Annotated in this window: 50 protein-coding genes, 1 tRNA gene and 1 pseudogene (1 of these 52 running past the window's edge); 34 read left to right on the top strand and 18 right to left on the bottom strand. The window is 62.6% G+C overall.

Annotation, left to right across the window (positions count from 1 at the left end; all coding sequences use genetic code 11):
* Positions 1 to 172: 172 nt before the first annotated feature.
* The 5 genes from KFO72_RS16075 to KFO72_RS16095 all read right to left on the bottom strand — a co-directional run bounded on the left by KFO72_RS16075 (position 173) and on the right by KFO72_RS16095 (position 6372).
* Positions 173 to 1165: an ABC transporter permease gene (locus KFO72_RS16075; RefSeq protein ID WP_062915008.1), complete on the bottom strand. Its 993-nt coding sequence runs from the start codon at positions 1163 to 1165 to the stop codon at positions 173 to 175.
* A gap of 21 nt (positions 1166 to 1186) precedes the next feature.
* Positions 1187 to 2194 (bottom strand): ABC transporter permease, encoded by a 1008-nt coding sequence (locus tag KFO72_RS16080; RefSeq protein ID WP_225032546.1) that lies wholly within the window; start codon positions 2192 to 2194, stop codon positions 1187 to 1189.
* The gene (locus KFO72_RS16085; RefSeq protein ID WP_225032575.1) at positions 2187 to 3749 is read right to left on the bottom strand and encodes a sugar ABC transporter ATP-binding protein; all 1563 of its coding nucleotides are present in this window, start codon (positions 3747 to 3749) and stop codon (positions 2187 to 2189) included. The genes KFO72_RS16080 and KFO72_RS16085 overlap by 8 nt, the downstream gene beginning before the upstream one ends.
* Positions 3750 to 4205: 456 nt before the next feature.
* Positions 4206 to 5210: an ABC transporter substrate-binding protein gene (locus KFO72_RS16090; protein ID WP_035987094.1), complete on the bottom strand. Its 1005-nt coding sequence runs from the start codon at positions 5208 to 5210 to the stop codon at positions 4206 to 4208.
* Between the two features lie 109 nt (positions 5211 to 5319).
* A complete protein-coding gene (locus KFO72_RS16095; protein WP_054929527.1) occupies positions 5320 to 6372 on the bottom strand; it encodes a LacI family DNA-binding transcriptional regulator in 1053 nt (350 codons plus the stop codon).
* 308 nt (positions 6373 to 6680) lie between these two features.
* Between KFO72_RS16095 and KFO72_RS16100 the strand changes: the two genes are divergently transcribed.
* On the top strand, positions 6681 to 7664 hold the full coding sequence (locus tag KFO72_RS16100) for an aldose 1-epimerase (RefSeq protein WP_225032547.1): 984 nt from the start codon (positions 6681 to 6683) through the stop codon (positions 7662 to 7664).
* Positions 7665 to 7679: 15 nt separating this feature from the next.
* Here KFO72_RS16100 and KFO72_RS16105 read toward each other — a convergent pair whose 3' ends face one another.
* Both KFO72_RS16105 and KFO72_RS16110 read right to left on the bottom strand, forming a co-directional pair.
* Positions 7680 to 8477 (bottom strand): endonuclease/exonuclease/phosphatase family protein, encoded by a 798-nt coding sequence (locus tag KFO72_RS16105; RefSeq protein ID WP_035987090.1) that lies wholly within the window; start codon positions 8475 to 8477, stop codon positions 7680 to 7682.
* Positions 8478 to 8505: 28 nt separating this feature from the next.
* Positions 8506 to 9012: a hypothetical protein gene (locus KFO72_RS16110; RefSeq protein WP_225032548.1), complete on the bottom strand. Its 507-nt coding sequence runs from the start codon at positions 9010 to 9012 to the stop codon at positions 8506 to 8508.
* 325 nt (positions 9013 to 9337) lie between these two features.
* Here KFO72_RS16110 and KFO72_RS16115 point away from each other — a divergent pair, with 325 nt between their 5' ends.
* The 5 genes from KFO72_RS16115 to KFO72_RS16135 all read left to right on the top strand — a co-directional run bounded on the left by KFO72_RS16115 (position 9338) and on the right by KFO72_RS16135 (position 14338).
* The gene (locus KFO72_RS16115) at positions 9338 to 10315 is read left to right on the top strand and encodes an AAA family ATPase (protein WP_054929460.1); all 978 of its coding nucleotides are present in this window, start codon (positions 9338 to 9340) and stop codon (positions 10313 to 10315) included.
* Between the two features lie 229 nt (positions 10316 to 10544).
* Complete coding sequence (locus KFO72_RS16120; protein WP_035987085.1) at positions 10545 to 10832, top strand: DUF4148 domain-containing protein; 288 nt, start codon at positions 10545 to 10547, stop codon at positions 10830 to 10832.
* 280 nt (positions 10833 to 11112) lie between these two features.
* Positions 11113 to 12219 carry an NAD(P)/FAD-dependent oxidoreductase gene (locus KFO72_RS16125; RefSeq protein WP_054929462.1) on the top strand — a complete coding sequence of 369 codons (1107 nt, stop codon included), beginning with the start codon at positions 11113 to 11115 and terminating at the stop codon, positions 12217 to 12219.
* Positions 12220 to 12458: 239 nt separating this feature from the next.
* On the top strand, positions 12459 to 12770 hold the full coding sequence (locus tag KFO72_RS16130; RefSeq protein ID WP_054929463.1) for a high-potential iron-sulfur protein: 312 nt from the start codon (positions 12459 to 12461) through the stop codon (positions 12768 to 12770).
* A 257-nt stretch (positions 12771 to 13027) separates the two neighbouring features.
* The gene (locus tag KFO72_RS16135) at positions 13028 to 14338 is read left to right on the top strand and encodes an MFS transporter (RefSeq protein WP_225032549.1); all 1311 of its coding nucleotides are present in this window, start codon (positions 13028 to 13030) and stop codon (positions 14336 to 14338) included.
* Here the strand turns inward: KFO72_RS16135 and KFO72_RS16140 are convergent.
* Entirely contained in the window at positions 14335 to 15834 is a 1500-nt protein-coding gene (locus tag KFO72_RS16140; RefSeq protein ID WP_225032550.1) for an amidase, read from the bottom strand. The two genes, KFO72_RS16135 and KFO72_RS16140, sit on opposite strands and share 4 nt — an antisense overlap.
* Before the next feature lie 104 nt (positions 15835 to 15938).
* Positions 15939 to 16637: a dienelactone hydrolase family protein gene (locus tag KFO72_RS16145; protein WP_054929466.1), complete on the bottom strand. Its 699-nt coding sequence runs from the start codon at positions 16635 to 16637 to the stop codon at positions 15939 to 15941.
* Between the two features lie 686 nt (positions 16638 to 17323).
* Here KFO72_RS16145 and KFO72_RS16150 point away from each other — a divergent pair.
* Positions 17324 to 18469, top strand: coding sequence for a branched-chain amino acid ABC transporter substrate-binding protein (locus KFO72_RS16150; protein ID WP_054929467.1), 1146 nt, complete (start codon positions 17324 to 17326; stop codon positions 18467 to 18469).
* 223 nt (positions 18470 to 18692) lie between these two features.
* A complete protein-coding gene (locus KFO72_RS16155) occupies positions 18693 to 19691 on the top strand; it encodes a cupin-like domain-containing protein (RefSeq protein WP_107202492.1) in 999 nt (332 codons plus the stop codon).
* Between the two features lie 329 nt (positions 19692 to 20020).
* Here KFO72_RS16155 and KFO72_RS16160 read toward each other — a convergent pair whose 3' ends face one another.
* A complete protein-coding gene (locus KFO72_RS16160; RefSeq protein ID WP_054929469.1) occupies positions 20021 to 21232 on the bottom strand; it encodes an MFS transporter in 1212 nt (403 codons plus the stop codon).
* A gap of 188 nt (positions 21233 to 21420) precedes the next feature.
* Here KFO72_RS16160 and KFO72_RS16165 point away from each other — a divergent pair, with 188 nt between their 5' ends.
* The 3 genes from KFO72_RS16165 (at position 21421) to KFO72_RS16175 (ending at position 24206) form a co-directional block, all read left to right on the top strand.
* Positions 21421 to 22086, top strand: coding sequence for a HugZ family protein (locus KFO72_RS16165; protein WP_054929470.1), 666 nt, complete (start codon positions 21421 to 21423; stop codon positions 22084 to 22086).
* Positions 22087 to 22445: 359 nt separating this feature from the next.
* Positions 22446 to 22754 carry an H-NS family nucleoid-associated regulatory protein gene (locus KFO72_RS16170; protein WP_054929471.1) on the top strand — a complete coding sequence of 103 codons (309 nt, stop codon included), beginning with the start codon at positions 22446 to 22448 and terminating at the stop codon, positions 22752 to 22754.
* A gap of 249 nt (positions 22755 to 23003) precedes the next feature.
* Positions 23004 to 24206: a cation diffusion facilitator family transporter gene (locus tag KFO72_RS16175; protein ID WP_225032551.1), complete on the top strand. Its 1203-nt coding sequence runs from the start codon at positions 23004 to 23006 to the stop codon at positions 24204 to 24206.
* A 27-nt stretch (positions 24207 to 24233) separates the two neighbouring features.
* Here KFO72_RS16175 and KFO72_RS16180 read toward each other — a convergent pair whose 3' ends face one another.
* The 3 genes from KFO72_RS16180 to KFO72_RS16190 all read right to left on the bottom strand — a co-directional run bounded on the left by KFO72_RS16180 (position 24234) and on the right by KFO72_RS16190 (position 26051).
* Positions 24234 to 24692: an Lrp/AsnC family transcriptional regulator gene (locus KFO72_RS16180; RefSeq protein ID WP_012399541.1), complete on the bottom strand. Its 459-nt coding sequence runs from the start codon at positions 24690 to 24692 to the stop codon at positions 24234 to 24236.
* 103 nt (positions 24693 to 24795) lie between these two features.
* Complete coding sequence (locus KFO72_RS16185) at positions 24796 to 25410, bottom strand: hypothetical protein (RefSeq protein WP_054929473.1); 615 nt, start codon at positions 25408 to 25410, stop codon at positions 24796 to 24798.
* Positions 25407 to 26051 (bottom strand): MBL fold metallo-hydrolase, encoded by a 645-nt coding sequence (locus KFO72_RS16190; protein ID WP_225032552.1) that lies wholly within the window; start codon positions 26049 to 26051, stop codon positions 25407 to 25409. Before KFO72_RS16190 ends, KFO72_RS16185 begins: the two co-directional genes overlap by 4 nt.
* Before the next feature lie 641 nt (positions 26052 to 26692).
* On the opposite strand from KFO72_RS16190, the gene KFO72_RS16195 reads away from it, so the two are divergent.
* Positions 26693 to 27292, top strand: coding sequence for a septal ring lytic transglycosylase RlpA family protein (locus KFO72_RS16195; RefSeq protein WP_082433744.1), 600 nt, complete (start codon positions 26693 to 26695; stop codon positions 27290 to 27292).
* Positions 27293 to 27368: 76 nt separating this feature from the next.
* On the opposite strand, the gene rsmI is transcribed toward KFO72_RS16195, so the two are convergent.
* Positions 27369 to 28244 (bottom strand): 16S rRNA (cytidine(1402)-2'-O)-methyltransferase, encoded by an 876-nt coding sequence (gene rsmI, locus KFO72_RS16200; protein WP_225032553.1) that lies wholly within the window; start codon positions 28242 to 28244, stop codon positions 27369 to 27371.
* On the opposite strand from rsmI, the gene KFO72_RS16205 reads away from it, so the two are divergent.
* The 8 genes from KFO72_RS16205 (at position 28243) to KFO72_RS16240 (ending at position 35567) form a co-directional block, all read left to right on the top strand.
* Positions 28243 to 28713, top strand: a complete 471-nt coding sequence (locus KFO72_RS16205; protein ID WP_098021491.1) for a YraN family protein — start codon at positions 28243 to 28245, stop codon at positions 28711 to 28713. The genes rsmI and KFO72_RS16205 overlap by 2 nt on opposite strands.
* Positions 28714 to 28958: 245 nt before the next feature.
* Positions 28959 to 29546: a phosphoheptose isomerase gene (locus KFO72_RS16210; protein ID WP_035987053.1), complete on the top strand. Its 588-nt coding sequence runs from the start codon at positions 28959 to 28961 to the stop codon at positions 29544 to 29546.
* Between the two features lie 20 nt (positions 29547 to 29566).
* Complete coding sequence (locus KFO72_RS16215; protein WP_225032554.1) at positions 29567 to 30364, top strand: BON domain-containing protein; 798 nt, start codon at positions 29567 to 29569, stop codon at positions 30362 to 30364.
* Positions 30361 to 30723 carry a c-type cytochrome gene (locus KFO72_RS16220; RefSeq protein ID WP_225032555.1) on the top strand — a complete coding sequence of 121 codons (363 nt, stop codon included), beginning with the start codon at positions 30361 to 30363 and terminating at the stop codon, positions 30721 to 30723. Before KFO72_RS16215 ends, KFO72_RS16220 begins: the two co-directional genes overlap by 4 nt.
* A gap of 56 nt (positions 30724 to 30779) precedes the next feature.
* Positions 30780 to 30855, top strand: a tRNA-Ala gene (locus KFO72_RS16225).
* A gap of 581 nt (positions 30856 to 31436) precedes the next feature.
* Complete coding sequence (locus KFO72_RS16230) at positions 31437 to 32372, top strand: plasmid-related transcriptional repressor protein (RefSeq protein ID WP_225032556.1); 936 nt, start codon at positions 31437 to 31439, stop codon at positions 32370 to 32372.
* A 615-nt stretch (positions 32373 to 32987) separates the two neighbouring features.
* A complete protein-coding gene (locus tag KFO72_RS16235; RefSeq protein ID WP_225032557.1) occupies positions 32988 to 34328 on the top strand; it encodes a phospholipase D family protein in 1341 nt (446 codons plus the stop codon).
* Between the two features lie 393 nt (positions 34329 to 34721).
* Positions 34722 to 35567, top strand: coding sequence for a hypothetical protein (locus KFO72_RS16240; RefSeq protein WP_225032558.1), 846 nt, complete (start codon positions 34722 to 34724; stop codon positions 35565 to 35567).
* A 147-nt stretch (positions 35568 to 35714) separates the two neighbouring features.
* Here KFO72_RS16240 and KFO72_RS16245 read toward each other — a convergent pair whose 3' ends face one another.
* Positions 35715 to 36464, bottom strand: a complete 750-nt coding sequence (locus KFO72_RS16245; protein ID WP_225032559.1) for a hypothetical protein — start codon at positions 36462 to 36464, stop codon at positions 35715 to 35717.
* Positions 36465 to 37177: 713 nt separating this feature from the next.
* Here KFO72_RS16245 and KFO72_RS16250 point away from each other — a divergent pair.
* The 5 genes from KFO72_RS16250 (at position 37178) to KFO72_RS16270 (ending at position 41410) form a co-directional block, all read left to right on the top strand.
* Positions 37178 to 37471, top strand: coding sequence for a HigA family addiction module antitoxin (locus tag KFO72_RS16250; RefSeq protein WP_225032560.1), 294 nt, complete (start codon positions 37178 to 37180; stop codon positions 37469 to 37471).
* Positions 37464 to 37766 (top strand): hypothetical protein, encoded by a 303-nt coding sequence (locus KFO72_RS16255; RefSeq protein ID WP_225032561.1) that lies wholly within the window; start codon positions 37464 to 37466, stop codon positions 37764 to 37766. Before KFO72_RS16250 ends, KFO72_RS16255 begins: the two co-directional genes overlap by 8 nt.
* A 380-nt stretch (positions 37767 to 38146) precedes the next feature.
* Positions 38147 to 38428 carry a DUF1778 domain-containing protein gene (locus tag KFO72_RS42550; RefSeq protein WP_225032562.1) on the top strand — a complete coding sequence of 94 codons (282 nt, stop codon included), beginning with the start codon at positions 38147 to 38149 and terminating at the stop codon, positions 38426 to 38428.
* Entirely contained in the window at positions 38412 to 40241 is a 1830-nt protein-coding gene (locus KFO72_RS42305) for a class I SAM-dependent DNA methyltransferase (protein ID WP_225032563.1), read from the top strand. Before KFO72_RS42550 ends, KFO72_RS42305 begins: the two co-directional genes overlap by 17 nt.
* On the top strand, positions 40238 to 41410 hold the full coding sequence (locus KFO72_RS16270) for a restriction endonuclease subunit S (protein ID WP_225032564.1): 1173 nt from the start codon (positions 40238 to 40240) through the stop codon (positions 41408 to 41410). The genes KFO72_RS42305 and KFO72_RS16270 overlap by 4 nt, the downstream gene beginning before the upstream one ends.
* Before the next feature lie 176 nt (positions 41411 to 41586).
* Here KFO72_RS16270 and KFO72_RS16275 read toward each other — a convergent pair.
* Positions 41587 to 42267, bottom strand: a pseudogene (locus KFO72_RS16275) (site-specific integrase); the annotation flags it as partial.
* 258 nt (positions 42268 to 42525) lie between these two features.
* Between KFO72_RS16275 and KFO72_RS16280 the strand changes: the two are divergent.
* The 9 genes from KFO72_RS16280 (at position 42526) to KFO72_RS16320 (ending at position 56657) form a co-directional block, all read left to right on the top strand.
* Positions 42526 to 43635, top strand: a complete 1110-nt coding sequence (locus KFO72_RS16280) for an OpgC domain-containing protein (protein ID WP_225032565.1) — start codon at positions 42526 to 42528, stop codon at positions 43633 to 43635.
* Positions 43632 to 45338, top strand: coding sequence for a tannase/feruloyl esterase family alpha/beta hydrolase (locus tag KFO72_RS16285; RefSeq protein WP_054929510.1), 1707 nt, complete (start codon positions 43632 to 43634; stop codon positions 45336 to 45338). The genes KFO72_RS16280 and KFO72_RS16285 overlap by 4 nt, the downstream gene beginning before the upstream one ends.
* Before the next feature lie 238 nt (positions 45339 to 45576).
* Positions 45577 to 46440 (top strand): STAS domain-containing protein, encoded by an 864-nt coding sequence (locus KFO72_RS16290; protein ID WP_225032566.1) that lies wholly within the window; start codon positions 45577 to 45579, stop codon positions 46438 to 46440.
* Positions 46441 to 46449: 9 nt separating this feature from the next.
* Positions 46450 to 46806 (top strand): STAS domain-containing protein, encoded by a 357-nt coding sequence (locus KFO72_RS16295; RefSeq protein ID WP_035987040.1) that lies wholly within the window; start codon positions 46450 to 46452, stop codon positions 46804 to 46806.
* Between the two features lie 19 nt (positions 46807 to 46825).
* Entirely contained in the window at positions 46826 to 47251 is a 426-nt protein-coding gene (locus KFO72_RS16300; RefSeq protein ID WP_035987038.1) for an anti-sigma regulatory factor, read from the top strand.
* Positions 47236 to 48399, top strand: a complete 1164-nt coding sequence (locus KFO72_RS16305) for an ATP-binding protein (protein ID WP_225032567.1) — start codon at positions 47236 to 47238, stop codon at positions 48397 to 48399. The genes KFO72_RS16300 and KFO72_RS16305 overlap by 16 nt, the downstream gene beginning before the upstream one ends.
* Positions 48362 to 49810 carry a sensor histidine kinase gene (locus tag KFO72_RS16310; RefSeq protein ID WP_224099750.1) on the top strand — a complete coding sequence of 483 codons (1449 nt, stop codon included), beginning with the start codon at positions 48362 to 48364 and terminating at the stop codon, positions 49808 to 49810. Before KFO72_RS16305 ends, KFO72_RS16310 begins: the two co-directional genes overlap by 38 nt.
* Positions 49807 to 51441 carry a response regulator gene (locus tag KFO72_RS16315; protein ID WP_224099749.1) on the top strand — a complete coding sequence of 545 codons (1635 nt, stop codon included), beginning with the start codon at positions 49807 to 49809 and terminating at the stop codon, positions 51439 to 51441. The genes KFO72_RS16310 and KFO72_RS16315 overlap by 4 nt, the downstream gene beginning before the upstream one ends.
* Before the next feature lie 302 nt (positions 51442 to 51743).
* Positions 51744 to 56657, top strand: coding sequence for a response regulator (locus KFO72_RS16320; RefSeq protein ID WP_225032568.1), 4914 nt, complete (start codon positions 51744 to 51746; stop codon positions 56655 to 56657).
* Positions 56658 to 56690: 33 nt separating this feature from the next.
* Here KFO72_RS16320 and KFO72_RS16325 read toward each other — a convergent pair whose 3' ends face one another.
* Together KFO72_RS16325 and KFO72_RS16330 are read right to left on the bottom strand one after the other, a co-directional pair.
* Positions 56691 to 57668 carry a spore coat protein U domain-containing protein gene (locus KFO72_RS16325; RefSeq protein ID WP_054929516.1) on the bottom strand — a complete coding sequence of 326 codons (978 nt, stop codon included), beginning with the start codon at positions 57666 to 57668 and terminating at the stop codon, positions 56691 to 56693.
* On the bottom strand, positions 57665 to 57671 hold the 3' portion of the coding sequence (locus tag KFO72_RS16330) for a fimbria/pilus outer membrane usher protein (RefSeq protein WP_225032569.1). The gene runs 2546 nt beyond the window's last position; 7 of the gene's 2553 nt are visible here — the last part of the coding sequence; its start codon lies beyond the right edge, outside the window — the gene reads right to left on this strand; it ends in the stop codon at positions 57665 to 57667. The genes KFO72_RS16325 and KFO72_RS16330 overlap by 4 nt, the downstream gene beginning before the upstream one ends.

Genomic DNA, 57671 nt, shown 5'->3' on the forward strand with positions numbered 1-57671 from the left:
GGTGCCGCCCCGCACAGGGGCGACGCGTGAAGCACGCTAGCGAATCGCGGATGCCCGCGCAAAGCCAAAGACGCCACCCGGCGGTGCTCGAAGCACGAAGGCAAATCGCGGATGCCAGCAAAAGCAAAAAGCAAAAGCAAAAAGCAAAAGCAAAAAGCAAAAGCAGAAAACCTCACCCCACCGTTTGCCCCGCGCCAGCGCCCGCCCCCGCCCCCGCCCCCGTATGCTTCTTCCCCCGCTGCTTCAACACACGCGCCTGCAGCACGATCACCAGCAACAGAAACACGCCCCGTATCACCGACTGCCAATACGCCGACAGGCTAATAAACCCAAGCCCATTCTCAAAGTTCAGCAAATTAAAAACGAGCCCAAGCAACAGCACGCCCGCGATCGTCATCGCGATCGACCCTTCGCCGCCCGTCAGCAACGTGCCGCCGAGCACCACAGCCGAGATCGCGAACAACTCCCAGCCGACGCCTTCATTCGGTTGCCCCGCGCCAAACTGCGCGGCGAGAATCACGCCCGCCAACCCCGCTAGCAAGCCGCTCACGGCATACACGGCGACCAGCGTGCGGCTAACATTCAGCCCCATCAGACGCGCCGCTTCCTCGCTGCCGCCGATCGCCAGCGAATGCCGGCCAAAGCGCGTGCTGCGCAGCGCAAGCCAGCCCGCGACGGCAGCGGCGAGCGCGATCAGTCCGGGAATCGGCAGGCCGAACAGATCGCCCTGGCCGAAGTTCGCGAAGTTCGTATCGGACGAAATCGATACCGCATCGTTTCTGCCGAGCAGCAGCCCGAGCCCGTGCGCGCCGAGGCTCGTCGCCAGTGTCGTGATGAATGGCAGAATTTTCAGCCGCGTGATGATGATGCCGTTGAGCACGCCGACCAGCAGGCCCGCGCCCACGCCCGCCAGCACGGCAACCCAGCCGCCGTACGGGCTCGCCAGCGCGGCCACGACACTCGACATCGCCGCGACCGTGCCGACGGACAGGTCGATGCCGCCCGTAATGATCACGAACGCCATGCCGACGGAGATCAGCGCGAACATCGAGTTGTAGCGCCAGAAGGACGTGATGTTGTACTCGGATGCGAAATGCTCGTAGCGCACGAGTCCGAGCACGATCAGCGCGCCAAGCGCGATCAGGATGGGCAGGTTCTTTTTCATCGGATCGTCTTTTGCAAAGCGTTAGCGCGAACGCCGCTGCACGTACACAGCCGCGATGATGATGCCCGCCTTGACGACGAGCGCGGCCGCGTCGGGAATGCCGTGCGCAAGCAGCGTGTAGCGCAGCAACTGGATGATCAGCGCGCCGATCAGCGTGCCGCCGATATACGCCTTGCCGCCCGTCAACGCCGTTCCGCCGACGGCCACGGCCGCAATCGCATCGAGCTCGATGCCGAGCCCGACCACATTCGCATCCGACGACGAATTCACCGAAATCGAAATGAGCCCCGCGAGCCCCGACAGCGCCGCGCACAGCGTGTACGCGATCATCTTCACGCGCGCGGTCGGCACGCCGCTCAAATACGCCGACTTCTCATTGCCACCCGTCACGAGCAGATATTGGCCAAATAGCGTCTTCTTCACGACCCACGCGAAGAACGCGACGAGCGCGAACATCAGCAGCACCTGGAACGGCACGCCTGCCACCTTGCCCAGCGCGATCCACTGGAAGGCGGGGTTGTTGAACGCCTGCAGACTGCCGTCGGTGACGACTTGCGCGATGCCGCGCCCGGCGATGAACAGCACGAGCGTCGCGACAATCGGCTGCACGGCTAATCGCGTGACGAGAAAGCCGTTGAACACGCCGCACACGGCGGCGGCCAGAACGGGCAGCACGAACGCGAGCGCAATGCCGAGCGGTCCGGCGATATGCAGGAACAGCATCGGCGCAAGCGCGCCGGCAATCGCCATCGACGCGCCCACGGACAAATCAATGCCGCCCGTCGCGACAACCAGCGTCATGCCGATGCCGACAATCACGATCGTCACGACCTGCGTCATATTGACGTTGAAGGTTTGCAGCGACCAGAAGTGCTGTGTGAAGAGCAGGTTGAAGACGAGCATCGCCAGCAGCACGACGATTTCGCGCTGAATGGTGATGCGCCGCTTCTTTTTCACGGTCGATGGATCAGGCGACGCTGAAGCCGAAGCGAGCGGCGCGCCGTCGTTGCGCAGCGACTCATCAGCCATGACGGTCGTCCTCCAGTGCATCGTCGATATGTGCGGACTGCGCCGCTTCCACCAGTTGCGAGGTGCCCGCGCTGCCGTAGGCAATCGCGTCCATGATCGCGGATTCGCTCATTTGCGCGCCGTCCAGTTCGGCGACCGTGCGGCCGTCGCGGATCACGACGGCGCGATCGGCCACGGCCGTCAATTCTTCGAGTTCGGAAGCGGACAACAGCACCGCCATGCCTTCGTCGCGCAGTTCGCGCACGATCTTCGCGACATCGGCTTTGGCGCCGACGTCGATGCCGCGCGTCGGTTCGTCGAGCAGCAGCAGCGACGGCTGCGCAGCGAGCCAGCGCGCCAGCAGCACCTTCTGCTGATTGCCACCCGACAGTTCGCGGATCGGTTGATCGGGCGAACGCAGCTTGATGCCGAGCGACGCGATGAAGCGATCGACGATCGCCTGCTGCTGTTTCACATCGACGATGCCGTGCTTCGACAGCGTGCGCAGACAGACGAGCGTGAGGTTGTCGCGCACGGACAGATCCGGCACGATGCCTTCGGCCTTGCGGTCTTCCGTGAGATATGCGAGGCCGCGCGCGATCGCGTCCTGCGGCGACTTCAGCGCGACGTCCTTGCCGTTGATCGACAGCGTGCCGCGCCCGACGGGGTCCGCGCCGAATAGCAGGCGCATCGTTTCCGTGCGCCCCGAGCCGAGCAGACCCGCGAGGCCGACGGCTTCGCCCGCGTGCACATCGAGCGACACGTCGCTCACTTTCGGATGCGCGGACAGATTGCGCGCCGAAATCGCCTTGTCGCCGCGCCGCGCGAGATTCGCCTCGCGCGCGGCACTGTCGTCCTGCACGACGGCGGCGAGCGTGCGGCCCAGCATCGTCGTGACGAGCTGGCGCTTGTCGATGTCCTTCATCGCGCTTTGCGCGACGGTCTGGCCGTCGCGCATCACCGTCACGCGGTCGCACAGCGCATACAGTTCGTCGAGCCGGTGCGACACGAAGATCACCGCGCGCCCATCGTCGCGCAGCTTGCGCACGACGGTGAACAGCAGTTCGACTTCGCGTTCGTCGAGCGACGAAGTCGATTCGTCCATGATGACCATCTTCGCGTCCGACGACACGGCGCGTGCGAGCGCAACCATCTGCTGAATCGCCGTCGAATAGCTACCGGCGGGCTTCTTCACGTCGATCTGCAAGCCGAACGATTCGAGCAGCGCAAACGCGCGCCGCTGGATTTCGCGCCAGTCGATCAACCCGAAACGGCGCGGCTCGCGGCCCAGAAAAATGTTCTCGGCCACCGAGCGGAACGGCACCAGGTTGATCTCCTGATAGATCGTGCTGATGCCTGCTTCGCGCGCTTCCTTGGGCGTGCGGAAATCGATCTCGCGGCCCTCGAAGCGCACGCTGCCGCCCGAGCGCCGGTAGGCGCCCGTGAGGATCTTGATCATCGTCGATTTGCCCGCGCCGTTCTGGCCGATCAGCGCGTGCACTTCGCCCGCGGCGACGCTGAGATTCGCGCCGCGCAGCGCGGGCACGCCGCCGAACGAAATGTCGATGCCTTGCATGTCGAGCAGGGGCGCGCGTGAGGACGGCGGCGGATGAGCGCCGGGGGCCGCGTCGGAAGGCGCGTGGGATTGCGTCACGTGTGTCTCCTTTGTCGACCCGCGTTAGCGCTTTAGCGCTTACGCATGGTCCCATGCAGCGCGGTCGACCAGCATTAGCGCCTTCGCGCCTCACGGTGGCCCCACGCTGCATCGCGAGCGATGCAGCGCCGCCCGTGGTTATCGCAATGGCCGCCGCGAGAAATGACTTGCTGTGGATCGGTTCGCGAGGTCGATGGTACGCCCGGCAAAGCGAAGCGACGTTCCACGGAACGCGAACGCGCGCCACGTACACGTCGCCTCGAACCCTTCCCGTCAGCCGGGCGCGAACGCCCGGTGAAGCCCTGCTTGTCGGCCGTGCCGTGCGCGCCTCGCAGCGTGAAAACCGGGGCGCGCCAGCCGGGTTACATCAACGAACGCTCAATAGCCGTACTGCATGCTTTCCTGTACGTTGCCCTTGTCATAGAAGCGGTCCGACACCTTGACCCACGTCGGCACCTTCTCGCCCTTCGCGAACTTCTGCGCGACATCGCATGCGAGCGGGCCGAAGAACGGGCTCGACTGCACGCTAGCGCCAAGCTCGCCGGCCGCGATCGCGTCGAGGCCGCCCTTCGTGCCGTCGATTGTCACGATCTGGATATCCTTGCCCGGTTGCTTGCCTGCCGCCTTGATCGCGGCAATTGCGCCGAGCGCCATTTCGTCGTTGTGCGCGTACACAGCCGTGACGTCGGGATGCGCCTGCAGGAGCGTTTCCATCACCTGGCGGCCCTTGTCGCGCGCGAAGTCGCCGCTTTGCGACGCGATGATCGACATGCCCGGATTCTTCGCGATCACTTCGTCGAAGCCCTTCTTGCGGTCGTTCGCGGCGGACGCGCCCGTCGTGCCCTCGAGTTCGATGATCTTCGCCTTGCCGCCGGTCGCCTTGACGAGCCAGTCGGCGGCGCGGTGGCCCTGGTCGATGAAGTCCGAGCCGATGAACGTGATGTAGTCGCGGCCCGCCTTCGCCACCGATTGGTCGACGTTGCGGTCGACGAGAATCACGGGGATGCCCGCTTTCTTCGCCTGCAGCACCACGGGCGCAAGCGGCTTCTCTTCACGCGGCGGGAACACCAGCAGATCGACGTGCTGCGCGATCATGCTCTGGATGTCGGAGACCTGCTTCGAGTTGGACCCGTTGGCGTCCGTCATCACCATCTGCCAGCCACACTTGGCGGCGATGTCCTTGAAGCTTTGCGTTTCGGCCAGACGCCACGGGTTGTTGCTCTCCGTCTGCGCGAAGCCCACTTTCAGCGGTTTCTTGGTGGGGATTTTGGGCAGATCGTCAGCTTGCGCCGATGCCATGCCAACTCCCAAAGCGACTGCCAGCAATGCTGCGGCGAGCGGCTGAAGCCGTTGCCCGCGCGAATCCCGATTGTGCGACGCCATGTCTTCCTCCAGTACCAGTTGGTGTGTTTTGCTTTTGTGCTTCAACTGCCGCCGGCACGTCGGTGGTGTGACCGGACGTGCCGATTATTTCATCGTGAATTATTATTGGTCAATCACTAATAATATTAATTGCAGCGCGTTTTGCCTCGGTAATTTCCCTGACTGACCCGCGTTCGATCAACGGCCCGTCGAGTTTCACCATCCGGTGCCGTACGGGCGCGCCGGCTGCCTGGTTGTGCACTTCCTGGAGCAGCGTATCGACGGCCCAACGGCCCAGTTCGTAGTTCGGCAGCACGACGGTCGACAGCGGCGGATGCGTGTGGCGCGCGATTTCCTGATCGTCGTAGCCGAGCACAGAGACGTCGTCGGGCACGCGGTAGCCGAGTTGCTTTAGCGCCTCGATCGCGCCGAGCGCCATCAGGTCGTTCGCGCAGAAGATCGCGGTCGGCGGATGCGGCTCGCGCATCAGCGACAGCGTGTGCTCGAAGCCCGTGCCCGAGCTCCAGTCGCCGTCGCGGACCAGCTCCGGCGCGAACGGCAGATCGGCCGTGGCGAGCGCGGTGCGGTAGCCTTTCAGGCGGTCTTTCGCCGCGTCCTGCCAGTGCTCGCCGTTGATATAGCCGATCCGCCGGTGTCCCGCGCGCAGCAGGTATTCGGTCGCGACGTGGCCGCCCGCGACTTCAGCGGGCACGATCGACGACTGGCCGCCCTCGCTCGTGTAGCAGTTCAGCAGCACGGTCGGCACGCGCGCGAGCGCGGCGGGCAACGTCACCTTGCGGGTGTAGACGGTCGCGTAGATCACGCCGAACACGGTCGGGCTCGCGAGCGCCGCGTCGAGCACCTGCTGCTCGACGTCGGCATTGCCGTGCGTCGAATAGACGGCGAGCAACTTGCCGTTTGCGTAGGCGGCATCGCGCGCGCCGTCGATGTTCACGACGGGGTGCGGACTGGTCGAGATTTCGTCGGCGAGATAGATGATCAGATTGCGCTCGCCCGACGACGGCGGCAGCGGTTCGCGCGGGGTGAGGCGATAGCCGAGATCCTGCGCAGTTTTCAGCACCTTGTTGCGGGTCGCTTCGGAAAACTTGGCGCTGCTCGCGTTGTTCAGGACGAGAGAAACAGTCGATTGCGATACGCCGGTGAGCTTGGCGATATCGGTCATCGTCGGGCGGCGCTGAGTCGATTTTTTCATTGATCTGGCCGCGCAACGGCGGCTCGTTGACGGTGAATGCCGCAGGCATCGTGGCACTGACGGTACCATTAATAATATGCGCTGGACAACACACGCAAACCCGCTTTTTGGGTTCGCGGCGATGGCGTTTGCCGGCGGATTTTTCCCAGTATTATTACTAATAATATTGACCGAAGGGTTCTGCCGTGCGATTCTCGGTCGCGCGGGCCGCTTCGGAGCATGGCATCGAACGCGCGCGCCCGACGACGTCGCAACCGCCCACGCCCATTCAAACGACTATGCGCGAAGCTTCCCTTCATCCGTCCGCAGCCGATCCCGCCACCGATCTGCAGATCGACGACCCGTCGCTCGTCGTGCTGTCCAGTGGCAATACGACGCTGGTGGTCGCGCCGGAAGTTGGCGGATCGATTGCTGCCTATTTCGATGTGGTGCGTGAGCCGACGTCGCAACGCGTGCTGCATTGGCTGCGTCCCGCGACGCGCGCGGCGCTCGCCGCGCGCGATCCGCTGCGAATGGCGAGCTTCCCGCTGTTTCCCTATTGCAACCGCATACGCGACGCGCGCTTCGAGTTCGGCGGCCGTACGATCGATCTAGGCGGCGACGGAAACGGCTATGCGCACGCGCTGCATGGTCACGCGTGGCGCAGACCGTGGCGCATCGGCGCGCGCACGGCGACCGCGGTCGAACTGCATTTCGAGCATGTGCCGAATGCCGATGCGCCTGGCGACTGGCCGTTTCACTATCGTGCGAGCCAGCGCATCGAGTTGCTGGGCGATGCGCTGCGCGTGACGCTCGCCGTGCAGAGTCTGTCGGAAAGCCCGATGCCGTTCGGCATGGGCCATCATCCGTACTATCCGCGCACGTCGAACACGGTGATCACCGCGCATGTGGAAGCAATGTGGCATGCCGATGCGCACGTGCTGCCCACGCATCTCGGCCCGCATGGCGCCGTCGACGCGCTCAGGCACGGCATGAGCGCCGACGCGTTCGAGCTGGACAACAACTTCAGCGGCTGGACGCGCAGCGCGACGATTGCATGGCCGGACGAAAGGCGCAGCGTGACGCTGACGGCCGCTGCCCCTTTCGATCATCTGGTGGTGTTCGCGCCGGCGAACGATGTGCAGTTGTGCGTCGAGCCCGTCACGAATACGACCGACTGCTTCAACGCCAACGATGGCGCGCGCCAGCGCGCAGGCTACCGCGTGCTGCAGCCCGGCGAAACGCTCAGCGCGGAACTCAACTGGACGCCGCAGCGCGACTGACGCATCGCGCCGCGTTCAGTCGACGCGCAGCCGCGCCATATACGGCAGGTGATCCGACAGCCATGCCGTCTCTTGCGCCGGCTGGATCCATTCGACGGGTTTCATCCCACGTACGAACATCTTGTCGAGCGCCAGCGCGGGCGAGAACGCCGGAAACGTGCGTCCGGGCTCGCCCAGCAGCGTCGCGACTTCTTCCAGGCCGTGCTCGCGAAAGAGCGGCACGGAATCGTTGCGCCAGTCGTTGAAGTCGCCCGCCAGCACGAGCGGGCCGTCGGGCGCTTCTTTCGAGATCCAGTGCGCGATCCAGTGCATCTGACGCAGCCGTGCCTGGCGCGTGAGCGCGAGATGCGCGCACAGCAGCGTCACCGCGTGACCGCCGAACGTCGCGCGCGCGACGAGCAGGCCGCGCCGCTCGAAGCGGTGCGCGGAAATGTCCCAGCGTCCGCCGAGATCGAGCGGGTGCGGCGACAGGATCGCATTGCCGTGCCGCCACGACGGTTTGAATACGTTCGGCCCCAGCGCAATCTGCAATTGCAGCGCATCGGCGATTTCGGTCGCCTGGCAATGCCACACGTCATCGTCGATGTCGCCCAGGCGCGCGCCAAACGAACTCGCCAGCACGGGGCCGGGCATCCGGCGCGCCATTGCTTCTTGCAGGAAATACGCGTCGGCGTGAACCGACTGTACCCAGCGCTGCATCGCCTGCCATGCCTGGAAGCCGAGCGGCGAGCGGCCCTTGTGCAGGTTCCAGCTCACGGCGATGAAGTCTTTCCTGTCGAGGTTTTCGCGTATCAGTTCTTCGGGGTTTCGCATGCCGCGTTATCCACGTTTTTCGTTAAGTTCACGGGTTGTTTGCGACGCTTGCACGCAATCGATATACGAGATTCGGTTCCTTGTCGACGATCGTCCATGACGTCCAGTCGCCCGGCGGCACTTTCAGCCCCGGATGGCTCGCATTCACCTGGCGCGGCTGCGGCGGCAGCTTGCAGCCGGTGCTCGTGGTGCGCGTGGACGGTTCTTCGAGGGTTTCCTGCGCGTCGATCACGAACGTGACGCCGCTCGCATCAGCCTGAGTTGGCGAAATGGTCAACGTGCGCGCGAGATCGATGTTGCCCGCCGGCACGTCCTTGCAACCGACGCTGTTCTGCACCACGTGATGGTGCGTATCCGTGCGCGCCTGGCCGACGGTCGTGTTGCCGTCGAATGAATCGATCTGCTGGCCGTCGCGCATCACCTGCAACTCCCATTTGACTACGGGCGGCGCGCTGCGCGGCGGCGTCTGCGCCATCGTGCCCTGAGCCATCAACGTAGTGCCGAACACGGCGGCGACGAGGCTGGTTTTCCACATGAACAAAAAGTCTCCGGAAGCTGCGTTTCGTTAAAGCGTGCGGCATCCGCGCGTTCTTTCTGCGACCGCCGACCATCTTACGCTTTATCGGGATAACGGTTTTCTGACACCCGATCTGGAACCAAGGTTCAGCGCGCGGCGGTTACATTGCATTGCAGATAGGGGCGCGGACGTGACGATTCAAGCAATTGTCTCGCCCGGCATGTGCGGTTAGCAGCAGACCCTCGTGACTGCTGGCTTGCATGCCATTTCGGCGTCGTTACACTGAAATTGAGGCGGCGTCGGGGACGCTGCGGATGCAAGACCAGCACGACGGGGTGAAGCAATGACAACGGCCATGGTTAAACAGGAAATCGCGGTTGCATCGTTCAGTGAGGTCTATGACCTGGATCAGGTCGAAACGGCGTTGAACGAACTCAGCGAAGGCGCCAACGACGCACTGCGTTCCACATACGAAAAGATGCTGAAGGTCGGCAATCTGCGCTTCTGCGTGAAGCCGAACCGGATGCCGTCGATCGACGATCTGATCGGCTCGCTACCCAACTTCACCGAGCCGCTCGACGATATCCGCAAGCAGGTCGCGCTGTGCCTCGAAACCGACGACCGCCTCGAACTGATGCCTATTCTGCTGCTCGGCGATCCCGGCATCGGTAAAACGCACTTCGCGAAGCAGCTGTCGCGGATGCTCGGCACGGCGTATCACTATGTCGCGATGAGTTCGTTGACGGCGGGCTGGATTTTGTCGGGCGCATCGTCGCAATGGAAGAACGCGAAGCCGGGCAAGGTGTTCGACGCGCTCGTGCACGGCAGCTACGCCAACCCCGTGATCGCCGTCGACGAAATCGACAAGGCGACGGGCGACTCGCAATACGATCCGCTCGGCGCGCTGTACGCGCTGCTCGAACACGATACCGCGCAGACGTTTATCGACGAGTTCGCGGAGATTCCGATCAACGCGGGCCATGTGATCTGGATCGCGACCGCGAACGACGAACGCGCGATTCCCGAGCCGATCCTGAACCGGATGAACGTCTACGAGATTCCGCCGCCGGACCGCGATGGCTCGCGGCGTATCGCGCAGTCGATCTACCACGAAATCCGCTCGGCGCACGGTTGGGGCCAGCGGTTTCCCGCGCAACTCGGCGGCGCGGCGCTCGATGCGCTGGCACAGGCGTCGCCGCGCGAAATGCGTCGCGCGATCCTCAACGGCTTCGGCTCGGCCCGCATCGCGAGCCGGGACCATATCGGCGCCGATGACATTCGCCTTGACTACAATTCGCGCCGCAAACCGATCGGTTTCTAGCGCCATTCGCGTTATTTATGCGAACAGGCCGCGATCGTACGGCCTGTTCATTGTTCCAATGTTGCAACCACTCCATAGCCAAAACGGGGCGATTCGCGCCTGATTTGAGCATATTCGAGCAACAGTCAATTCCGTTAATGAGGGTCGGCAATCCGATAGCCGAGGACTAGACTCCGTTCACTGAAATGCAAACCGCGTTTCGCACCGGACTTCACCTCAGGAACCGATCATGAAAAAGCTTTCGCTTGCCGCTTTGCTGATTTCCGCAGTCGTCGCCGCGCCCGCTTTCGCAAGCGGCTATAGCCCGGCTCCGACGCAGACCCCGTCCAGCGTCAACGGGCCCAAGACGCGCGCCGAGGTGAAGGCCGATCTGGCGCAAGCCCGCGCGAACGGCGAACTGAGCCTCAATCCGAACGCCCCCGCCTATCCTCAGCAGTTCGCAACGGGCGGTTATACGGTACCAATCGCGCACGTCGACGTCCGTCATCTGTTCAAACGCACAACTGCGCAGGATTGATCAAGCCTGTTGTGGCTCAGGCGGAACGAGTCCGCCAAATTCACCTGGAACGAGCGTCGTGGGCGTACACTGAGTCAAACGCTCGACGCGTTCCCACATATTGATGCCCGCAGCCGCACAAGGCTGCGGGCATTTGTGTCTGTAGCGCGTCGCGTTATTTCGCATTGTGCATGTGAAGCGTTCGACAGCACGCGGTCACGGTTTTGACGACACCGCACGCTATCGAAATCCTGGTGGACGACGAGGTAGAACGCGGCGCATCGAGCCGCGTCCAACGGACATGGATCAGATCGAATGTGTGGTGATCGGCGCTGGTGTCGTCGGTCTTGCCGTCGCGCGCGCGCTGGCAGCGCGTGGACGTGAAGTGATCGTGCTGGAAGCGGCGGAAGCCATCGGCGTCGGCACGAGTTCCCGTAACAGCGAAGTCATACACGCGGGCATCTACTATCCGCGCGGCTCGCTCAAGGCGGCGCTGTGCGTGCGCGGCCGCGAGATGCTGTACGACTACTGCGCAGAGCGCGGCGTGCCGCACCAGCGTTGCGGCAAACTGCTCGTCGCGACGGCGCGCAACCAGATTCCCCAGCTCGAAAGCATCATGGCGCGCGGCAAGGAAAACGGCGTGCTCGATCTGATGCGGATCAGCGGCGAGGAAGCGCAGGCGCTGGAACCGGCGCTGCAATGTGTCGAAGCGGTGTTCTCGCCGCAGACGGGCATTGTCGACAGCCACCAGCTGATGCTCGCGCTGCAAGGCGACGCCGAACGCGATGGCGCTGTCTACGCGTTCCATGCGCCCGTCGAAGCGATCGAAGCGATCAACGGACGTTTCATCGTCAAGGTAGGCGGCAGCTCGCCAACTACTATCGGCGCCGCGTGCGTCATCAACAGCGCGGGCCTGCAAGCGAACGCGATCGCGCGCAAGATTCGCGGGCTCGACGCACGCCATGTGCCGCCGCTTTATCTGGCGCGCGGCAACTACTTCAGCATCTCGGGGCGCGCGCCGTTCCACCGCCTGATCTATCCGATGCCGAACGAAGCCGGGCTCGGCGTGCACCTGACTATCGATCTCGGCGGCCAGGCGCGCTTCGGCCCGGACGTCGAATGGGTCGATTCGATCAACTACGACGTCGATCCGCAACGGGCCGAATCGTTTTACGCGGCGATCCGCACGTATTGGCCGGCACTGCCCGATCATGCGCTGCAGCCGGCCTACGCTGGCATTCGTCCGAAGCTGTCGGGTCCCGGCGAGCCGGCCGCCGACTTCCTGATTCAAGGCCCCGCCGCGCACGGCGTGCGCGGTCTGGTGAATCTGTTCGGTATCGAATCGCCGGGTCTGACGGCCTCGCTGGCCATTGCGCAGCGCGTGTGCGAAGTCAGCGGCCGCGCTTGAGCGCGCGACTGCGCGGAAATCGAATCTGGGTCGTCACGGCGCCGTCACATCGCGCCGGTGACACCGCATGACGCGCGCGTGACATCGACCACGCGCGCGTTGGCCCACCCACGCACACGGTACGGATTCCCTTATGACCGACATTTGACGCCTCACGCGCGGCGGCTTCATTGATATGCTTGGGGATCGCTGTCGTCAGAACGGCGTAGATCCCCACAATACCAATGGAGTGACTTCCCATGAACAATTCACGTCGTACGTTTCTGATTACGAGTATCGGTGTGGCATCGACGCTCGCGCTGTCGCGCCAGGCGTTCGCCGACGCACCGAAGGTCGCGGAATCCGATCCGACCGCGCAGGCGCTCGGCTACAAGGAGGACGCATCCAAGGTCGACAAGGCCAAATACTCGAAGTACGCAGCAGGGCAGGACTGCGGCAATTGCAGTTTCTATCAGGGCAAGGCCACCGACGCCTACGCCGGCTGCCCGATGTTCGCGGGCAAGCAGGTCGCGAGCAAGGGTTGGTGCAGCGCATATAACAAGAAGGCCTGATACAACGAAATCCAGGCGGCATGGACCTGCGTCGGGCGACGCAATGCAGCATCGCCGCATGTGCCATCTGCAGTAACGGCTAGAGCGCGCACCGTGCAACGCGGTGTCGCGCTCTTTGTCGTATGAAAGTTGCTTGAAATCCAATGTCGTGCTCTTTTACACTCGCATGGCTTGCGCGCGGGGCCTCCACGACGGCCCATTCGAACCGCTTCAAACAACGCACCCCGACGCCGCCTCGACGAAGGCCGGAGACATCGATGTCACAAGCAGCGAGGAGCCTCAATACCCGTGCGGTCACAGCGGCCGTCATCGGTAATGCACTCGAGTGGTACGACTTCACCGTCTTTGGTTTTCTCACCGTCGTCATCGCTGAACTCTTCTTTCCTTCCAGCAGCGACTACGCGTCGATTCTTCTCACCACGGCGAGCTTCGGCGTCGCGTTCTTCATGCGGCCTGTCGGCGGCATCGTGCTCGGCCTGTACGCGGATCGCGCGGGACGCAAGGCGGCGCTTTCGCTGGTCATCGCATTGATGACGCTCGGCATTGCGCTGCTCGCCGTCGCGCCGCCGTACTCGGCAATCGGCATCGGCGCGCCCGTCATCATCGTGGTCGGGCGTCTGCTGCAAGGTTTCTCCGCGGGCGGCGAGTTCGGCAGTTCGACCGCGCTGCTGATCGAAGCGGCGCCGTTCTCGAAGCGCGGTCTGTACGGCAGCTGGCAGATGGCGAGCCAGGCAGCGGCACTGCTGCTCGGCGCGATCGTCGGCGCACTGGTGACGCGCGGCCTGTCGCCGGAAGCGCTCAAATCTTGGGGCTGGCGCGTGCCGTTCATCATCGGTCTCCTGATCGGGCCGATCGGTTTCTACATTCGCCGCAATCTCGCGGATTCCGAAGCATTTTTGCATGCGAAGAAGACCGCGCGCCGCGCGACGCTCCGCGAGCTTTTCGCGCATCATACGCGCGACGTGCTCTGCGGTCTGGGCTCGGTGATCGCGCTGACGGTGACGATCTACGTGCTGATCAGCTATCTGCCGACATTCGCGGTCAAGCAACTGAAGCTGCCTTATTCGCATTCGTTCTCGGCGGTGATCGTCGGGAATCTGCTGCTGATGGTGTTGTCGCCGCTGACGGGCGCGTGGTCCGATCGTATCGGGCGCAAGGGTTTGTCGTTGTGGTCGCTGGGTCTCACGCTGGTGCTGATCTATCCGCTCTTCGCGTGGCTCCAGGAAGCGCCGAGCGTTTCGAAGCTGATTCTCGTGCAGGCCGTGCTGTCGATCACGCTATCCGGCTATTACGGTCCGTTCGGCGCGCTGATGGCCGAGCTCTTTCCGGCGAACGTGCGCTCGATCGGCCTTTCGCTCGCCTACAACTTTGCGGTGATGCTGTTCGGCGGCTTTGGCCAGTTCATCGTCACGTGGCTGATCAAGACGACGGGTTCGCCGCTCGCGCCGACATACTATGTGATGAGCGGGCTCGCGCTGTCGATCGTCGCCGTTGCGTGCATGCCTGCGAAACGTCATGCCGATCTCGACGCGATGCGCAAGCCCGTCGACGTGCTGGGGCGGCGCTAGCTGCGCGCGGGCATCAGCGGCGGCCGCCTGTCGAACCATGGACGCGCCGTTTCCAGTTGCGCGGCGAGCCGCAGCAGCGTCGCTTCGCCGCCGTCGCGCGTAGCGAACTGCACGCCGATAGGCAGTCCGCGCGCGTTCCAGTAGAGCGGCACGGACATCGCCGGTTGTCCCGTCAGATTGAACAACTCCGTGCAGCCCGCCCATGCGAACGCCTTGTTCGACACTTCTGTCAGCAGCTTGCGCATCAGCGGCTCGACGGGCACGGTGGTGACGGCGCGCATCTGCATTTTCTCGACGGCGGTGGGCTGCATTTCACCGATCTTGATCGGCGCGGAAGCGAGCGTCGCGCACAGGATCACGTCGTAGCGCGTCATCAGATCCGCGAGCTTCGCGCTCACCTGACGCTGCGCCTCCAGCGCGGCAGGCAATTCGCGCTCGCCGAATTTGCGGCCGATATGACCCATCGTCCACGTGGCGATTTCGAATTCCTCACGATTGGGCTTGCGTCCCGTGATCTGATCGGCCCGTAGCACGAGGTTTTCGGCGCTCACCGACCAGATCATCAGGAACGCTTCGCGCAGGCTCGCGAAATCGATGCCGAGCGATACGGGCTCGATGTGATGGCCCAACGACGCCGCGAGTTGTGCGGCGTCGTCGAGCGCCGCGCGGGCGTCGGCGGACAGCGCGGGCGCGAGCATCGGGTCGGTGACGAACGCGATGTGCAGCGGCTTGCACGGTTCGCCGGCGGCGGCGAGGAAGGTGCCGGGCGCACCCATCGGACGGCCGGCGTTGCCTGAGGTGAGATCGAGCAGCAGCGCGCTGTCGCGCACGCTGCGCGAGACGGCGTGATCGATGCCGAGATCGCCGGGCGCGGGCACGGTGTTCGACGGCTGCCGTCCTCGCGACGGCTTGAGCCCGAAGAGGCCGCAACACGACGCGGGAATGCGGATCGAGCCGCCGCCGTCCGACGCATGCGCGAGCGGCACGATGCCCGCCGCGACGGCGGCAGCCGAACCGCCGCTGGAGCCACCCGGCGTGTGATCGAGACTCCACGGGTTGCGGCACGGCCCAAACAGTTCGGGCTCCGTATAAGGCATCTGGCCCATTTCCGACGTGCTCGTCTTGCCGAAGATGTTGAGTCCGGCGGCGCGCGTGGCCGTGACGAGCGGCGCGTCTTCGTCGGGAACGAAATGGCGGTAGTGACGGCTGCCCATCGACATGCGCAGGCCTTTGACGGGCAGCCCGAGATCCTTGACGAGATACGGGACACCGGCGAGTGCTCCGTCGCCAATCGTGTCGTGCTCGCCGTTCGCATGCTCGCGCGATGCGCGCTGACGCGCGGCGTCGTAGTCCTTCAGAACGATGGCGTTGATCGCGGGATTGGCAGCTTCGGCGCGCGCGATGGCGGTTTCCAGCAGTTCGCGCGCGCTCACCTTGCGCTTGCGCACGAGATCGGCGAGGCCGATCGCGTCATGATCGAGATAATCGGATTGCACGACGACCCTCGCGGACAAGAAAGGTGATGAAGGCACGCGCGGGGCGTCGTGCCCTGAATGGAAGCGCCGGGCACGACGCGGCCACCTCGCGCCTCTAGCGTAACTTACGCGTGGGTGGCGAGGAAAGTCAGCGTGCGGCCATGCGCGAGCGCCGCCGAATGCTGGTGATAGCTCGCGCGCTCGGTGCAGTTGAAACCGTGATCGGCGTTCGGGTAGATATACAGTTCGACCTCGTCGCGGCCCGCGAAGCGCTCCTTCACTTCACCGACTGCCGACAGCGGAATGCCGTGGTCGAGTTCGCCGTAGTGGAACTGCATCGGCACCTTGATTTGCGGCGCCTTGTCGAGCTGGTTCTGGATGCCGCCGCCATAGTACGACACGGCGATATCGAGCAGTCCTTCAGCCGCGGCCAGATACGCCAGACGGCCGCCGAAGCAGTAGCCGATGCCCGCGACCTTGCCCGTGACTTCCGGCATCGCCCGCAGCGCGGCAGCCGTGGCGCCGATATCGGCGACGGCGAGATCGACGTTCGTCTTCTGCAGGATCTCGATGCCCTTGTCGCGATCCGCGCCGGCGTAGGTGAGTTCGACGCGCGGCTGCGTGCGCCAGAAAATATCCGGCGCGATTGCGATATAGCCGTCTTGCGCGTATTGATCGACGACGTCGCGAATGTGGCCGTTCACGCCGAAGATTTCCTGAATGATGATGACGGCCGGACCCTTGCCGCTTTTCGGCGTCGACATGTACGCGCCGAACGAATCATTGCCGGTTTGAATGTCGATCCATCGGGAACTCACGCTCACTTTGTTTCTCCTTGCATAAACGGTGAAGCCGCTATCGGGCGGGCAATCGTTTGCGGGCATCTCGCCCGCAGCGGGCGCTCAGTGTGCCATCAAAAGAAGGCAACTGCAGCGAGAGCCCCGCGCGACGGGCTTCCCGTAAGGGGATTGAAACGACTTCCCGTTCCGGCGGGCGGCGCGACCGGGTTGCAGGCGCGTTGCGGCGGTCAAAAACCGCGGCACGCGTACTCTATATAGAGTGCATCGCTTAAGCGTGTTTGCCCAGGCTCTCGACCGCGCGCTACCACTATTGTGTTTGCCCGTGATGACGCGTTCGACGCACATCCGGCGCATTAACGGACGATCGCGGCCAAGCTTTAGAGCGGCACTATAGATGCGCGCCTCGTTTTCCCGAAACCCGCGCCAGGCGTTGCTTTCCGGGCATGTCCCGTGTGTCTTTCATGACTAAGTGGGATAAACGCTATTGGTAGTGTTCCCACTTTCTCAAAAAACCCCCACAAATTAATTTGATAGCCTACACTTGCGCGCAAGCGCGGGGCGCCACCTGCCACAAACAGGCTGGAACGCGTGCTTGCCAAGTGCATGAACGATGCATCCGGCGGAGTCGTCCACGGGATTTGAGCGACACGTGAAGGAAGCGGGGCACAAGGGCGATTACGTTGATTTTGGGACCGAAATCGGAGACTTACATGAACATCAAAATCCAAAAGCTGTTGCCGATCAGCGCTGCGGCGATGCTGTTTGCAACGTTGGCGACGACGGCTTCGGCCGACACTGTTGTCAAGATCGGCCATGTTGCGCCTTTGACGGGGGGCATCGCTCACCTGGGCAAGGACAACGAAAATGGCGCACGTCTCGCAGTCGAAGAGATCAACGCGAAGGGTCTGACGATCGGCGGCCAGAAGATCACGCTGCAACTCGACGCGCAAGACGACGCAGCTGACCCGCGTACGGCTACGCAGGTCGCGCAGAAGCTGGTCGACGACAAGGTTGTCGCCGTAGTCGGCCACCTGAACTCGGGCACGTCGATCCCGGCTTCGAAGATCTATAGCGATGCAGGCATCGTTCAGATTTCGCCGTCGGCAACGAACCCGGCTTACACGCAACAGGGTTTCAAGACGACGTACCGCGTCGTGGCAACGGACGCGCAGCAAGGTCCGGCACTGGCCAACTACGCAGCGAAGGGCCTGAAGGTGAAGAGCGTCGCGATCGTCGACGACTCGACGGCATACGGCCAGGGCCTCGCAAACGAATTCGAGAAGACGGCGAAGTCGCTGGGCCTGAACGTGATGTCGCATGACGCGACGAACGACAAGGCAGTCGACTTCCGCGCCATTCTCACGAAGATCAAGGGCGAAAACCCGGACGCGATCATGTACGGCGGCATGGACGCCACGGGCGGCCCGTTCGCCAAGCAAGCCAAGCAGCTCGGCCTGCGCGCGAAGGTGCTGGCTGGCGACGGCGTGTGTACCGACAAGCTGTCTGACCTGGCTGGCGACGCAACCGACAACATCGTCTGCTCGGAAGCCGGTATGGCGCTCGAGAAGATGGAAGGCGGCGCAGCGTTCCAGGCGAAGTATCAGAAGCGTTTCGGCCAGCCGATCCAGATCTACGCTCCGTTCACGTATGACGCTGTGTACATCATCGTCGACGCAATGAAGCGTGCTGGCTCGACCGATCCGGCGAAGATCCTGGCAGTGATGCCGAATACGGACTACAAGGGTGTGATCGGCGAAACCACGTTCGACGCGAAGGGCGACCTGAAGCACGGCGTGATCTCGCTGTACAACTACAAGTCGGGCAAGAAGACGCTGCTCGACGTCGTGAAGATGTAAGAGCGCCTGGCGAGCGGGCGCAAACGCGGTTCGCCGCGTTCTGCCCAACGCGGGCCAGCCCGAAAGGGCTTAGGAGGCACGCGGGTTTCGACCCGCGTGCCTTTTGTTTTTGCGTAGTTCTTTTGCGCTTGCCTGTCTGCGCATTTCTTTTTGCGCACCGCACGCGGTGCGGGCGATATTGTCGTATCGGCTACAACACGCGAGGGACGCGGTCGTGACACGTATGATCGATGACGAATGGCGGCACTGGATTGCTGAGAACCTGTTGCTCGAAGCCTCGCCCGAAGCCGTGCATGCTGTGCTCGTCGAGCATGGTTTCGAACGCGAACACGCGTTATGCGAGATCGATAGCACATTGCAAAGCCCTTATTTTCAAGCGGGTTCGCGCTTGCGCAATCGTTTGCGTAAGCGCGAATGGATGCTTTCCGTGTACGGTGAGTTGAATCGCATGCGTGCGGGGGCGGCGTGTGTCGAGCGCCGCGCGCGCCTGTCGCGCGATGCGTTTTACGAGCAGTTCTATTTTCAGAACCGGCCTGTGATCATCACGGGCATGTTCGACGCCTGGCCGGCGCGCAAGCTGTGGAATTTCGATTACTTTCGCGCGCGCTGCGGTCTTGCCGAAGTCGAAGTGCAGTTCGGGCGCGAGGCGGACTCGGACTACGAGATCAATCAACCGGTGTTGAAGCGCACGATGCGCTTTGGCGATTACGTCGATCTCGTCGAAAGCGCGGGCGTGACGAACGACTTCTACATGACGGCGAACAACGCGTCGCGTAACCGCACCGCGCTCGCGACGCTTTGGGCCGATGCGCCGGCGATCGGCGAGTATCTCGATCCCGCGCCAACCGACGCAGGCTATTTCTGGTTCGGTCCCGCGGGCACCAGGACGCCGTTTCATCACGACCTGACCAACAATCTGATGGCGCAGGTGATCGGCCGCAAGCGCGTTCTGCTCGTGCCGTTCACTGACACCGCCCACATGTACAACCATCTGCATTGTTATTCGCAGCTCGACGGCGGCGCGATCGATGTCGAGCGGTTTCCGTCTTTCGAACATGCGCGGGTGATCGAGTGCACGATCGAACCGGGCGAACTGCTGTTTCTGCCTGTCGGCTGGTGGCACTACGTCGAGGCGCTCGACGTTTCCGCGACGATGACCTACACGAACTTCATCGAGCGCAACGATTTCGGGCGCACCTACAGCACGTATCGCGAACTTTGAGCGGCGCCGCGATAAACAAACGGCGGACCGATGCGCTGGTCCGCCGTCCTCCCTGACGCTCAGGTTGCCGTCGTTAGTTTTTCTGTGCGATGGATTGGCCATCCACGCGAAAGTGCTGTTTGGTTCTGTCCGGGAGAGAGTTGCAAGGGTTATGCCATTGCGATCGCACGGCCATGCGTTGCGCGAAACCCAAATGGACCAGGCGCTTCGGCGCAGCGTGTCGAAAGGACGGAGCTTCGATGGAGGACGACGTGTCGCGGAACGTCCGGACATGGGCGGCTCGCGTAACGTAACGCGAGCGTCGTGACGGCAGTGCTCACGGCATGCGTTCAGATGCCGAGGCGGCGCAAGACCTTGGGCCCGATGAACGCGACGAGCGCCGCGCACAGCGCGACGACGGACAGCCCGATGGGAAGATTCGTCACCTGCGCCACGCCGCCGATGATCACCGGCCCAAGCAGCAGGCCGAAGTAGGCGAGCCCGGCGACGTGCGCGAGGCCCTCGGCCGCGTGGATGCCTTTCACCCGCGCCGCTGCCGCGAACAGCACGGGCATCATGTTGGCGAGACCGAGGCCCATCAGCGTGAAGCCCGTCAGCGCCGCAATGGGATGCGGCAGCAGCAGCGCGCCGATCATGCCCGCGCAGGCTAGCGACGCGCTCGCGGCGATCAGCTGCGGCGCGCCGAATCGCGCGCGCACTGCGTCGCCAGCAAACCGCGCGGCCGCCATGCCGCCCGAGAACGCCGCATAGGCCGCGCTCGCGACGGCTGGCGTCGACGCTACGACGTCGCGCATATAGACGGTTGCCCAGTCGTACATTGCGCCTTCTGCGATCAACGCGATCAGCGCGATCGCGCCGAGCGCCCACAACGCGGGCGAGCGCCAGCGGTTGCCGCGCGGCGTGTGCGCGTCGGGATGCTCGGAATGCGGAACATGCGGCAGGACGGATGGGCACGCGGCCAGCAACACGGCTGCGCTGATCAGCGAGGCGAGCAGCAGATGCACGGCTGGCGCCATGCCATGCGCGAGCGCCGCGCCGCCGACCGCCGCGCCTGCCATCCCGCCGACGCTGAACATGCCGTGCAGCGCCGACATGATCGGGCGGCCGAGCGTCTCTTCGACGGTGCTGGCTTCCGCGTTCATCGCGACGTCGAGGGTCGCCATGCCCGCGCCGAAGAGCGCGAGCAAGACGAGCAGCATCCAGTAATACGGCACGACGAGAATCAGCGCCCCAGCCCCCGACATCACGAGTCCGCCCGCAAGACACGCGCGCCGCGTGCCGACGCGCGCGATCCACGGCGCATTCGTCACCATCGCGCCGATCGAACCGCCCGCCACCGCGAACAGCGCGAGCGACAACATGGCCGGGTTCAGCTGGAACCGGTCGCGGACGGTCGGCACGTGGACGCCCCAGGACGCGTACATCATCCCCGCGATGAAGAAGAGGGCCATCGTCGCGTAGCGGGCGCGGTTGCGCGCGCTCGCGGACAGATTGCGATGCGCGGCGGGCAAGGATGCGGAATCGGACGGACGATCGGACACGGAAAGCTCGATGATTGAAAACGAAGAGGAAGCGCAGATGCAGCAAGTAAGCGCGATGAAAGCGCTTCCACATTCTAGCGAAGCATGATCGCGCGTGCGGGCAAGTCCCTGAACTAATATCTACGTTCCACACGCGTCGCGTTTAACGGCATCGCGCGGCGCATCAACTACCCGACGAGGACGCGCACTTGAACATTCCCGCTCATGCTCCGCTGCATCTGCTGCATCAGGCCGCCATCGGCACGCTCGCCACGCATGCGCGCCAGCCGCAAGGGTTTCCGTATCCGACGGTGCTGCCGTTCGCGCCGGATTCGCACCATCGCCCGACGATACTCGTGAGCCGGCTCGCGGAGCATACGCGTAACCTGCACTCCGATCCGCGCGCGGGCTTCCTGATCGTCCATGCGCCGGACGGCGACGTGCTCAATGGGCAGCGCATCACGCTGGTCGGCACCTTCGAGCATGTCGAGCCGACGCCGCCCGTGACCCAGCGGTATCTGCGCTACCACCCGGATGCGGAGCGCTATCTGGTGCTGGGGGATTTCTCGTTCTGGGTGATGTCGGTCGAGCGGATGCGTTATATAGGCGGCTTCGGCGCGATGGGATGGTTGACGCAGGAAGAGCTCGATCCGCTCGTTCCTGTTTCGTTCGACGAGGAAAACGCGCTCATCGAATTTTTCGAACGCCACCCGCGACGGCCGGCGCAAGTGCAACTGATGGGCATAGACCGATATGGCGCGGACCTGAGCATTTCGGGCGTCCGCAGCCGCGTGATGTTCGACACGCCCGCACCCGATGCGGATTGCTTGCACGCTGCCCTTGAAGATTGCATCGCGCGACAAGCCAATGCGTGACAGATAGCGAGAGGTGGTTTTTACCGCGAAATCCGGCCGGCATTTTACATTTTGCCGGTTAAAACTCGCATGGTATGAAATGTTCGGGAATAAATTAACCATTGCTTTTCATGGCCTGCGAATTAATTACGAATTTATTCCTCAGAGGAGCGTTATTCAGTAGGGGAATAATTAGGCTTCTGACCGGGTTGATTGGCAGTCTCTAGAAAGATTATGAAATTGAGATTAATTAATTTTCGCCGGTGTCTTTTCCGAAGTTTCTATTTTGTGTTAATCTCGCCAGCAAATTCCGAGGCATGATCACTTTCCGGACTAATCGGCATAGACCGTCCGTCCATTTATCGAACCACAAGGAAACTATGTCCTCCTACAGGGAACTGCTCGCGCAGCGCGAAAAGCTCGAGAAACAGATCGAAGAGGCGAAAGCGCGCGAGTATGCGGAAGTGTTAAACGAGATCAAGCAGAAAATGTCTGATTACGGTATTACGCTGGCTGAACTCGGCGCCGGCGGACGTGGTGCGAAAGCCGTAAAGGCAGCGGGCCGTCCCCGCGCCGGCGTCGCGCCTAAATATCGTGACCCCGCAAGCGGGAGCACCTGGTCGGGCCGTGGTAAGCCGCCGCGCTGGATTGCCGGTCAAGACCGTGAAAAATTTCTCATCGAGAAATAATATGACTTAAGGCTTGCACCGCAGGCAATGGATTTAACAGAAACCGCGCTCCATTTGGAAGTGCGGTTTTTTATTGCGCAAGTCTTTGCAATTCTTAGGAAGAACAGTGGCCGATGCGGCGTGTGCTTCGATGCGAATGAGTCGCGTTATGATAAGCACATGATTTAAAAGGTATTTTTTTTGTGGGCTTAACAGCCGATTCACAAGGCGGCAGGTAGAATAAATAGTAACCAAACCGTTTGCCTTCAAATGCCTTCCAACTCGACCGCCCAATCCGCGGAGAAACGGCGCGTAGCCCGCAAAACCACCTACGTCAGCATCGGACTCAATACGGTGCTGATGTCGGTGCAGATCGTCGTGGGCGTGATTGCGCATTCCCAGGCGCTGGTCGCGGACGGCGTGCATTCGCTTGCCGATCTCATTTCCGATTTTGTCGTGCTGGTCGCCAATCGCCATAGCGGAGCCGAACCGGACGCCGATCATAACTACGGTCATAGCCGTTATGAAACGGTCGCGTCGCTATTTCTGGGCGGCCTGCTGATCGCAGTCGGCGGTGGCATGCTGTGGCGCGCCGGCGAGCGGCTCACGGATCTCGACAACATTCCCGCCGTTCATGTGAGCGCGCTCGTGGTGGCGCTCGTCGTGCTGCTGTCGAAGGAAGCACTGTTTCGCTACATGCTGCGCGAAGCACAGCGCGTGCGTTCGGCAATGCTGATCGCGAACGCATGGCATGCGCGCTCGGATGCGGCGTCGTCGCTGGTGGTTGCGTTGGGCATTCTCGGGAGCATTGCGGGCGTGCGGCTGCTCGATCCCATTGCCGCAGCTATTGTCGGCTTCATGGTGGCGCGCATGGGCTGGACGTTCGGTTGGGACGCGCTTCAGGACTTGTCCGATCGCGCGCTCGACGAATCCGATTCCGCCGATCTGCGCGCTCGGATTTTATCGACGCCGGGCGTGCGCGATGTCCACGAACTGCGCACGAGGAAGATGGGCGACTTCGCGCTCGTCGACGCGCACATTCTCGTCGACCCGATGATCTCCGTTTCCGAAGGCCACTACATCGCCGAGACTGCGCGTTCGCGCGTGCTGTCGGACAACCGCGTGCTCGATGCGCTGATTCACGTCGATCCGGAAAACGATGCGATTGCGCGGCCGCCCGTCAACCTGCCGCCGCGCGCAAAGATTGCCGCCGAAGTGGAAGCGGCGCTTGCCGCGCAAGGACTCAAGGCCGCCAGCGTGAATCTGCATTATCTGAGCACGGGGCTCGACATCGAAGTGACCTTGCGACCGTCCAGGCTCGACGCGCTGGAAAGCGAAGTGCTTCAACTCGCGCGGATCGATGTTGAAGCGCTCAAGTGCAAACTGGGCGCGCGCCGCCTGAACGTGACACACGCAGTGGATGTGTCGACGGCTGGCGCGGAGCTGATGCGCGAGCCGCGCGGCGACGGCTGAGCGATTCCCGACGCCTTAGCGAGCTGGTTAAAGCGGCAACTGCGTATCGAATTTGATCTCACGCAGCACTACGCTCGTGCGCACCTGCGCGACCGCGGGAATCTTGAAAATGCGGTCGTGAAGGAAGGTGTCGTACGCCTTGATATCGGGCGCAACGATCTTGAGGATGTAGTCCGATTCGCCCGTCGTGCTGTAGCACTCGGTCACTTCCGGGCAGGTGGCGATTTCCCGCTCGAACTGCTCGACGCCGCCTTCTGTATGCCGCGTCAGGTGAATATGGGCGAGTGCGCACACATGCAGGCCGAGCTTTTCCCGATCGAGCAACGCCGTGTAGCGCTGGATGATGCCCGATTGCTCCATGTCCTTGATGCGCCGCCAGCACGGCGTGCTCGAGAGCCCGACCTGATCGGAGATTTCCTGCACCGAACGGCGCGCGTCCAGCTGCAAAAGACGCAGGATTTTTTGAGAGAACGTATCGAGTGTCAACTGCGCCTCCGTTGTCGCGTCGCCTTTTCGTCAATGGTAGAGGTCGCGGAAACGAAACGCAATGCAAACTGCCCGTGCTGAGGGAGATTCCCTAATTTGGCGCCTACTCGGCGGGTTTTTGTTCTGAGTCGTCCCCGTCAGCGCCCGCTGCCACGGCGCTCTGGCTGGCCCGCAGCTCCGCCAGCATGTTGCAGAACAGGGCGCCTTGCTCGATGGCGTCGTCGAGTGCGACGTGCGTGTGCGGATGATCGTCGAACCAGTGCTTGGGGAAGCGCGGCTTGATGCACTTGCGATACGGCAGTCCCGTCATCGCGAACGCGAGCGTCTTGATGTCGAGCGCCGACCACGAAAACGGACAGCGTCCGGCGAAGCGCATCATGTACCAGAACATGTACGTGAAATCGAAGCCCGCCGGCATCGCGACGAACACGGGCTTGCCCGGCAATGCCTCGACCCATTCGACATACGCGACGAGCGCCGCCGCCGGCTGCTGCAAGTCCTTGCGGCACGCCGCCCACGCTTCGGGCTGTGTCTTCCACCACGCCTCCTGCACGGGATGCGGCGCCGCGCCTTCGAGCAGCTCCAGGTTCGCCGAGAACGTGCCGATCAGCTGCTTGTCGGCCGTATAAGCGGCCGATGCGAAACTCAGCATCGAATGCGGGCCGGGAATCGGGCCGTCCGCTTCGACGTCGGTGCTCACATAGATTTCTGCGCTCATGCGCCGACTCCGTCCGCGACATACGGATTCGTGCGGCGTTCGTCGCCGAACGTCGAGGTGGGGCCGTGGCCGGGAACGAACGTGACGTCGTCGCCGAGCGGCCAGAGCTTGGCGCGGATCGAGCGGATCAGGTCGCCGTGATTGCCGCGCGGAAAGTCCGTACGGCCGATCGAGCCGGCGAACAGCACGTCGCCGACCAGCGCGAGGCGATGCGCACGGCTGAAGAAGATCACGTGACCGGGCGTGTGACCGGGGCAGTGATAGACCTCGAGCGTTTCGTCGCCGAAGCTCACAGTGTCGTTGTCGTCGAGCCAGCGGGTCGGCTCGAAAGCCTCGGCTGCGGGAAAGCCGAAGCGCACGCTCTGTTCGGGTAGCTTGTCGAGCCAGAAGCGCTCATCGACATGCGGCCCTTCGATCGGTACGCCGTAGTGTTCCGCAAGCGTCTTCGCGCCCGCGCAGTGATCGATGTGGCCGTGTGTCAGCAGGACCTTTTCGACCGACACATTCTGGCGCTCCACCTCGCCCTTGATGATGTCGAGATCACCGCCCGGATCGAGGATGGCCGCGCGCCCGGTGCTCTCGCAAACGAGCAGGGAACTGTTCTGCTGGAACGGCGTAACGGGCATTAGTGTGACTTTCATGGCGGGCGCGCGAAGCGTGAAAAACTCGATTGTACCGACCGCCGGGTCGCGTGCCATTGGCCAGAAAGCCGAGTGGTGCATGCGCATTTTTGCAGTAATAGTGAGAATTCATCGGCGGGATGGAGCAGTTGGCAACACAGAATTGTGTTTTTGCTATAATGCACGTAATGGGTGTGGGAAACCGCACTGTCTTTGGGTGAAAAAGCATTTCGTCCTATGAAACGGGAATGGACGCTGCTGCTTCACCATCAAGCAAGTGTCGTCGGGTAATCCGGTGACAAATCCAGCATCGATCGCTTTTATCGATGCGCACGTCCTGTCTAGCCAGGTGCCACGCGCCTGCCACGGCCTCGCTGCCGTAACGCTGGATGGGGCCTACGCCGCCTTCCTGAGCGCTGTGAGTTTCCGGCGCTGAGCGTGTTTCACGTTCGATGGCGGCTTGTGGGGTCTGGCCAAAACTGCGGGGACAGTTCCGTCAGACGTGAAAACTAACCGTGCGGTTGCGGCTGAGTGTGCCGCGTCCGGGCTTTCGTCGTCCTGCGCCAGCGTTGCGCGGTGCGCGCTCGTTCATTGCCGCCGGAGTCGCATGCATAAGCGCTGTTTTTCGCGTGGTGCGGCTCGCATTGGTATCAAATTGTCTTATGAAAACTCGGCTACCCCGACGTGTTGGGAGCGTTTTTGCCTTTTTGGCCCTCGCCGGTTGCGCGGTGCCTCCAGGCGCTACCACGCAGGTCAGCGGCGTGTCCGCGACGACCAAGGATGCGCATACTGCGGTTGCTCCGCAGTCGTACGGCTCCGGTATGAACAATCTGCCCGACGCGGCGGATCAGAAGGGCAAGCTCGCTGACGCAGAGCCGTTGACCGACGGCCCGAATATCGGCGATTTCCATCAGATGGGCCGCGCGTCGTGGTATGGACGCGGCTTCCACGGCCGCAAGACGGCCAACGGCGAGCGCTTCGACATGCACGCGCTGACGGCTGCGCACCGCACGTTGCCGCTCGGTTCGTATGTGCGCGTGACCAATCCGGCGACGAACGATACCGTGGTCGTGAAGATCAACGATCGTGGTCCGTACGCGCGCGGCCGCGTGATCGATCTTTCTTACGCGGCTGCGAAAATTTTGCATCTGGCGCATATCGGTACGGCGCGCGTGAAGATCGAAGGTCTGACGCAGCGCGAGGCGAAGGCCGAGATGAAGGAAATCCTGGCGTCGAATCAGAGCGATTCGAACGAAAAGTAAGATCGTCTTTAAACGATGGCCGTGGGCATGCGATGCCCTCGGTAGAAAAGGCTGCTTTATGCAGCCTTTTTTGTTTTCACTCGTCCTTTTTCAGCGCCAGCGCGCGCGTGTACAGCGCGTTGCGCGAAGCGCCTGTGAGCGCTGCCGCGATCTTCGTCGCGCTGCTCACCGACAACTCCTCCAGCAGCATGCCGAGCAGCGCATCGTGATCGTGCTCGCCGCCGGCATCGACGGGCGCGCCTTCGACGACCAGCACGAATTCGCCGCGTTGCCGGTTGGCATCCTGTGCGAGCCACTTAGGCCCTTCGGCCAGGGTGCAACGATGCAACGCCTCATGTAATTTCGTCAACTCACGGGCAATCAACAGACGCCGCTCGCCGCCGAATGCGTCCGCGAGCGCCTGCACGGTTTCGATGATTCGATGCGGCGCTTCGTACAACACCATCGCGTACGGATGCTTTGTCAGCGGCGCGAGTGCGGCGGCGCGCTGCTTCGCTTTGGGCGGCAGGAAACCGATGAAAGAGAACGTCGATACCCAGTCGCCCGCGACGCTCAGCGCCGTGGCGAGCGCGCTTGCGCCCGGCAGCGGTACGACGGGGAAACCGGCTTCGCGCACGGCATCGACGAGTTTTGCGCCTGGGTCCGAGATGCCCGGGGTGCCCGCGTCGGAAACGTACGCGATACGCTCGCCCGCCTGCAGATACTCGACGATCCGCTGCGCGGATTCGCGTTCGTTGTGTTGATGCACGGCGACGAGCGGCTTCGAGATGCCGTAGCGCGACAGCAGTTGTCCCGTGTTGCGCGTGTCCTCGGCGGCGATGCGATCGACGAGGCCGAGCACATGCAGCGCGCGCACTGTGATGTCGGCGATGTTGCCGATCGGCGTGGCCACGACATAGAGCGCGGAAGCGGGGTACTGCTGTCCCTGCGCGAGTTCGGAAAGAGGAGTCATGACACGGAAGACACAGACAGACGAAACAAGGCCGACATTGTGCCACGCAGCCGCGCGCGCACCAGACCACGCATGCGATGCTGCGCGGCGCCCGCACAACTTTTCCGATGGCGCACGGTCCAAAAACGTCGGGGCAGCGTTCGAAGCGCATGCGTTGACGTTTCTCCAGCGGCGGCGTCTGCGGCTCGTCGCACGTAACGTCGTGTGTCGCGGCGGCGAGATCGATCTCGTGATGCGCGAGCCGGACGGCGCGCTGGTGTTCGTCGAGGTGCGCGCGCGAACGCGGGGCGGATACGGCGGCGCGGCGGCGAGTGTCGTGTGGCAGAAGCAGCAGCGCATCGTGCGCGCCGCGCAGCAGTTTTTGTCGGCGCATGACGGCGCGATGCCCGCGTGCCGCTTCGACGTGATCGCGTTCGAGCGCGGACGTCTGGTGTGGCTGCGCGACGCTTTTCGTGCGGACGGCTGTTGAGCAGGCGGTTTCGCCGCGTGAGTACGCTAAACTTGCGGACGCGAAAAGTGCGGCGAGCGCGTGGTGTGTGAATACGTGCCGAACGCTTTGCACGCAGGCGCTGCGAAGCGGAACCGCGAAGCGGCCTCGCATGAGCATGACGCGCCGATCGGAGCGGCTGCGGACTTCGCACGGGGAAGGGCAACACGTCCATTTGAACCTGTGCTGCCAGGCGGGCAGCGCAAGCAGTACACGATAGAGAGTCGATGTCAGTCGAACGCATTCAACAGCACTTCCGCGATAGCGCGGCAGTCACACTCGCAGCACTAGAAGCTTTGTCGATGCCGATTGCGGCGGCCGTCGATACGATGTTTGCCGCGCTTGCAAACGGTAACAAGATTCTGGCGTGCGGCAACGGCGGGTCCGCTGCCGATGCGCAATACTTCGCTGCCGAACTGATCGGCGGATTCGAGCGCGAGCGTCCGGCGTTGGCGGCCATCGCGCTGACGACGGATTCGTCGATCATCACGGGCATCGCCAACGATGCCTCGCTCGACCAGATTTTCGCGACGCAGATTCGCGCGCTCGGCCAGCCTGGCGACGTGCTGCTCGCTATCTCGACATCGGGTAATCCGGCCAATATTCTCGCTGCCGTCGAAGACGCGCACGACCGGGAGATGATCGTGATCGCGCTGTCGGGCAAGGGCGGCGGCAAGATCAATGAAGTGCTGCACGATACCGATATCCATATTTGCGCGCCGTCCGATCGCACGGCGCGCGTGCAGGAAGTGCATCTGTTGACGATCCATAGTCTGTGCGACGGCATCGATGCGATGTTGCTCGGCGAAGAATGATTCCGAAGGAGAGCGAGTTAATGAGCGCATATCGCGTGAAGAGTACGTTTGTGAGGACCACGCTGGTGGTTGGTCTCGTCGCCGGGCTGGCTGCGACGTTGCAGGGCTGCGTGCTGGCCGTGGGCGCGGCGGCGGGCGGCAGCGCGCTGGTCGCGACCGATCGGCGCACGCTCGGCGCGCAGACGGAAGACCGCGAGATTCAGGTGAAGGCGATGTCGCTGATCAGCCAGAATTTGCCGGACTCGGCGCACGTTAATGTGACCGTGTTTAATCGGCGGGTGTTGCTGACGGGTGAGGTTGCGGGTGAGGTTTCGAAGGCTCGGGCTGAATCGGTTCTGCGCAGCCTGAATAACGTGAATGCGATCATCAATGAGTTGACGATTGCGCCCGCCAGCTCCTTTTCTTCGCGTAGTAACGATACGTATCTGGAAGGGCGCGTGAAGACGGCGCTGATCGCTGAAAAGGATATTTCGGCGAATAACTATAAGGTGGTGTGTGAGCGTGGTTCTATCTATTTGATGGGGCTCGTTACTGTTGATGAGGGGAATCGCGGGGCGGATGTGGCTAGCCGGGTGCCTGGTGTCACGCAAGTCGTGAAGGTGTTTCAGTATATTCAGCCGCAAGAGGCTGCTGCGGCGTCGGCGGCTGCGTCGGCGGCTTCAGGGGCGCCGGCTGCGGCGGCTCAGCCTGATGCCGAGGTGACTTCTGGGGCAGTGCCGGATTCGTCGGTTACTTCGAAGCCGTTGGAGCAGCAGGCGCCGGCGCCGGTTAGCAACTCGACGCAGGTGCGTCCGGGGAATCCGAAGGCGGGGCAATGAGGTTGGGTTTTTGGGGTGCTGGTCTTCGGACGGTGATGGGTGGTTTGGTTGTGGCTGGGTTTTTAAACGCCGCGCATGCTGCCGATGCGCCGTCGCGTGGGCCGGCCATCGCTCGGGCTAATGCTTGTATGGGATGCCATGCGGTTGATCGGAAGCTTGTCGGGCCTTCGTTTCAGCAGGTGGCGGAGAAGTACAAGGGGAATGCAGGGGCTGAGGCTTTGCTTGCGCGGAAAGTGAAGGATGGTGGTTCCGGCGTTTGGGGCGCGATTCCCATGCCCGCGCATCCGGCGATGAATGATGCTGATATTCGTGCCGTCGTGGATTGGGTGCTGGCTGGGGCGCCTGCTGCTTCGAAGTGACCCCGGTGTTTGGTCTGGCACAGTAATTTTTCGTCGTGCTAGAATCGTTTGGTCGTGGGGCGGTAGCTCAGCTGGGAGAGCGTCGCGTTCGCAATGCGAAGGTCGGGAGTTCGATCCTCCTCCGCTCCACCAAAAATTTCAATAGAAACAACGCACTACGTCTTGCGATGTAGTGCGTTGTTTTGCATTCTGCCGCAGGTTTTCGCACACCCGTTGTGGCAAATTTGTGGCGTCACACAGGATCCCGCGGCTAGGCGAGGCGTTGGTAGAAAACGCTGCGCAACTCTACCGAGAATTCGGCGATCGTAAGAGTCAACCTTGCGTGCATCAGCTAACCAACGCCGCTGTGTGCACAAATGTGACATGGCGCAAAAAAGGGGCCAATGTCCATGCAGGCACTACTCACGGTCGATCAACTGGCGGAATGCCTTCGCAAATCGGTCGCAAGTATTCGGAGTGACGCGACTCGGAACCCACAATCCTTGCCCCCAGTCTGCCGTCTCCCAGGGACGAAGCGTCTGCTCTGGCGCGTAGAGGACGTTGAAAACTGGCTCAGCGCACATGTCGGCTCGGCCATTGTGGCAATCGAACCAGATCAGAAGCCTGCTGCGCCGCGACGCGGCCGCCCGACGAAGGCTGAACAGATCGCGCGGCAACGACACGAGAGGACCCATTCCGGCAGAGTGCCGGCGGGTCAGTCGGCTCGTTGATTCGTGACGCTCACATTAGTGCGGGCGAGACAGCCCGGTGCTGGAGATGCTGCGCTCGCGCGGTTGGCAGAGATTCGTGGTGCTGCCGCTGCAACGGCGGCTCCGGCCGCCAGGATGCCACAGGATTTTTTTCTCCCGGGTCTCGACGAGCTCAGGCGCGCGATGCCGAACCATATCGCCCGTTCAAGCCTGTTTTCTCCGGTCGCGAGAGGGGCGAGGACACTACATCGCGAAAGCGTTCTAGTCACCCGAAAGGACGCGGTCCTCAAGTTTTGGGGAGAACAACTCGATGAAGCGCAGGCCGATGTATGGATGCAGATTATGTACGAGGCAGCGATGCGTCCGTTGGGCGAGCCCGTCCCCATCTGCCGCGCACAATTTCTGCGCGCCATCGGGCGGCATACTGGGAAGTACGAGTATGCGTGGCTGCATCGCACGATGAAAGTGCTGTCGTTCGCCATGCTAGTGATCGAGGTGACGAACGACGGTAAGCCCAAGCTGTACGTCGGCACTTCCGGCGCCCTGCACTTGCTTGATGGTTTTGACTATGACGACGTTCGCAAGGAGTACTCAGTTCGGGTCGATCCAAGGTGGCGCTATCTGTACGAAAATCGCGAATTCGCCTTCATTGATTGGGCGAAACGCCTGCAAATACGGCAGGGCCAAGATATGGCGAAAACCCTTCAGCGCCTTGTGGCAACCTCAGACGACATCATTCAACGATTTCGTCTCGTGTGGTTGAAGGAGAAGATGCAGTACCGCAGTCCGATGCGAAAGTTCAAAAGCTCGCTGACTGCTGCCATGGAAGAACTGGAGCGGCTTGAGATCATAGCAGCGGGGCGCATTGAACTTAGCACCAAAGGGATTGAGCAGGCCGTGTGGACGCGGATTGATGGCCAACACAACCATCGGGGTAGCGTTCCTCTTGCGTCGGGGTAGCGTTCCGCTTTATCGGGGTTACATTCCGCTTTATCGGGGTTGTGTTCCGGGTGCCTTGCCAGGATGCTTGCTGGCAAAGGCTTTGAGGGATGCTGTTTGCCCTCTACCTTCTTTCTACCTTTCTCTTACACCGGCCAATGTGTGGACAACTTCGCGACTGCGAACCGTAAGAAGCCGCAGGCAAGCGGAATTCGTGAGACTGGGGGCTCAGCCCACCGATTCCGTCTTTGCTGCGTGCGACGATTACGCGAATTCGTGAGACTGAACGGATTCGTATCGCGAAATCGCGAGACTGACCGGACGACGATACGGCTGAGGCCGGCCATCTTGAGTCGTCCACCGTATGACCAACTCCGACATTCGAATGTCGGCGGCGCTCTGCAATCCCAAGCGGCCACCCATTCGACGTCTAAAGTTGCTCTCGATGCCGTTGGGAACGGCACCGTAGTAAGGTATCGTGTCAGTCGCATCGCACGTCGTCAGCCCTTCGTCGAGGTAACTGACGGCATCAAGCTCGCGGGGGTACCCCCACGCGTGTCGAGTGCTGATAACGATCAGCGACAGGCCCGTCGAGGCCACCACAACAACATATTGAGCCATACGGGGTCCCTAACAATGAAGTTCGTTCACGGCGGCGACATTCAGCGCGGGCTGCGCGAGATTTCACCGAGCCAGATTGCAGTCGCTTACGTCGGCATCGATTGGAAAACCTATATTGTTCCCGAGAAGCTCCGAGACATCGTACTGTCGCCGACTGTCGGCACGAATCCCGCCGCGATCGTCGAGATCGCCGAGGCGATCGGCTGGGAACATGTCCATTTCCTCGACAATTTGCATGCCAAGATTTACCTCGGAGAGCGCGGTGCGGCGGTCGGCAGCTTCAACCTGACGGCTAACGGCTTGAGCGCCGAAGGGCTTCAGGAAGCGGGGTTCCTCGTCGATGATGCGCGGGTGCTGGCCGAACTGCGCGCGAGGCTGGATGACTATCGGCGGCAAGCGGCTATGGCCTATCCGACCACTGCGGCCAAACTCGCGCGCCTAGCTGAACTGCGCGCGCTTTGGGATCGCGCGATCAAGCAGGGTGTGATTCGCAACGATGCGCAGGCCACGGCTCTGGGTGCTTACCGGCCGGTGTCCGCCGATGAAATTTATGTTTGCTGGGTGCTCGGCGACATCACTTACACCGACCAGATCGTCTCGCCCGCGACGGTCAACAACACGCTGACATTCCTCGAATCCGATATGGTGCGGCCCGACCGCTGGATTCTCTGCTGGACACCGCGCGGTGATGGGCACCCCGACGAACGCTACCGCCCCTACTGGCTGCATGTCGACGAGGTGGTCGAGGGGGGCGCGCAGGAAGCGCCCTATACGAAGGTCGCGGTCGAGCGAACCGGCCGGGCCGAGCTCCCACCGCCGTTCGAGATCACCGACGCGGCGGTGCATGCGCTGTATGCGGTGCTGAACTCGGGCGAATTCCCGGAATTTCTCGACGATCATGAAACCTGGTCGCTTGATCGCACGCTGCCGCGCCTACCCGCGTTCCTGCGTGCGCTGAGCGAGGCCGCGCGGCACGCTGCCATCACCGCCCGCACACCCGAATCAGCTGAGGCGCCCGGCACGGCCACCGTCTCGCCCGACGCGCTGGTTCGTGAATTCGGCGCGCGCATCCGTGAGGCGATGGGCATTTCGCTTTCGAAGAAGTACGTGACGACATCGATTGAAGGCCTGCTAGAGATGTACCCGCCCGTCACTCTGGCCAAGCGGCTCGTGAAGCCCGGCTCCGACATCAAGAGCGGCCTGAAAAGCCTCGCGAAGCACGGGGCGCTGCACCTGTCGTTCGAAAGCATCATGCTCGAACCGTGTTTCGCACCCCTGTTCAACAAGAACGACCTCGACTGCGCGCGCTTTAACCTGTTCGAGGCCGATCCGTCCTACCAGCCACCATCGGCGTAACACGGCCGGGCTGGGGCGGCTCCCACAGCTGGCCCCTGCCCTCGCCGGTGTTCCTGCAATTCCCGTATCTTGACGGTCGTCAATATTGACGAGCAAAACAATGTCATGTGGCCCGCTGCACTCCGATTTGTGCCTGTCGTGAAATTACTAAATGAGCGTACGGAAAGCCGGAGCTTGTCCGCCCTACGGTGATACGAGGTCTGGTGCAGTCGACAGACGTGCTATCGACGCCTGAAGCAAGTCGACGACGGAAAAGGCGACTGAAAAGCGCTCGCCTAACAGCCCGTTGTCGAACCCATGGCGAACGAAATATGCGCAGAGTTCTACAAGCATAAGCGCCGAAAAGCATTCCGTTACTATGACGTGCCCCCTGCGTGATCCACTACCGAGGCAATGATGAATCAGGATGATGTAAAGAAAGGGAACACGCGCCGCGCCAGAGCCGCAGGAACCGTCAGGACTTGGGACGATGAAGATGTGCGCCGGAAACGGCTAACGCGACATAGTTGCACTGTGACTTGTGACGGGGTCACGACTGAACATGATTCAGTGCACGCCGGATTCAAAGCATACGGTTTGCCAAGCGGGAGCCACATTCCGTTTCGCATCAAGGCGAAAAATGATGGGATGGCAATTTTTGAACACGAAGGAAAATCCTACGTGTTCAAGACGTTTCCGAAAGAATTCGGCACTATTCCGAAGCCGAAGGAATCGAAGGCACCGAAGAAGCTGAAGGAGCCGAAGAACGGGAGGCCGGGGGAGCAGACGATTGATGAACAACTTGCGACCGTTTATGGAGTGATGATGCATGCGGCGGGAACCGGGGTGTTCAACGCGACCAAGGCGCGGGCGATTTACAGTCACGTCATGGCGAGCAAACTCAAAATGCATTTGCGGACCTTTACGGGCAAGGTATCCCGCGCCGCTGCTGCCGATCCTGAAGCAAGACTGGTCCTTGAGCATTTTCATCGGCTACAGCACAAGCTGACCGTGCTTGTCGCGGATCATATGAAGAACGGGCCGGACGCCGCCGCCTTCATCGAAGCGGTGCGGCACATGGAGCAGGTGCATATCGTCACCTTTGAGGAGAACTATGCGGCACATCGGGCCAAAGGCTGCTATGACACGGCAGGCATTGAACTGCTCGACTGGGTGGACCTATCTGAGGACGTGCGCCGGACCTTGTACAGGCGCAAACTGCACGGCGCGGTATCCAACGCGAATCAGTTCGCGGTCTGACGCCGAACAATCGCCGATTGGCTGTCGCTGTCCGGTTCCAGGAGCGGAACGCTCGGGAAAAACTGCCCACCGGCAGTTCTGGGTCACGAATTCCGTCTCCCTGCAGAAGCGTTGCCACTTGCCGTGGCGCAAGTGGCATTTTCGCACTTAGCTCCGCCCACAATCGTTGCAGCCCCATTCCGGGTCCCAGTCGCCGTCGCAGTAGTAGCAGTGGTCGACGTCGCTTTCGCTGTCCTCGGTCTCCGGCTCTGTGTTCGGCCCCCAGTCCAGATTCAAACTCGACCATCGTGTTTCATCCTCGATCCACGGTAATGGGTTCATTGCATACATCAGGACCTGATGTCGCTGAATCCCGACGGACTCAAAATAAGATTGTTCCGTGTTTAGTCGGAAAATCTCCAGATTTACCAGCTCGTCACGTACGAAGTCGTATCCATCGAATCTGTCCAGAAAGTATTTTATTGCGCGATCGCTTAAACAAAGTCGAACGCACCGGTATGCGCCTACTCCGTCGACATCCGAAACGGCTAGACGATTGATCGTTTGGTGTAGTCGGTATAGCGCAATCGCTTCTGTCAGATGATTAAAGGTTAAGTATTGCTTATGCGCTTTCGCGAGAAGTAGCTCTCCTTCGAACTCGCGAATCGTCTCGCGAAATGATCTTTCGTCGACAAATTCCGCTGCGATTTCATTCCAAGTGGTCTCGTTGTACCAGGGGCCGTTGTCGGAAAAGCGTGTGCGGCAGAGCGGCCAGAGCACGCTTGGGTCACGCGCGTCGCCCAAAAGGGCTCGCCATAAATTTGCAGGGCCATCGTGATAAAGGGTTTCGGCATGAGGGAATAGCTGACCTAGCATGCGTAACACATCAACAGGAGGTTTTTTCAGTTTCCCGTCCATGAGCTGATACCACTTGTTGGACGACTGTGTGTCCGGCCAGCCCAGTCTTTCAGACTCTCTATTGATCCAGGCGCCAAACTGGTTCGGGTTGTCGCACCGAGCCGCATCCATCAAGGTTTTTATTAATGCCCTCGTGCGAAGTTTGGCAATTTCAATGTCTTTGGCGGTTTGACATCCCATAGCGTGACAAGGCCGGAAAAGATATAAGAAATTCGACTGTTAATGTTTTAATTCAACGCGATAACGCGGACGCGGTCAGCTTGCAAACGAGCAACGCGAATGTGTAGTGATCGGCCAGATTAGCCGGTCGCGGCGTGCCGAGCAGTCGCGCAGGACGTGCCGGTCGGCTACCTCTCGTGATTGCCGTTCCGTTGCGTGCGAACGAGCTTTCATCGAGTGGGTCCGAGCCTTCGCAAGCCGCATCGGCCATTGACCTTGGGCCTGTCTGCTGGATCGGTTTCGGGTACGTAACACCACGTAGCTCAAGCCAGCGTAATAATCTGCCGAGATCATCCGCGCATCGGCGGGAGGCAGGGCAACAGCTGCAATCAGTTCGGCTGCGGTCATTGTTTTGTCCCGAGGTGCCGGCGCTCGTCCTGGCCGGCTTTTCTGACGTTGGAAAAACAGCTTGATCGGAAACGCCTGATCACTATACCCGCTTGACGGTCGGTTTGTAACGTGTCACGTTACGCTAACCAAGAGGAGTGCAGCACGTGACATCGGACTACGGTCATCCCGGCGAGCAGTTACGCCCCAGACTCACAAAGGCGAGCTTATCGGTAACCGCAGCCGCCCAGGCACTTGGTGTGACCCGCAAGTGCCTCTCGGAGCTGCTGAACGGCCGATTTGGCATAAGTCCGGAGATGGCATTAAGGCTTGCTGCAGGATTCCCCGATACGACGCCGGAGTTCTGGCTCGGTTTGCAGACGCGCTGGGAGTTACAGGTCGCCCGCGAGAAGCTGGGCCCGCTCGACATCAAGCCGCTCACGGAGAAACGTCATGATTGAAGGCAATCCGCCGCCGCTGGCAATCGCGTCGCGGGTCCTTGCGCCGGAAACGCTGTCCGTGCTTCGTCGCCATCCCTATCATCTGGTCGCGTGGCGCATTGCCGATCGCTGGGCATTTAGTCAGCCCGAGCGCTTACGGGATCTTGAGGCCGAAGGCGAAATCCTGGTGCTGATCCGGCTGCTGGAACAGCAGCAGCTCGAGCATGAGGCGCTGCTCGACTCGGTGGAGGAGCAGCGCGTGGGGATGTCGCCCACGGAAATCCTTCTGCAGCGTGGTGTCGAACTTCGTCTGTGACGTCCTCTGGCCCGGCTACCCGCCAGTTCGCCCGGATGTACGCGCGAAGCTCGATCCTCCGGTTAGCTGCAGGCTAACTGGCCATGTTGACGGAATGATCGAGGGCGTAGACCCTGCGACCCTCAACCGTTTCGGCGACGCGACGGTCCATAGAAAAATCGGCGTGAAAATTACTCTGGGTTCCATTGAATCTTCCACGGGATCTTCCACTGAATGTTCCACTGCTTTGCGAGGTACGTGTAGGACAGGATAGGGAATGTACACACAACATCCGTTGTGCGTACACCGGAAAAATGGCTTGGTGCCTGCGGCCCCGGCGCCATCCTTCCTTTCCATTGAACTCAGGGCTTCGCCCCGAGACCCGAACGGCAAAGAGGGAAATGGCTTTTCACCTAGCAGATGATCCGCGTGACCAGCGACTCGAAACTCGTGTGACGCCAGAGGACAAAGTGATGATCCAGAATGCCGCGGCCGCTCGCGGTCGTAGCGTCTCGCAGTTCATCGTGCAGCGCGCCTTGCAGCGGTCTGACTTCAGCAATGGGGAGTGGCGCACACTACGTGAGCTCCGTGGCACCCTCGAAACACTTCAGTATTTGGCGATGCTCCAAGTCGAAGATTGGAAAGGGCGAAGGCAAACCCGAATTCGTGTTCATCGTCGATGACTTCGTTGTGATCGTGGAGGACAAGAAGGAGACGCGCTTTACGCGCTTCCTCGACGACGACAAGGTGATCACAGAGTTCCCGTGCAGACAGGACTACGCGCTCAACGGCGCAGTCCACTATGCAAGCGCGATGTTACGCAATGGCGTGCCATACAAGGGGATCTTCGCGGTCGGCATCGGCGGTGAGGAGCATCACCATGAGATCGCGGTGGCGTACGTGGGGCCCGGTCAGATTAAGCTGCTCGACGACCTCGACAACCTCGATGTCTTCGGAGCGGAAGCGATCGGCGAATATCACTCGGTCGCGGTGCTCGGGAATAAGCCGCAGGCGGAGGTCCGGCTCGACACAGTCAAGTCGGCTGCCTCGCGTCTGCACGAGGGAATGCGCAACTACGGTTCGGTCGAGAACGACCGCAAGGCACCGCTCGTTTCGGCAATCCTGTTGGCTTTAGAGAAGCCGGGCTTTGAGATCGACGAGCTGAAGGGATCGTACGACCAGAATCTGCCAGACGACTGGGACGGCGCGCGGATCTACAAGGCAGCGCATGCCTACATGCTCTCGAAGGGCTTCGGGCCGCAGCAGAAGATCGGCACGTTGCTCGACCAGTTCGCGTTCATCGAGAAATCACCGGCGTTGAACCGCGTGCACAAGGAGTTGGGGATGACCCCGCTCAAATGGTTCGCGCAAATCCTCAAGTCGGACGTACAGAAGGTCGTTACCGACCCCTCGATGAGTTCGTTCGATGTCCTCGGGAACTTCTACCACGAGTTTATCTCGTATGGCGGTGGGGACGGCAACACGCTCGGTATCGTGCTTACTCCCGAGCATGTCACTGCGCTCATGACGGAACTGATCGACGTCGGTGCTGGTGACTGGGTTCTGGACCCAACGGCGGGTACCGCGTCCTTCCTCATCGCTGCGATGCACCGAATGTTCAAGGACGCCGTCGGCGACGAATTGTTGAAGGAGGACATCCGTAAGAACCGGCTCCACGGCATCGAGCTCCAGGACAAACTGTTCGCCATTGGCTCTACGAACATGATCCTGCGCGGCGACGGGAAGGCGAATTTCCGCCGCGACTCAATCTTTGAGGCTCCGTTGCATGAGATGCGCGGTGACAAGCGAGGTGCTGGAGGTAGCTGGATTCCAGGCCACGGCTTCACAAAGGTCCTGCTGAACCCTCCATACTCACAATCAAAAGACAAGACGACGCGCCACCTATCTGAGCTGGCCTTCATCGAGCGAGCGCTGGAATTTCTGAACCCCGGTGGTCGTCTGGCAGCGATTGTTCCGCAATCGGCCATGGTCGGGAAGACGACAGACGATAAGGGCCGCAAGGTTTCGCTCTTGAAGAAGCACACGCTCGACGCAGTGATCACGATGAACGGCGAGACCTTTGCTGACTCGGGTGTCGGGGTGCATGCAGTGATCGTGCTGTTCACGGCAGGGAGGCCGCATCCGTCAGATGCGAAGGTGAAGTTCGTCAACTTTCAGCATGATGGATACAAGGTGCAGATGCACCGAGGGCTCACGGACGACGGCACGGCAGCTTCGCGACGCAGGCACTTGCTTGAGGTGCTACGAGGTGACGCGGTCGACGACACCCGGTTTATCGTTCGATCGGAGGTCACCGCGCAGGATGAGTGGCAGCACTCGTACTTTTACTTCAACGACCAGCCACCGACTGTCGAGGACTTCATGGCGACAGTCGCCGACTACCTCGTGTGGCAGGTGGATATGCACGCCCACGGCAAGGGTGATCTCATTACGCCCGTGGAGGAAGAGCTGCGTGAGGAAGGAGAAAATGAGTGAGCACGTTCGATGAGCTTACCTTCGCTCCAGTATACGTTGTTGACGTCAAGGGGCGTCAGGCTGGGCTGTTCCGCGCTCATAAGGGAAAGCGGCTGATCGCGGCGCATAGAAAACCTGGAACCACTCCGTTCGTCGGTGCGTCGAGAGTGAATAACAGCATTACCGATTTCGCTGATACTCCTGTACTGTTTCCGGGTGGCTGGGTGACGTTGATTTACAACGGCGACGGCGGGACTGGTCACGCGAAATATCAACCAGCTCCGTTCAGCGCTTCGGACGACGTCATCGCGCTCGAACCGTTATCCGACCTGGCTACCGAGCCCGCATTGCTGTTGATCGCGAGCATGCTCACGCAGCAGTGTGTCCCTAAGTTCGGGTTCGGCTACAAATTGACGTTGCATCGGCTCGGACGCCAGAAGATTATGGCTCCCGTGACAAGCAACGTCGATGGAGAGCAGGTTGTCGATTGGGAAGGGATGACGCGGCTCGGTGAAGAACTGCTTCGCATTGCAAAGGAGCGTGTGATCGAGGCTCGACGGTCGTCGACGGACGATGATGATACCTCGCAGGATCTCACCTTCGAGCCGATGCTCGTCACAGACGTTTTCGACTCGATGAAGGCGTCGTCGGCTTGGTACGACAAGTCGAAGCTGGCTCTAACAGGCGAGGGTCAGTATCCGTTTGTGTCCCGAACTCGTGAGAACAACGGGATCGATGGGGCGTGTGTTCGTCAGGAGAAGAGCCCGGAGCCTGGAAACGCAGTCACGATTGGCCTTGACACCCAAACTGTCGCGTACCAGCCGGTAGCGTTTTACACGAGCCAGAACATCCAGGTGCTCAGGCACGAGCGCCTGAGCGTTGACAGCGCGCTCGTTCTGTCGGCGCTCATCAAGCAGCAGATGAGCAGGTTCAGCTGGGGAGGAAACGGTGCAACACTTGGGCGCTTGCGGAAGACCCGCATCATGGTTCCGGTGACGACGGACGCGGGCGGTGAGAAGGTCGTCGACTGGGAAGGGATGAGTCGCTACGGGCGTGCGCTACGCGTGAGGGCAGAACGTACGATGGATGTCATAGTAGACGCTGCTGCAGAGCCAATCTCGCCGTCACCGCGCCGCGATCAGTTCAAGACCCCGGTGAAGCAACTTGCAGTGTTCGGGGGGGACGAGTGAGGGCGGGGAACGGACCGTCGCCCGAGTGACGGCGGGCCCCCAAACGTCTCGACCGCGACTCAACCAACGTTACGATAGTGCTCAGTCTCCTAGTATGTAACGCCTGTCACGAAAGAAGCTTCGGCTTTTGTGTTAGGACACTACTTCGGTAGCTTGCGCAACGTATGCGTCTGCTGCTACGACAGTCTCTTTGCCAGATCCTCGGCTCGTGGATGATAGTAACGCATCAACATGCGTGGGTCCTTGTGGCCCGTTATCTTTGTTAGCTCATGCATAGGGAAGATCGATGCTAGGCGGGAAGTTGCCTCATGTCGCAAGTCGTGAAAGCGAAGGTCGGTCAGAAACTTATGATCGGGCTTCGCTCTGGCCACCCTGCACTCTTCGACGTATGCCTTGCGGGCGCTCGCCACGGCGCGCTCGAAGGCCCTAGTAACTGCGTCGCTACGAATCGCAAATACACGGGCTGTGTTCTTTTCATCGCCATCAGATGTATCCGTGGCGTTATTTCGCGCGTTTTCCAGCGCCTGAAGTACCGATACAGCGCGCGAAGACAAGGGTACGTCACGGGCGTCGCCGTTCTTTGTCGATGGTAGGTGTGCGACACGACGATTAAGGTCCACGTTGGCCCACAACAGCGAGGTGATTTCGCCACGGCGCATTGCCGTTTCGACAGCCAACCAGATGATGGAAGGGAGCAGTGCTGAGCTGCTTGCTTTCGCCACGCGTTCAAGCTCGCCGTCTTGCGCGCGGCGTTCCGGCTCGGATTCCTCCCCGCCCAGTGTACCAACCGCCACTTCGTTGACAGCGATGCGCCTCGTGCGCGCATTGTTGGGCTGAGGTTTTCGCACGAGCTCGACATCCTCCTCCGCGCCAGCGAACCAGTAACAGCCCCCGTAGCTGAAAAAATACTAAGTCTGTGTCGATCGCCTCGACACATTCCCGAAGCTTCCCCGCCCCAACCACTTCATTTCCCCAACATCACCTTTCACCCTGCGTAAGCATGGAACGTTCTCACTCGCAACGGTTCCTACACCACGTAAACCCCGACACCCTGCGACCCTTAGCGCCGCCAAACCCGCGCTACCTGCCCCGCACTTGCCAAAAGAGCCGTTCGAATGGACCCGCACCGCCCGCGCTCTATCGAAGTGGATTTTTTCCGAGGGATCGTGCTGATCGTGATTGTTCTCGACCACATCCCGGGCGGGGTGTTACAGCACCTGATGTTGCACGCATACGCCTTATGTGACTCAGCAGAAGTCTTCGTCTGCCTCGGCGGCTATGCATCCGCAGCAGCCTACGGCGCGGTCCTAAGCAAGAAAGGCGAAAAAGCCGCCCACAACCGCTTCTACAAACGCTGCTGGGAGATCTACCGCGCCTACCTGTTAACAGCCGTCCTCACCTTATTCTCCGGCGCGATCCTGCAGCGACTGCAGCTAAACCGCCCAATGGTCGACCTGACAGGCTGGCCAATATTCACAGCAGCACCAATCAAGGAAGCGCTAAACATAGCAATCCTCAGACGCCAGCCTTACCTATCAAGCGTCTTACCGATGTACGTGATCTTCGCGATCACGGTCCCCTTCATCGTCCCACTAGCCCGAAAAGCGCCACTTATCGCGCTAACCGGAAGCCTCATAATCTGGGCGCTAGCCATACCCCTAGCCAAACTCTTCGCCATAGACGACGTCATCGACTGGGCTTTCAACCCTTTCGCCTGGCAACTGATGTTCGTGATCGGTATCCTGTGCCGTGAGCATCCGGTTTCGGATCAATTCCTGGAATCAAAACCCGGCCGCTGGTTTACAAAAGCGGCCCTAACAGCCGTGCTAGCCTTCGCAGTGGTGAAGCTTTTCATCCTGACCCAACCGCTCCCTGGCCACCTGAAACAGAACTTGTCGATTGAACGCGTGATCAACTTCCTCGCTATCGCCTGGGTTGCCGTCGTCCTTGTCCGCGCCGGCATCATTGCGAAACTCGCGCAAAAAGCGCCAGCCGTCATCAAGGTCGGGCAGACGGGGTTAGTGTGCTTCGTCGGAGGCACGCTGATCTCGCTGATCGTCGACACGGCGACACCGCGCAGCATCCACGGGCTGACCCACGGGCTCGCGGCGCTTGCCGGCGACCTGGCAGCGATCATCGCCGTCCTGCTACTGGCGCGCTTCTGGAAAGACTGGAAGGGCCCGACGCAGCCGCGCGCCGCTGTTAGCGGAGCCGATTGCCGATGAAGCGCGGTATCGCATGGCCGCGTGCGGCGTTCCGGCTAGCACGCACGGCGCTCCTATGCTGCGCCGCCAGCGCAGCAACAGCGGCAACACCCGCCGCACCCGCCGCACCCGAAAGCCAAACGCAAACAACCCCAAAACCCAAACCCCCGTTCGCCACCCGCTGCACAGACCTGACCGGCCTCTGGCTCGACGCCGAAACCATCGCGCTTCCGACGCACGGCGCCCACGTCGAAACCGCAACCGTCATCACAGCCCAAACCCCGGGCAACGGCGCGGGCGAGTTCTGCCGCATCACGGGCGTCATCCGCGCGATCAAAGGCACCACACCCGACATCCGCTTCGACCTCAACCTGCCACGCCGATGGAACGGCCGCGCCTTGCAGGTCGGCGGCGGCGGCTACAACGGCACAGTCGTAACGGGCATCGGCGTGATGCCGTTCTCGCCGGTTCGCGCACCGCTAGCCCAAGGCTACGTCACGTTCGGCGACGACTCTGGCCACGTCGGCAACTCTGCGCTCGCGGTATTCGGCCTGGTCGACGAAGCCGTCGTGAACTTCGGCTATGCGCATCTGAAGAAAACCCACGACGCCGCCCTCGCGCTGATCGTGCGCATGTACGGCCATCCACCCGACCGCATGTACTTCGCGGGCGGTTCAACAGGCGGCCGCGAAGGCTACACCGTCATGCAGCGGTTTCCGGAAGACTACGACGGCGTCATCGCCGATTCCCCCGCGCTGAATTTCTCCGGCGTCCGACTGATCGGCATACGCGTAGGCCAGGCCGAATACGCGACGCCCGGCGGCTTCGTCCCGCCCGCACTACTCGAACGCGTCTACCAGAAGTCGCTTGAAGTCTGCGACAAGCTGGACGGCGCGACGGACGGCATCGTCAGCGATGTCGCCGAATGCCGCCAGCGCGAACCCGAAATCATCGACTCGCTGCGCTGCCATCGCGGCACGTCCTACGCCCACGAAGGCGGCTGTCTGACCGACCCGCAACTATCGACACTCAACGTCCTGCGCGACGGCCTCAAACTGCCGTACAAGCTCGCCTACGACATCAGCGGCTACCACGGCTACAACGTCTTCCAGGGCACGCGTCTGAACGGCATGCTCGGACTCGGCCGCGACCCGGCGCGTCAAACATCGCCTACCTTCACAGGCAACGGCTATCTGTTCGCGCAAGCCGACGGCTACATCCGCTACTTCGTCACCCAGGACGCCACGTTCGATTCCATCAAATTCGACGTACTGCACCCCGGCAAATACCAGAAGCAACTGACCACGCTGTCGCAGGTCATCGGCGCGATGAATCCCGACCTGGGCCGTTTCATCGCGAAGGGCGGCAAACTGATCACGATGCAGGGCCTCGCCGACGAAGTCATCAGCCCCAACCAGACGATCGCCTACTACGACCGCCTCATCGACCAATACGGCGACGAGCGCGTCAACGCCTTCATGCGTCTCTACATGGTGCCGGGCTTCCAGCATGGCGGCGGCGTGTTCATTCCATCCGTCGATCTGCTCGGCGCCCTCGACAACTGGGTCACGCGCGGCGTTTCACCGGAAACGCTGCTCGCCACCGACATCTCCCCGCCGACCAACGGCCGCTCGCGTCCGCTATGCCGCTATCCGATGTACCCGCGCTATCTCGGCAAGGGCAATCTCAACGAAGCAAACAACTTCGTCTGCAGCGAACCCTGAGCCAGACGGAAGCGCGCATCGCAGCCCGTGGAACCGCCGTCTCGCACCGCACATTTCGGCCCTCATTTCACCCGCAATCACGCAGCGCCCCTGTAGTATTGGACGATTCATGCTGCAAGGCGCCGCTATCTGCCCGCATCACACGCCTTCCGGTAATGTTTGCGCACATCGAATGCGCGTGAACAGTTTGCACACAAACAACTGGGCAAAATTTACCTGCACTCTTCCCGGAGACCTTATGACCGCATCTAAAAGCGCGGCCCTCGTCGAGGTGCTGACGCGTCATCGCGATACGCTGCTCACGGAATGGTTGAACCAGCATCTATCGATCTCGCTGCGCCGCGGACTCGCCACAGAAGCGGAGATGAGCGACCAGTTCCGCAACTTCCTGAACATCTTCTCCGACACGCTCGCCAAAGCCGATACGTTCGACGCGACCCGCCCCGAATGGGAGCCCGTGCGCGCGTTTCTCGCCGACATGTCGGTGCATCGCGCGCGTCAGGGCTTCACGCCCGTCGAAACCGCGACCTTCGTCTTCTCGCTGAAGCAGCCGCTGTATGTGCGCCTTCGCGAGGCGTTCAGCAGCCAGCCGCAAGAATTCGCGGACATGAGCTGGACGGTGAACCTGTTGCTCGACTCGCTCGGCCTCCACACGACGGAAGTGTTCCAGCGCAGCCGCGAAGCGATCATCGCGCGTCAGCAGGAAGAACTGCTCGAACTGTCGACTCCCGTCGTGGAGCTATGGGACGGCATTCTCGCGCTGCCGCTGATCGGCACGCTCGATTCGGCGCGCACGCAAGTGGTGATGGAAAGCCTGTTGGAAAAGATCGTCGAAACGGGCGCCGCCATTTCGATCATCGACATCACAGGCGTTCCGACCGTGGACACGCTCGTTGCCCAACATCTGCTGAAGACCGTCGCGGCCGCGCGTCTGATGGGCGCGGATTGCATCATCAGCGGTATTCGTCCGCAGATTGCGCAGACCATCGTGCATCTCGGCGTCGACCTGACCAATGTCATCACGAAGTCCACGTTAGCGGATGCCTTCATCATTGCGCTGCAAAAGAGCGGGTCGAGCATTCCGACGCGCACCGTCAGCTAAGGTCGCGCCATGGATCGCATTCCAATCCTGCGGATGGGTGATTGCCTGATCGTCGCGATTCAGGTGGACATGCACGACCGTCTCGCCATCGCGCTACAGGACGACCTGACCGCGCGCATCGTCAAGGACAGGGCGAAAGGCGTGCTGATCGACATCTCGGCGCTGGATATCGTCGACTCCTTCATCGGCCGCATGATCAGCAACACGGCCGCCATGGCGACGGTGCTCGACGCGCAGACGGTGGTGGTCGGCATGCAGCCGTCCGTCGCGATCACGCTGGTCGAACTGGGACTCACGTTGACGGGGGTGCGCACGGCGCTCAACGTCGAACGAGGCATGGCGCTGCTCAAGCAGCGGCAGCCCTGATCAGGTGGGGCGCTCATACATGAACTCATTCGGCGTGGTGGTGACATCGACTGTCGAAGTCGGTCTGCGCTCGGATCAGGAGATCGTCAAGCTTCGCCAGGTCGTGCGCGACGAAGCCATCGCACAAGGTTTCTCGCTCGTCGATCAGACGAAGTTCGTCACGGCCGCGAGCGAACTGGCACGCAACACGCTTTTGTACGGTGGCGGCGGCGACGCGACCTTGAGCGTGCTTCTCAACGGCACGCGTAAGGGCCTGAAGCTGACGTTCGTCGACCAGGGCGCGGGCATTGCTGATATCGAACGCGCGTTGCAGGACGGCTTCACGAGCGGCTCGGGGCTCGGCCTCGGGCTCGGCGGCGCGCGGCGTCTGTGCGACGAATTCGAAATCCAGTCGGAACCAGGAAAAGGCACGACGGTGTCGATCACGAAATGGAAACTTCGCTAAGCGGTCTGCGCGCCATGCACGCGTCGTTCGAAATCACCGACGCAAGCAGCGTCGCGTTCGCGCGGCGTGGCGCCAATGACGCGGCGCAAAAGGGCGCGCTCAATGAGACGGACCTGGGCCGGGTCGCCCTGATCGTCACGGAGACGGCGACCAACATCCTCAAGCATGCGCAGCACGGCGAACTGCTCGTGCGGGTCCTGCCGTCGGATACGGCGGGCACACTCGCCGACGGCGTCGAGATCATCGCGTTCGACAAAGGTCCGGGCATGCAGGACGTGCAGCTCGCGTTCCGCGACGGCAGCACGACGGCGGGCTCGCCGGGCACGGGGCTGGGCGCGATCCGGCGCCTGTCGGAAGAGTTGTCGGTGTATTCGCAGCCGAATCTCGGCACCGTGCTGCGCGCCGTGGTGCGCAGCCGCAGCACGAAAGAGCGCCCGGGACGCGCGGCGGCAGGCACCGACATCGGCGGCGTATGTGTGCCGTATCCGGGCGAATCCGTGTGCGGCGACGCGTGGGGAGTCGAAGCGGATCGGGACGGCCTGACCATCACGCTTGCCGATGGTCTCGGCCACGGCCCCGACGCCCATGTGGCGGCGGCCGCTGCCGTCGATGTCGCGCGGCGCCGTGCGGGCCGCTCGCCCGCCACGCTGATGGAGCTCGCGCACGGTGCGTTGCGCCCCACACGCGGCGCGGCCGTCGCCATGGCGCGGCTCGATCTCACACGCTCGCAACTCGTGTTCACGGGCACGGGCAACATCGCGGCGTCGATCTTCAATACCGGCAAGCCGGCCCTCGTGGGCGGCGGCGCGAGCCTCGGCTCGAGCACGGCAGCCGAAGCCGCGCGCAACACGTGGCAACTCACGTCGCGCAACGGCATCGTCGGTCATACGATGCGCGACTCGCAGGAATTCGAAGTGGCGTGGACGCGCGACGCGCTGCTCATCCTGCATTCGGACGGCATCGGCACGCGCTGGGATCTGGCGGCGTATCCCGGCTTGCATCTGCAGCCGGCCGTGATGATCGCCGCCGTGCTGTACCGCGATTTCTCGCGACGCCGCGACGACGCCACCGTGGTAGTCGTCAAGGCAGACCAGGGAGTACATTTCAGGCATGACGACCCCCATACTGCGCATCCGGCTCGAGGCTGAGGAAGACGTCGTCGCAGCGCGCCGCAAGGCGCGCGCGATCGCCGCAGGCTTCGGCTTCTCCATGCTCGACCAGACACGCATCGCAAGCGCGGTCTCGGAGATCGCGCGCAATGCATTCGAATACGCGTATGGCGGCGAAGTGACCTTCGCATTCGACGGCGCTTCTAAACCGCAGGCGCTAATCATCGACGTGCGCGACCGCGGTCCTGGCATCCGCGAACTCGAGTCGGTGCTTGACGGCACCTACCGGTCGTCGACGGGCATGGGCCGCGGCATCGCCGGGAGCCGCCGGCTGATGGATCGGTGCGAAATCGAATCGTCGGCGGAACGCGGCACGGCTGTGACGATGGCGCGCTTCCTGCCGCTCGACCGCCCCGAAGTGGCCGCGTCGGGCATCGACGCGATCATGCGCAACCTCGTCCAGCAGAACGCGCTGGGCGGACGTCCGGGCGGAGCAAGGAGCGCAGGGGACGCGGCGCGCCGCTCGTTCGACGAAGTGCTCGAACAGAATCGCGAACTGCTCGCCACGCTGACGGAACTGCGCGACCGCCAGGACGAGTTGACCCGCCTCACGCAGGAACTCGAAGCCACCAATCGCGGCGTGGTCGCGCTATACGCGGAACTGGACGAACGCGCGGACGAACTGCGGCGCGCCGACACGATGAAGTCGCGCTTCCTGTCGAACATGAGCCACGAACTGCGCACGCCGCTCAGCTCGATCCGGGCGCTGTCGAATCTGCTGGTGAACCGGCTCGACGGCGACCTGTCCGCCGAGCAGGAACGCCAGGTGCTACTTATACGCAAATCGGCCGAAGATCTGACCGAAATCGTCAACGATCTGCTCGATCTCGCCAAGATCGAAGCAGGCCGTACTGAATTGACACCTGCCTGGTTCAAGGCCACCGGGCTCTTTGCGGCGCTGCGCCCGATGCTGACGCCGCTTCAGACTGATCCGTCGGTGAAGCTGATTTTCGAGGACGCGTACGGTTTGCCACCCATCTTCGCCGACGAAGCCAAGCTCACGCAGATACTGCGTAATTTCGTCTCCAACGCGCTCAAATTTACCGAGCGCGGTGAGATACGCGTCGGCGCGCGAATGGAGCCGGATGGCGAGCACGTCACATTCTTCGTGGCCGACACGGGAATTGGCATCGCCGAGGAGCACCAGCAAGTGATTTTCGAAGAGTTTGGCCAGGTGCAGAATCATCTGCAGCAGCGGGTCAAAGGTACGGGCCTCGGCTTGCCGCTGTGCCGCAAGCTCGCTGCGCTGCTCGGCGGCCACGTGGGTGTCGACAGCAAGCCGGGCGTGGGCTCGACCTTCTTCGCGACGCTGCCGCTCGAAGCGGTAGCCGGGCCGCGCGCGGACGACGCAACCGGCGGCCCGGCCATCGTGCACGGAGGCACCTCATGACGGTTGCCGCTCCGCTGATCCTCAACGTCGACGACAACGACGGCGCGCGTTACGCGAAAACGCGCGTGCTCGTGCATGCCGGTTTCGAGGTCATCGAGGCGGCGACGGGCCAGGGCGCGCTCGATCAGGTGCGCACGCACAATCCAGCGCTCGTCCTGCTCGACGTGAAGCTGCCCGATATCAGCGGCATCGAGGTCTGCTCGATTCTCAAGCGCGATCCACAAACGCGCTCGACGCTCATCCTGCAGACGTCGGCGGCCGCCGTGCAATCGTTCGACAAGGTCCGCGCGCTCGACGGCGGCGCGGACAGCTATCTGACGGAGCCGATCGAGCCGGCCGAACTCGCCGCCAACGTGCGCGCGCTATTGCGGCTGCACCGCGCGGAGGAAGCACTGCGCGACGCCGACCGTCGCAAGGACCAGTTCCTCGCGACGCTCGCGCACGAACTGCGCAATCCGCTTGCGCCGATCCGCAATGCCGTCGAACTGATGGACCCGCGCCATCACGCGAACGCCGAGACGGTGCGCGACGCGCGCATGATCGCGCGCCGTCAGGTCGAGCATCTGAGCCGGCTCGTCGACGATCTGCTCGACGTGTCGCGCATCACGCACGGCAAGATCGCGCTGCAGATGGAATGCGTCGATCTCGGCGCCGCCGTCGCAACGGCCGTCGAAGCAAACCAGCCGTCCATTCAGAAGAAGCAACACACTTTGCACGTCAACGTGCCCGACGAGTCATGCATGATCTACGGCGACCCGATCCGCGTCGCGCAGGTGATCAGCAATCTTCTGTCGAACGCGGCGAAGTACACGCCCGAAGGCGGCGTGATCGAGCTCGACGCGAGCGTGGCCGAAGACATCATGACGATCCGCGTGCGCGACAACGGCATCGGCATTCCGCCGAACGAACTCGCTGACGTGTTCAATCTCTTCATGCAATCGGAAGATTCGCTGGCGCGCTCGGAGGGCGGTCTTGGCATCGGGCTGTCGCTTGCGAAGACGCTCACCGAACTGCATGGCGGCTCTATCGAGGCATTTTCTGCGGGACTTGGAATGGGCTCGGAATTTGTTGTGACATTGCCGATCGCGGCATCAGGAAAGGTGGCGGCGCCGTGGCCGGCAGCCTCCGGGGCGGCGACGTCCGGCGACGACGCCGCGACTGACACGGCGCCCGCCGCCGCCAATCCCGTCGACGACACCCAGGGCGCGCCCGATGCGAAGCGCCGTGTGCTGGTGGTCGATGACAGCGTCGACGGCGCCGAATCGATGTCGATCCTGCTCGAAATGCTCGGCCACGACGTGCGCGTGATGTACGACGGCGCGGCGGCGATCGCGGCGGCGGGCGAGTTCAAGCCGGAAGTGGTGCTGCTCGATATCGGCTTGCCGGGCATCGACGGCTACCAGGTTGCGCGTGCGTTGCGCGCCGAGCCGGCTACGGCGGGCGCATTGCTGATCGCGCTCACGGGCTATGGTCAGGACAGCGACCGGCAGCGCACGCGCGATGCGGGCTTCGACCATCATCTCGTGAAGCCTGCTTCGCTCGACGACATCGAACGCGTGATCGCGACAGACGGCGCGAGCGGCATGCCGCGCAATCCGGGCACGCCCGTGCGGTCGGACGCGACGGGGTGACCGGGCGTCGAACGGAACGCAGCGAAGCAAGGTAGCGCGCGAGGGCAGCAAGCATGGACACCGGCGTACCGCGTGTGGCCGCAGGGCGAGAGCGATACGGCGGGACGCAGAGTCAGTTCACCCATGAGACGTGCCCCTCTGACTTCCGGACGGATTCCACGGGCGCGCCCAAAACCGGCCGACGGCGGCGTCGCGCGTCGCCTGTCTGGCGCGCCGAACGGCGCTCCTTGCTCCTTGCCCTGCGGCCAGTTTCGGACGTTCGCATGTACGTTTCATAGATAAACAGACTCAAGGTTGCGTCGATGAAACCGGACAACACGATGGCGGGCGCGTCCACTGAGGCGGACGCGGCGCTCGCAGGCAGTGCGTCTCCCAGCTTCCTCGCGGGCGGCGGCGAGATGGGCGGTCTGATACGCGCCTACGACTGGCGCGCGACGCCGCTCGGCGCGCCCGACGACTGGCCGCAAAGCCTGAAGACGGCGATCCGCATCATGCTCACGTCGCGCCAGCCGATCTGGATCGGCTGGGGGCCGGACCTGATCTACTTCTACAACGATCCCTACAAGTCGATCATCGGCGGCAAGCATCCCGCTGCGCTCGGACAGCCGACGTCGACGGTGTGGCGCGAAATCTGGAGCGAGATTCAGCCGTTGCTGGAGACGGCGCTGACGGGCAGCGAAGGCACCTTCACGGAGCAGAAGCTCCTGATCATGGAGCGCAACGGCTACCCGGAAGAAACGTACTACACGTTTTCCTACAGCCCGATTCCCGACGATCACGGCGGCACGGGCGGCATCATCTGCGCGAACAGCGACGACACCGTGCGCGTGCTCGGCGAACGCCAGCTACGCCTGTTGCGGGAGATCGGCGCGGCGACGCGCGACGCGCTGTCGTGGCGCGATGTCTGCGAGCGCAGCGTGCGCGCGCTCGAAAGCGATCCCTACGACCTCACTTTCGCGCTGTTCTATCAGACGGAGCCGGGCGGCGCGTCGGCGTCGCTGGCGGGCGCATGCGGCATCGGCGCGGGCCATCCCGCCGCGCCGCAATCGATGGATGCCGCGCACGGCGCCGCGTGGCCGTTCGCCGACGTGCTGCGCAGCCAGCGTCTGGCCATCGTGCCCGATCTCGCGGAGCGCTTCGATGCGCCCTTGCCTTCGGGCGCATGGCAGCGGCCTAGCGCGCAGGCGGCTGTGCTGCCCGTGCAACCGTCGGGCGAAGCAGGGCGCGGCGGCGTGCTGGTCGTCGGGCTCAATCCGTACCGGCTCGTCGACGACAACTACCGTACGTTTCTCACGCTGGTCGCGCGGCAGATGGGCGCAGCGCTCGGCTACGCGGACGCCTACGAAGAAGAGCGGCGGCGCGCGGAAGCGCTCGCGGAAATCGATCGCGCGAAAACGACTTTCTTCTCGAACATCAGTCACGAGTTCCGCACGCCGCTCACGCTGATGCTGGGCACGCTCGAAGAACTGCTCGCGAAACCCGATGCGGCCAGCACGGCTGACCGGCCGCTGCTCGAAGTCACGCATCGCAATGGCTTGCGGCTGCTGAAGCTCGTGAATGCGCTGCTCGACTTCTCGCGCATCCAGGCGGGGCGCATCGAGATCCATCCGCAGCCGACCGATCTCGCGGCGTTCACCGCCGACCTCGCGTCGCTGTTCCGCTCGGCGGTCGAATCGGCGGGCATGACGCTCGAAGTCGATTGCGAACCGTTGCCGTATCCCGTGTCGATCGACCGCGAGATGTGGGAGAAGGTCGTGCTCAATCTGCTGTCGAATGCGTTCAAGTTCACGCTCACGGGCAGCATTGCGGTGAGCCTGAAAGCGACGCAGGGCGGCAGCATCGAAATGAGCGTCGCCGATTCGGGTATCGGCATTCCCGAGCACGAGATTCCGCGCCTGTTCGAACGTTTCCATCGCGTCGAAGGCGCGGTGGGGCGGTCGGTCGAAGGCAGCGGCATCGGGCTCGCGCTCGTCAGCGAGCTGGTGCGGCTGCATGACGGCGTGATTCATGTCGAGAGCGAACTCGGCGTCGGCACGCGATTTACGGTCGTGCTGCCGGCTACGCTATCGATGGACCCTGCGTCCGGTAACAGCGCGCGCGCGACGACGAGCGCGAGCGCGCACAGCTACGCGGACGCCGCGCTGCGCTGGCTGCCTGATGCGTACCCGGATGACAGTGCCAGCGATCCGGGCCCGCTGCCCGCCACCGGCGAAACACCGTCCGCCGGGGTAGACGGCCGAGCGACGGGCAAGCTGCTCGTCGTCGACGACAACGCCGATCTGCGTGACTACATGCGGCGTATTCTGTCGGCGGCGGGTCATGATGTGCATCTTGCTTGCGACGGCGAGGAAGCGCTCGCGGCCGCGCGCAACCTGCAGCCCGAGCTGATCGTGTCCGACGTGATGATGCCGAAGCTCGACGGCTTTGGCCTGTTGCGCGCGTTGCGCGCCGACGCCGAACTGCGCGAAACGCCCGTGCTGCTGCTGTCGGCGCGTGCGGGCGAAGAGGCGAAAGTGGGCGGCCTCGAATCGGGCGCGGACGACTATCTGATCAAGCCGTTCGCGGCGCGCGAACTGCTCGCGCGCGTCGCGGGCAATCTGCAACTCGCGCGCTTGCGGCGAGAAACAGGCAACCGACTGCGCGAAGAGTCGCGCACGCTCGAAATCCTGAACCGCGTCGGCACCGCGGTCGCGGCGGAACTCGACCTGAACCGCGCGGTGCAGGTCGTCGTCGATGCCGCGACGGAACTGACAGGCGCCGCGTTCGGCGCGTTTTTCTACAACGTGCAGGACGACAAGGGCGGCAGCTACATGCTGTACACGCTGTCGGGCGTGCCGAAAGACAGCTTCGCGAAGTTTCCGATGCCGCGCAACACGGCCGTATTCGCACCGACGTTCCAGGGCGAAGGCATCGTGCGTTCCGACGACATTACGAAAGACGCGCGCTACGGCCGCAACCCGCCGCATCGCGGGATGCCCGAGGGCCATCTGCAGGTGCGCAGCTATCTTGCTGCGCCCGTCGTGTCGCGCACGGGCGAAGTGCTCGGCGGACTGTTCTTCGGACATCCGACGCCGGGTGTGTTCACCGCGCGCGCGGAGCGCGTCGTCGAAGGCATCGCCGCGCAGGCCGCGACGGCCATCGACAATGCACGCCTCTATCAGGCCGCGCAACGCGAAATCGCCGAGCGCACGAAGGCGCAAGAGGCGCTGCGCGAATTGAACGAAACGCTCGAGGCGCGCGTGATCGAAGCCGTCGCGGATCGCGACCGTCTGTGGGACTTCAGTGAAGACCTGCTGGTGGTCGCGGGTTTCAATGGCGAGTTGCAGCGCATCAGTCCTTCGTGGACGCGCGTGCTCGGTCACGACATGCACTGGCTCGCATTGCAGTCGTACTTCTCGTTGATTCACGCCGACGACCATTCGATGGTCAAGGCGCACCTCGACGAGCTGCGCCGCACGGGTGCGCCGACGCGTTTCGAGAACCGGCTGAAGCATATCGACGGCGGTTGGCGCTGGATCGCGTGGACGCTTTCGCTCGATCCCGATACGGAGCGCATTCACGGCGTCGGCCGCGACGTGACGAGCGACCGCGAAACGCAGGAAGCGCTGCGTCACGCGGAAGAAGCTTTGCGCGTCGCGCAGAAGATGGAAGCCATCGGCAAGCTGACGGGCGGCGTCGCGCACGACTTCAACAATCTGCTGCAGGTGATCGGCGGCAATCTGCAACTGCTCGCCGACGACGTGGTTGGCCAGGAGCGGCCCGCGCAACGCGTGCGCAATGCGCTCGGCGGCGTCGCGCGCGGCGCGAAGCTCGCGTCGCAACTGCTCGCGTTCGGCCGTCGTCAACCGCTCGCGCCGAAGGTGGTGAACCTCGGGCGCTTCGTGCGCGGTCTCGACGACATGCTGCGGCGCGCGTTGGGCGACGGCATCGAGATCGAGACCATCGTGTCGGGCGGATTGTGGAATACGCTCGTCGATCCGTTTCAGGTGGAGAACGCGCTGCTCAATCTCGCGATCAATGCGCGCGATGCGATGGACGGCCACGGCAAGCTGACCATCGAAGCGGGCAATGCATCGCTCGACGATGCGTACGCGAAGCGTCACGCCGACGTCACGCCGGGCCAGTACGTGATGGTCGCCGTCACCGATACCGGCTCGGGCATGTCAACCGATGTGCAGGAGCATGTGTTCGAGCCGTTCTTCACGACCAAGCCGGAAGGACAGGGCACGGGGCTGGGCTTGAGCATGGTGTATGGCTTCGTCAAGCAGTCGGGCGGCCATGTGAAGATCTACAGCGAGATGGGGCACGGCACGACGATCCGTCTGTATCTGCCGCGCGTGCGCGAGGAAGAGGATCTCGAAACGGATGTCGACGCAGGACCGGCCAAAGGCGGCGCGGAGACGATACTCGTCGTCGAGGACGATGAAGACGTACGCACGACGGTGGTCGAGATGCTGGCGTCGCTCGGCTATCGCGTGCTGAGGGCGAAGGATGCGCAAAGCGCGCTGGCGATCGTCGAAAGCGGCGTGCCGATCCATCTGCTTTTCACGGATGTCGTGATGCCCGGGCCGCTGCGCAGCACGGAGCTGGCGCGCAAGGCGCGCGAGCGTCAGCCGGGCATCGCGGTGCTGTTCACGTCGGGCTACACGGACAACGCGATCGTGCACGGCGGGCGGCTGGACGAAGGCGTCGAGCTGTTGAGCAAGCCGTATTCGCAGGAAGCGCTCGCGCGCAAGATCCAGCACGCGCTACAGGTGCAGTACGCGCGGCCGGACGACACCGTCACGCTGCAGGCGCAGGACTCGCAAACCGTCAGGGTCGTCGACCGGCACAGCAACGAGACGTTCGAAGCGATCCGCGACCTGCGCATTCTGTTCGTTGAAGACGACGAACTGGTGCGCGTCAGCACGGCGGAGCTGCTGCGCACTTTCGGCCTCGAAGTCGCCGAGGCGGCGAGCGCGGCGCAAGCGTCGCAGATGCTGCACGAGCGCGATTTCGACGTGCTGTTGACGGACGTCGGGCTGGCGGGCGAGTCGGGCGTCGATCTGGCCATCGACGCCGCCGCGCGCCAGCCCGGCATGCGCGTGATTTTCGTCACGGGCTCGGACGCGGCTTTGTCGGCTCAGCAGCGGACGCAATTGCAGGGCGTCGCGCAATTGCGCAAGCCGTACGATCCGCTCGATCTCGTCAACGCATTGCGCGCATGTGTCGAATGATTTTTCGCCGCGTCTGGCTCGGTAGGTTCTGCCTCAGTAGGTGATCGTCGCGATCACGGTGTCGATGTAGGTGCCTGCTTGCGGCGTCGTTTGCGGCAACACGCGCGCGTAGACCGTCACGCTTTGCGACGAACCCGTCCCCGTGCCCGTCAGGGCGGTCGTGCCGTTCGTGCCGTCGCCCCACGGCAGCGAGTGGCTGGCGTTCTGATACAGCTGGTAGTGAATCTTGTCGCTGCCGCCGCTGCGCGTCATCACGCGGTCGGCGACGGTTGCGCCGCTGCCCGCGCCCGCCGACAGCGCAATCGAATACGCGTCGTTGTTCGTGCACGCGACGCTCAGCGTGCCCGTCGCCGTGAGCGTCGAGTTGAGCACGCCGGCTGTGCCGAAGTTGATGTTCGTCGACGAGATCGTGCAGTCGTTGATCACGCTTGCGCTGACCGCGAAGCTGAAGGTACTGCTCGGCGAGGTCAGCGAAGCGCACGCGGGCGCCACCAGCAGATATGCCGCATAGTCGAGTTCCGCCTGCAACGCACCCGCGAAGGTCGACGTATAGGTGCCCGCGACGAGCGAAGTCTGCGAGGCGGGCACGCGTCCATAGACGGTGAGCGTCGCGGAGCCGGCGCCCGTCAGGCCGTTCTGGACGACGTCGACGGCGATGGGCGCGTACGTCGTCGAGCCGCGCGAGCCCCACACGGTGCTGCCGCCCGATGTCGTATAGAGGTTGTATTGCAGCTGACTCGTGCCGTTCAGCGCGACACGCGGCAGGTAGCTGCTGCCGCCGCTGCCCGTGCCGATGTTCACGCAGGCGCGCACGGGCAGCACGCCCATGCCCGTGCAATTGATCGTGATGGTCGACGACGTGCTCGCCGTCGTGCCGGCAATCGGGCTCACCTGACCGAAATTCAGACTCGACGCGATGGCGTTGCAGGTCTGCGCGAGCGCGATGCGCGGTGTGCAGGCCAGCCATGCGACGAGCAGAACGACCAGAACGGGCCATGGTGCGCGCTTCATGGT

The sequence above is a fragment of the Paraburkholderia sp. XV genome (genome assembly GCF_020177535.1).
Taxonomy (GTDB): Bacteria; Pseudomonadota; Gammaproteobacteria; order Burkholderiales; family Burkholderiaceae; genus Paraburkholderia; species Paraburkholderia caribensis.

Excerpts from the sequence above, each read along its gene's own strand:
- KFO72_RS16075 (WP_062915008.1), bottom strand. The coding sequence starts at position 1,165 with ATGAAAAAGAACCTGCCCATCCTGATCGCGCTTGGCGCGCTGATCGTG.
- KFO72_RS16080 (WP_225032546.1), bottom strand. The coding sequence starts at position 2,194 with ATGGCTGATGAGTCGCTGCGCAACGACGGCGCGCCGCTCGCTTCGGCT.
- KFO72_RS16085 (WP_225032575.1), bottom strand. The coding sequence starts at position 3,749 with ATGCAAGGCATCGACATTTCGTTCGGCGGCGTGCCCGCGCTGCGCGGC.
- KFO72_RS16090 (WP_035987094.1), bottom strand. The coding sequence starts at position 5,210 with ATGGCGTCGCACAATCGGGATTCGCGCGGGCAACGGCTTCAGCCGCTC.
- KFO72_RS16095 (WP_054929527.1), bottom strand. The coding sequence starts at position 6,372 with ATGACCGATATCGCCAAGCTCACCGGCGTATCGCAATCGACTGTTTCT.
- KFO72_RS16100 (WP_225032547.1), top strand. The coding sequence starts at position 6,681 with ATGCGCGAAGCTTCCCTTCATCCGTCCGCAGCCGATCCCGCCACCGAT.
- KFO72_RS16105 (WP_035987090.1), bottom strand. The coding sequence starts at position 8,477 with ATGCGAAACCCCGAAGAACTGATACGCGAAAACCTCGACAGGAAAGAC.
- KFO72_RS16110 (WP_225032548.1), bottom strand. The coding sequence starts at position 9,012 with ATGTGGAAAACCAGCCTCGTCGCCGCCGTGTTCGGCACTACGTTGATG.
- KFO72_RS16115 (WP_054929460.1), top strand. The coding sequence starts at position 9,338 with ATGACAACGGCCATGGTTAAACAGGAAATCGCGGTTGCATCGTTCAGT.
- KFO72_RS16120 (WP_035987085.1), top strand. The coding sequence starts at position 10,545 with ATGAAAAAGCTTTCGCTTGCCGCTTTGCTGATTTCCGCAGTCGTCGCC.
- KFO72_RS16125 (WP_054929462.1), top strand. The coding sequence starts at position 11,113 with ATGGATCAGATCGAATGTGTGGTGATCGGCGCTGGTGTCGTCGGTCTT.
- KFO72_RS16130 (WP_054929463.1), top strand. The coding sequence starts at position 12,459 with ATGAACAATTCACGTCGTACGTTTCTGATTACGAGTATCGGTGTGGCA.
- KFO72_RS16135 (WP_225032549.1), top strand. The coding sequence starts at position 13,028 with ATGTCACAAGCAGCGAGGAGCCTCAATACCCGTGCGGTCACAGCGGCC.
- KFO72_RS16150 (WP_054929467.1), top strand. The coding sequence starts at position 17,324 with ATGAACATCAAAATCCAAAAGCTGTTGCCGATCAGCGCTGCGGCGATG.
- KFO72_RS16155 (WP_107202492.1), top strand. The coding sequence starts at position 18,693 with ATGATCGATGACGAATGGCGGCACTGGATTGCTGAGAACCTGTTGCTC.
- KFO72_RS16170 (WP_054929471.1), top strand. The coding sequence starts at position 22,446 with ATGTCCTCCTACAGGGAACTGCTCGCGCAGCGCGAAAAGCTCGAGAAA.
- KFO72_RS16175 (WP_225032551.1), top strand. The coding sequence starts at position 23,004 with ATGCCTTCCAACTCGACCGCCCAATCCGCGGAGAAACGGCGCGTAGCC.
- KFO72_RS16185 (WP_054929473.1), bottom strand. The coding sequence starts at position 25,410 with ATGAGCGCAGAAATCTATGTGAGCACCGACGTCGAAGCGGACGGCCCG.
- KFO72_RS16190 (WP_225032552.1), bottom strand. The coding sequence starts at position 26,051 with ATGAAAGTCACACTAATGCCCGTTACGCCGTTCCAGCAGAACAGTTCC.
- KFO72_RS16195 (WP_082433744.1), top strand. The coding sequence starts at position 26,693 with ATGAAAACTCGGCTACCCCGACGTGTTGGGAGCGTTTTTGCCTTTTTG.
- KFO72_RS16205 (WP_098021491.1), top strand. The coding sequence starts at position 28,243 with ATGACACGGAAGACACAGACAGACGAAACAAGGCCGACATTGTGCCAC.
- rsmI (WP_225032553.1), bottom strand. The coding sequence starts at position 28,244 with ATGACTCCTCTTTCCGAACTCGCGCAGGGACAGCAGTACCCCGCTTCC.
- KFO72_RS16210 (WP_035987053.1), top strand. The coding sequence starts at position 28,959 with ATGTCAGTCGAACGCATTCAACAGCACTTCCGCGATAGCGCGGCAGTC.
- KFO72_RS16215 (WP_225032554.1), top strand. The coding sequence starts at position 29,567 with ATGAGCGCATATCGCGTGAAGAGTACGTTTGTGAGGACCACGCTGGTG.
- KFO72_RS16220 (WP_225032555.1), top strand. The coding sequence starts at position 30,361 with ATGAGGTTGGGTTTTTGGGGTGCTGGTCTTCGGACGGTGATGGGTGGT.
- KFO72_RS16235 (WP_225032557.1), top strand. The coding sequence starts at position 32,988 with ATGAAGTTCGTTCACGGCGGCGACATTCAGCGCGGGCTGCGCGAGATT.
- KFO72_RS16240 (WP_225032558.1), top strand. The coding sequence starts at position 34,722 with ATGATGAATCAGGATGATGTAAAGAAAGGGAACACGCGCCGCGCCAGA.
- KFO72_RS16245 (WP_225032559.1), bottom strand. The coding sequence starts at position 36,464 with ATGGACGGGAAACTGAAAAAACCTCCTGTTGATGTGTTACGCATGCTA.
- KFO72_RS16255 (WP_225032561.1), top strand. The coding sequence starts at position 37,464 with ATGATTGAAGGCAATCCGCCGCCGCTGGCAATCGCGTCGCGGGTCCTT.
- KFO72_RS42550 (WP_225032562.1), top strand. The coding sequence starts at position 38,147 with ATGGCTTTTCACCTAGCAGATGATCCGCGTGACCAGCGACTCGAAACT.
- KFO72_RS16280 (WP_225032565.1), top strand. The coding sequence starts at position 42,526 with ATGGACCCGCACCGCCCGCGCTCTATCGAAGTGGATTTTTTCCGAGGG.
- KFO72_RS16285 (WP_054929510.1), top strand. The coding sequence starts at position 43,632 with ATGAAGCGCGGTATCGCATGGCCGCGTGCGGCGTTCCGGCTAGCACGC.
- KFO72_RS16290 (WP_225032566.1), top strand. The coding sequence starts at position 45,577 with ATGACCGCATCTAAAAGCGCGGCCCTCGTCGAGGTGCTGACGCGTCAT.
- KFO72_RS16295 (WP_035987040.1), top strand. The coding sequence starts at position 46,450 with ATGGATCGCATTCCAATCCTGCGGATGGGTGATTGCCTGATCGTCGCG.
- KFO72_RS16300 (WP_035987038.1), top strand. The coding sequence starts at position 46,826 with ATGAACTCATTCGGCGTGGTGGTGACATCGACTGTCGAAGTCGGTCTG.
- KFO72_RS16305 (WP_225032567.1), top strand. The coding sequence starts at position 47,236 with ATGGAAACTTCGCTAAGCGGTCTGCGCGCCATGCACGCGTCGTTCGAA.
- KFO72_RS16310 (WP_224099750.1), top strand. The coding sequence starts at position 48,362 with ATGACGACCCCCATACTGCGCATCCGGCTCGAGGCTGAGGAAGACGTC.
- KFO72_RS16315 (WP_224099749.1), top strand. The coding sequence starts at position 49,807 with ATGACGGTTGCCGCTCCGCTGATCCTCAACGTCGACGACAACGACGGC.
- KFO72_RS16320 (WP_225032568.1), top strand. The coding sequence starts at position 51,744 with ATGAAACCGGACAACACGATGGCGGGCGCGTCCACTGAGGCGGACGCG.
- KFO72_RS16325 (WP_054929516.1), bottom strand. The coding sequence starts at position 57,668 with ATGAAGCGCGCACCATGGCCCGTTCTGGTCGTTCTGCTCGTCGCATGG.